The 56,298-nt window shown below is 68.6% G+C and carries 50 protein-coding genes and 1 pseudogene (2 of these 51 running past the window's edge); 30 read left to right on the top strand and 21 right to left on the bottom strand.

Annotation, left to right across the window (positions count from 1 at the left end):
- From AC1RVW_RS05505 to AC1RVW_RS05515, 3 genes are all read left to right on the top strand, one after another.
- On the top strand, positions 1-262 hold the 3' portion of the coding sequence (locus tag AC1RVW_RS05505; RefSeq protein ID WP_493198502.1) for an alpha/beta hydrolase. 683 nt of this gene lie to the left of the window's left edge; only the last 262 of its 945 coding nucleotides appear in the window; the start codon falls outside the window, past its left edge; it ends in the stop codon at positions 260-262.
- A 120-nt stretch (positions 263-382) separates the two neighbouring features.
- Positions 383-1,267 carry a Bug family tripartite tricarboxylate transporter substrate binding protein gene (locus AC1RVW_RS05510; RefSeq protein ID WP_493198504.1) on the top strand — a complete coding sequence of 295 codons (885 nt, stop codon included), beginning with the start codon at positions 383-385 and terminating at the stop codon, positions 1,265-1,267.
- 376 nt (positions 1,268-1,643) lie between these two features.
- Positions 1,644-2,231 carry a bacteriohemerythrin gene (locus tag AC1RVW_RS05515; RefSeq protein WP_253819836.1) on the top strand — a complete coding sequence of 196 codons (588 nt, stop codon included), beginning with the start codon at positions 1,644-1,646 and terminating at the stop codon, positions 2,229-2,231.
- Between the two features lie 256 nt (positions 2,232-2,487).
- Here the strand turns inward: AC1RVW_RS05515 and AC1RVW_RS05520 are convergent, their stop codons facing one another.
- Entirely contained in the window at positions 2,488-2,805 is a 318-nt protein-coding gene (locus tag AC1RVW_RS05520) for a CcdB family protein (RefSeq protein WP_081267703.1), read from the bottom strand.
- 12 nt (positions 2,806-2,817) lie between these two features.
- The gene (locus AC1RVW_RS05525; protein ID WP_081267702.1) at positions 2,818-3,087 is read right to left on the bottom strand and encodes a type II toxin-antitoxin system prevent-host-death family antitoxin; all 270 of its coding nucleotides are present in this window, start codon (positions 3,085-3,087) and stop codon (positions 2,818-2,820) included.
- A gap of 147 nt (positions 3,088-3,234) precedes the next feature.
- Here AC1RVW_RS05525 and AC1RVW_RS05530 point away from each other — a divergent pair, with 147 nt between their 5' ends.
- The 9 genes and pseudogenes from AC1RVW_RS05530 (at position 3,235) to AC1RVW_RS05570 (ending at position 13,748) form a co-directional block, all read left to right on the top strand.
- Positions 3,235-4,224 carry a LysR family transcriptional regulator gene (locus AC1RVW_RS05530; protein ID WP_493198507.1) on the top strand — a complete coding sequence of 330 codons (990 nt, stop codon included), beginning with the start codon at positions 3,235-3,237 and terminating at the stop codon, positions 4,222-4,224.
- Entirely contained in the window at positions 4,221-5,714 is a 1,494-nt protein-coding gene (locus AC1RVW_RS05535; protein WP_493198612.1) for a SidA/IucD/PvdA family monooxygenase, read from the top strand. The genes AC1RVW_RS05530 and AC1RVW_RS05535 overlap by 4 nt, the downstream gene beginning before the upstream one ends.
- The gene (locus tag AC1RVW_RS05540; RefSeq protein ID WP_081267699.1) at positions 5,711-6,685 is read left to right on the top strand and encodes an ABC transporter permease; all 975 of its coding nucleotides are present in this window, start codon (positions 5,711-5,713) and stop codon (positions 6,683-6,685) included. Before AC1RVW_RS05535 ends, AC1RVW_RS05540 begins: the two co-directional genes overlap by 4 nt.
- Positions 6,682-7,581 carry an ABC transporter permease gene (locus tag AC1RVW_RS05545; protein ID WP_081267698.1) on the top strand — a complete coding sequence of 300 codons (900 nt, stop codon included), beginning with the start codon at positions 6,682-6,684 and terminating at the stop codon, positions 7,579-7,581. The genes AC1RVW_RS05540 and AC1RVW_RS05545 overlap by 4 nt, the downstream gene beginning before the upstream one ends.
- Positions 7,578-8,618: pseudogene (locus AC1RVW_RS05550) on the top strand (ABC transporter ATP-binding protein); the annotation flags it as partial. The gene AC1RVW_RS05545 and the pseudogene AC1RVW_RS05550, both read left to right, overlap by 4 nt.
- A 9-nt stretch (positions 8,619-8,627) precedes the next feature.
- The gene (locus tag AC1RVW_RS05555; RefSeq protein WP_493198613.1) at positions 8,628-9,641 is read left to right on the top strand and encodes an ABC transporter ATP-binding protein; all 1,014 of its coding nucleotides are present in this window, start codon (positions 8,628-8,630) and stop codon (positions 9,639-9,641) included.
- Between the two features lie 34 nt (positions 9,642-9,675).
- On the top strand, positions 9,676-11,253 hold the full coding sequence (locus AC1RVW_RS05560; RefSeq protein WP_493198509.1) for an ABC transporter substrate-binding protein: 1,578 nt from the start codon (positions 9,676-9,678) through the stop codon (positions 11,251-11,253).
- A 10-nt stretch (positions 11,254-11,263) separates the two neighbouring features.
- Positions 11,264-12,583: an acyl-CoA thioesterase/bile acid-CoA:amino acid N-acyltransferase family protein gene (locus tag AC1RVW_RS05565; protein ID WP_493198511.1), complete on the top strand. Its 1,320-nt coding sequence runs from the start codon at positions 11,264-11,266 to the stop codon at positions 12,581-12,583.
- Positions 12,576-13,748 carry a CMD domain-containing protein gene (locus tag AC1RVW_RS05570; RefSeq protein WP_493198513.1) on the top strand — a complete coding sequence of 391 codons (1,173 nt, stop codon included), beginning with the start codon at positions 12,576-12,578 and terminating at the stop codon, positions 13,746-13,748. Before AC1RVW_RS05565 ends, AC1RVW_RS05570 begins: the two co-directional genes overlap by 8 nt.
- 36 nt (positions 13,749-13,784) lie before the next feature.
- Here the strand turns inward: AC1RVW_RS05570 and AC1RVW_RS05575 are convergent, their stop codons facing one another.
- The 3 genes from AC1RVW_RS05575 to AC1RVW_RS05585 are packed head-to-tail and all read right to left on the bottom strand — an operon-like array spanning position 13,785 to position 19,419.
- Positions 13,785-16,859 (bottom strand): efflux RND transporter permease subunit, encoded by a 3,075-nt coding sequence (locus AC1RVW_RS05575; RefSeq protein ID WP_493198515.1) that lies wholly within the window; start codon positions 16,857-16,859, stop codon positions 13,785-13,787.
- The gene (locus tag AC1RVW_RS05580) at positions 16,856-17,974 is read right to left on the bottom strand and encodes an efflux RND transporter periplasmic adaptor subunit (protein WP_493198517.1); all 1,119 of its coding nucleotides are present in this window, start codon (positions 17,972-17,974) and stop codon (positions 16,856-16,858) included. The genes AC1RVW_RS05575 and AC1RVW_RS05580 overlap by 4 nt, the downstream gene beginning before the upstream one ends.
- Entirely contained in the window at positions 17,971-19,419 is a 1,449-nt protein-coding gene (locus tag AC1RVW_RS05585) for an efflux transporter outer membrane subunit (RefSeq protein ID WP_493198519.1), read from the bottom strand. The genes AC1RVW_RS05580 and AC1RVW_RS05585 overlap by 4 nt, the downstream gene beginning before the upstream one ends.
- Positions 19,420-19,543: 124 nt before the next feature.
- Between AC1RVW_RS05585 and AC1RVW_RS05590 the strand changes: the two genes are divergently transcribed.
- A complete protein-coding gene (locus AC1RVW_RS05590) occupies positions 19,544-20,239 on the top strand; it encodes a response regulator (protein ID WP_493198521.1) in 696 nt (231 codons plus the stop codon).
- A 6-nt stretch (positions 20,240-20,245) separates the two neighbouring features.
- Positions 20,246-21,277, top strand: a complete 1,032-nt coding sequence (locus AC1RVW_RS05595) for a HAMP domain-containing sensor histidine kinase (protein ID WP_493198523.1) — start codon at positions 20,246-20,248, stop codon at positions 21,275-21,277.
- A gap of 15 nt (positions 21,278-21,292) precedes the next feature.
- Here AC1RVW_RS05595 and AC1RVW_RS05600 read toward each other — a convergent pair whose 3' ends face one another.
- From AC1RVW_RS05600 to AC1RVW_RS05615, 4 genes are all read right to left on the bottom strand, one after another.
- A complete protein-coding gene (locus AC1RVW_RS05600; RefSeq protein ID WP_493198525.1) occupies positions 21,293-22,006 on the bottom strand; it encodes an SGNH/GDSL hydrolase family protein in 714 nt (237 codons plus the stop codon).
- A 121-nt stretch (positions 22,007-22,127) separates the two neighbouring features.
- A complete protein-coding gene (gene adeC, locus AC1RVW_RS05605; RefSeq protein WP_493198527.1) occupies positions 22,128-23,588 on the bottom strand; it encodes an AdeC/AdeK/OprM family multidrug efflux complex outer membrane factor in 1,461 nt (486 codons plus the stop codon).
- Positions 23,589-23,598: 10 nt separating this feature from the next.
- A complete protein-coding gene (locus AC1RVW_RS05610; RefSeq protein WP_493198529.1) occupies positions 23,599-26,760 on the bottom strand; it encodes an efflux RND transporter permease subunit in 3,162 nt (1,053 codons plus the stop codon).
- Between the two features lie 15 nt (positions 26,761-26,775).
- The gene (locus tag AC1RVW_RS05615; RefSeq protein ID WP_493198531.1) at positions 26,776-27,984 is read right to left on the bottom strand and encodes an efflux RND transporter periplasmic adaptor subunit; all 1,209 of its coding nucleotides are present in this window, start codon (positions 27,982-27,984) and stop codon (positions 26,776-26,778) included.
- Between the two features lie 144 nt (positions 27,985-28,128).
- Between AC1RVW_RS05615 and AC1RVW_RS05620 the strand changes: the two genes are divergently transcribed.
- Together AC1RVW_RS05620 and AC1RVW_RS05625 are read left to right on the top strand one after the other, a co-directional pair.
- Entirely contained in the window at positions 28,129-28,752 is a 624-nt protein-coding gene (locus AC1RVW_RS05620) for a TetR/AcrR family transcriptional regulator (protein ID WP_081267687.1), read from the top strand.
- A 249-nt stretch (positions 28,753-29,001) separates the two neighbouring features.
- Positions 29,002-30,996 (top strand): phosphatase PAP2 family protein, encoded by a 1,995-nt coding sequence (locus AC1RVW_RS05625; RefSeq protein ID WP_493198533.1) that lies wholly within the window; start codon positions 29,002-29,004, stop codon positions 30,994-30,996.
- 12 nt (positions 30,997-31,008) lie between these two features.
- On the opposite strand, the gene AC1RVW_RS05630 is transcribed toward AC1RVW_RS05625, so the two are convergent.
- Genes AC1RVW_RS05630 through AC1RVW_RS05670 form a run of 9 tightly spaced genes read right to left on the bottom strand, consistent with a single transcriptional unit; the run spans position 31,009 to position 39,461 of the window.
- A complete protein-coding gene (locus AC1RVW_RS05630; protein WP_493198535.1) occupies positions 31,009-31,950 on the bottom strand; it encodes an SMP-30/gluconolactonase/LRE family protein in 942 nt (313 codons plus the stop codon).
- 30 nt (positions 31,951-31,980) lie between these two features.
- Positions 31,981-32,868 (bottom strand): amidohydrolase family protein, encoded by an 888-nt coding sequence (locus AC1RVW_RS05635; protein ID WP_493198537.1) that lies wholly within the window; start codon positions 32,866-32,868, stop codon positions 31,981-31,983.
- A 7-nt stretch (positions 32,869-32,875) separates the two neighbouring features.
- Positions 32,876-33,832, bottom strand: a complete 957-nt coding sequence (locus tag AC1RVW_RS05640) for a tripartite tricarboxylate transporter substrate binding protein (RefSeq protein WP_493198539.1) — start codon at positions 33,830-33,832, stop codon at positions 32,876-32,878.
- Positions 33,833-33,878: 46 nt separating this feature from the next.
- Positions 33,879-34,859: a Bug family tripartite tricarboxylate transporter substrate binding protein gene (locus AC1RVW_RS05645; RefSeq protein WP_493198541.1), complete on the bottom strand. Its 981-nt coding sequence runs from the start codon at positions 34,857-34,859 to the stop codon at positions 33,879-33,881.
- Between the two features lie 37 nt (positions 34,860-34,896).
- Positions 34,897-35,838 (bottom strand): NAD(P)-dependent oxidoreductase, encoded by a 942-nt coding sequence (locus AC1RVW_RS05650; RefSeq protein WP_493198543.1) that lies wholly within the window; start codon positions 35,836-35,838, stop codon positions 34,897-34,899.
- Positions 35,835-36,524, bottom strand: a complete 690-nt coding sequence (locus AC1RVW_RS05655; RefSeq protein WP_493198545.1) for an RraA family protein — start codon at positions 36,522-36,524, stop codon at positions 35,835-35,837. The genes AC1RVW_RS05650 and AC1RVW_RS05655 overlap by 4 nt, the downstream gene beginning before the upstream one ends.
- Positions 36,525-36,564: 40 nt before the next feature.
- On the bottom strand, positions 36,565-37,551 hold the full coding sequence (locus tag AC1RVW_RS05660) for a Bug family tripartite tricarboxylate transporter substrate binding protein (protein WP_493198547.1): 987 nt from the start codon (positions 37,549-37,551) through the stop codon (positions 36,565-36,567).
- A complete protein-coding gene (locus tag AC1RVW_RS05665; protein ID WP_493198549.1) occupies positions 37,548-38,468 on the bottom strand; it encodes an amidohydrolase family protein in 921 nt (306 codons plus the stop codon). The genes AC1RVW_RS05660 and AC1RVW_RS05665 overlap by 4 nt, the downstream gene beginning before the upstream one ends.
- Before the next feature lie 6 nt (positions 38,469-38,474).
- Positions 38,475-39,461: a Bug family tripartite tricarboxylate transporter substrate binding protein gene (locus AC1RVW_RS05670; protein ID WP_493198551.1), complete on the bottom strand. Its 987-nt coding sequence runs from the start codon at positions 39,459-39,461 to the stop codon at positions 38,475-38,477.
- A 131-nt stretch (positions 39,462-39,592) separates the two neighbouring features.
- Here AC1RVW_RS05670 and AC1RVW_RS05675 point away from each other — a divergent pair, with 131 nt between their 5' ends.
- Positions 39,593-40,399 carry an IclR family transcriptional regulator gene (locus tag AC1RVW_RS05675; protein ID WP_493198553.1) on the top strand — a complete coding sequence of 269 codons (807 nt, stop codon included), beginning with the start codon at positions 39,593-39,595 and terminating at the stop codon, positions 40,397-40,399.
- 15 nt (positions 40,400-40,414) lie between these two features.
- Here AC1RVW_RS05675 and AC1RVW_RS05680 read toward each other — a convergent pair whose 3' ends face one another.
- Positions 40,415-41,941: a GGDEF domain-containing protein gene (locus AC1RVW_RS05680; RefSeq protein WP_493198555.1), complete on the bottom strand. Its 1,527-nt coding sequence runs from the start codon at positions 41,939-41,941 to the stop codon at positions 40,415-40,417.
- 173 nt (positions 41,942-42,114) lie between these two features.
- Complete coding sequence (locus tag AC1RVW_RS05685) at positions 42,115-42,693, bottom strand: NADPH-dependent FMN reductase (RefSeq protein ID WP_493198557.1); 579 nt, start codon at positions 42,691-42,693, stop codon at positions 42,115-42,117.
- 36 nt (positions 42,694-42,729) lie between these two features.
- On the opposite strand from AC1RVW_RS05685, the gene AC1RVW_RS05690 reads away from it, so the two are divergent.
- The 6 genes from AC1RVW_RS05690 to AC1RVW_RS05715 all read left to right on the top strand — a co-directional run bounded on the left by AC1RVW_RS05690 (position 42,730) and on the right by AC1RVW_RS05715 (position 47,931).
- On the top strand, positions 42,730-43,452 hold the full coding sequence (locus AC1RVW_RS05690) for a GntR family transcriptional regulator (protein ID WP_081267675.1): 723 nt from the start codon (positions 42,730-42,732) through the stop codon (positions 43,450-43,452).
- A 310-nt stretch (positions 43,453-43,762) separates the two neighbouring features.
- The gene (locus tag AC1RVW_RS05695) at positions 43,763-44,623 is read left to right on the top strand and encodes a fumarylacetoacetate hydrolase family protein (RefSeq protein WP_493198559.1); all 861 of its coding nucleotides are present in this window, start codon (positions 43,763-43,765) and stop codon (positions 44,621-44,623) included.
- 91 nt (positions 44,624-44,714) lie between these two features.
- Positions 44,715-45,686, top strand: coding sequence for a tripartite tricarboxylate transporter substrate binding protein (locus AC1RVW_RS05700; protein WP_493198561.1), 972 nt, complete (start codon positions 44,715-44,717; stop codon positions 45,684-45,686).
- A 21-nt stretch (positions 45,687-45,707) separates the two neighbouring features.
- Entirely contained in the window at positions 45,708-46,286 is a 579-nt protein-coding gene (locus AC1RVW_RS05705; protein WP_081267673.1) for an amino acid synthesis family protein, read from the top strand.
- A gap of 2 nt (positions 46,287-46,288) precedes the next feature.
- A complete protein-coding gene (locus tag AC1RVW_RS05710; protein ID WP_493198563.1) occupies positions 46,289-47,293 on the top strand; it encodes a zinc-dependent alcohol dehydrogenase family protein in 1,005 nt (334 codons plus the stop codon).
- Between the two features lie 38 nt (positions 47,294-47,331).
- A complete protein-coding gene (locus AC1RVW_RS05715; protein WP_493198565.1) occupies positions 47,332-47,931 on the top strand; it encodes a VOC family protein in 600 nt (199 codons plus the stop codon).
- A gap of 52 nt (positions 47,932-47,983) precedes the next feature.
- Here AC1RVW_RS05715 and AC1RVW_RS05720 read toward each other — a convergent pair whose 3' ends face one another.
- The gene (locus tag AC1RVW_RS05720) at positions 47,984-48,910 is read right to left on the bottom strand and encodes a LysR family transcriptional regulator (RefSeq protein WP_493198567.1); all 927 of its coding nucleotides are present in this window, start codon (positions 48,908-48,910) and stop codon (positions 47,984-47,986) included.
- A gap of 201 nt (positions 48,911-49,111) precedes the next feature.
- Between AC1RVW_RS05720 and AC1RVW_RS05725 the strand changes: the two genes are divergently transcribed.
- The 7 genes in view from AC1RVW_RS05725 to AC1RVW_RS05755 are tightly spaced (at most 59 nt apart) and all read left to right on the top strand, a layout consistent with a single transcriptional unit that may run on beyond the window.
- Positions 49,112-49,585, top strand: coding sequence for a PCC domain-containing protein (locus tag AC1RVW_RS05725; RefSeq protein ID WP_493198569.1), 474 nt, complete (start codon positions 49,112-49,114; stop codon positions 49,583-49,585).
- The gene (locus AC1RVW_RS05730; RefSeq protein ID WP_081267669.1) at positions 49,578-49,976 is read left to right on the top strand and encodes a PPC domain-containing DNA-binding protein; all 399 of its coding nucleotides are present in this window, start codon (positions 49,578-49,580) and stop codon (positions 49,974-49,976) included. Before AC1RVW_RS05725 ends, AC1RVW_RS05730 begins: the two co-directional genes overlap by 8 nt.
- Positions 49,977-49,998: 22 nt before the next feature.
- A complete protein-coding gene (locus tag AC1RVW_RS05735; RefSeq protein ID WP_285411286.1) occupies positions 49,999-50,808 on the top strand; it encodes an SDR family NAD(P)-dependent oxidoreductase in 810 nt (269 codons plus the stop codon).
- 12 nt (positions 50,809-50,820) lie between these two features.
- A complete protein-coding gene (locus tag AC1RVW_RS05740) occupies positions 50,821-51,990 on the top strand; it encodes an acetyl-CoA acetyltransferase (RefSeq protein WP_493198572.1) in 1,170 nt (389 codons plus the stop codon).
- Positions 51,987-53,576 carry an acyl-CoA synthetase gene (locus AC1RVW_RS05745; protein ID WP_493198574.1) on the top strand — a complete coding sequence of 530 codons (1,590 nt, stop codon included), beginning with the start codon at positions 51,987-51,989 and terminating at the stop codon, positions 53,574-53,576. The genes AC1RVW_RS05740 and AC1RVW_RS05745 overlap by 4 nt, the downstream gene beginning before the upstream one ends.
- Positions 53,577-53,635: 59 nt before the next feature.
- Positions 53,636-54,649 (top strand): TRAP transporter substrate-binding protein, encoded by a 1,014-nt coding sequence (locus AC1RVW_RS05750; RefSeq protein ID WP_285411283.1) that lies wholly within the window; start codon positions 53,636-53,638, stop codon positions 54,647-54,649.
- Positions 54,646-56,298, top strand: partial view of a TRAP transporter large permease gene (locus AC1RVW_RS05755; protein ID WP_493198576.1) — the 5' portion only. Its footprint extends 300 nt past the window's final position; the window shows 1,653 of its 1,953 coding nt (coding positions 1-1,653); the start codon lies at positions 54,646-54,648; its stop codon lies off the right edge, out of view. The genes AC1RVW_RS05750 and AC1RVW_RS05755 overlap by 4 nt, the downstream gene beginning before the upstream one ends.

Raw genomic sequence — 56,298 nt, forward strand, 5'->3', positions numbered from 1 at the left:
CGGCGGCATGCCCGCCGTGCTGCCTTCGAAAGGCCTTCCGCCCCACCTCGTCGTCTGGGGCGACCACATTGCACCGTCCGGCAGCCACTGGATGGGCTATCGCAAACAGGCCGACGACTATTTCGCCGCCGTGTCCGAAACCGCGGACATCACCACTCTCGACTTGCCCGCTCAGGGAGTTCGCGGCAACTCCCATTTCCCAATGATGGACAGCAACAGCGACGACGTCTTCCAGCGCGTCGTCGCCTGGCTCGAACGCTGACATCTCCACAAAGAAAGAGACATCATGAAAATCATCTCGCGCCTCGCAGGCGTCGCCGCGCTTTGCGCCCTGTTCGCGGGCTCGCTGCCTGCAGCCCGTGCGGAATATCCCGAGCGCCCTGTGAAGCTGATCGTGCCGTATGCGCCCGGTGGCACCGTCGATGTGTTCGCGCGCATCATCGTCCCGGAGCTGGAATCGAAGATCGGCAAGCCGGTGATCGTCGAGAACATCCAGGGCGCGGGTGGGGCGATCGGCGTGGCGCGGGCGGTACGCTCGCCGAATGACGGCTACACCATCCTCATGGGCATCGTCTCGGACGTGGTTCTGGCCCCCCTGACGGAAAGCAGCGCCGGCTACACCTACAAGGACCTCGAGCCCATCGGGCCGCTCGGAACCAGCGGCCTCGGCGTCGTCGCCAATCCGGCGCTGAAGATACGCAACCTCTCGGAGCTGATCGCCTACGCGAAGAAGAACCCGGGCAAGGTGAGCTACGGCGCCACGGGCGCCGGCTCGCTGCCTGCGCTGGCCATGGAGGACTTCAAGAGGCGCGCGAAGGTGGACATGAACTTCATTCCCTACGCGAGCGCCTCGAAGATCGCGGTGGATGTCATGGGCGGCCACCTCGACGTGGGCGTCTCCGGGCTGCCCGCGCTGCTGGAGCACATCAAGGGCAACCGGCTCTCCGGCGTCGGCGTGCTGAGCAAGGACCGCGACCTGGGCAATAAGGACCTGCCGTCCGCAGGCGAAACGCCCGAGCTCAAAGGCGCCGATTTCTTCTTCTGGACCGGTCTCTTCGCGCCGAAGGGGACGCCTGCCCCCATCGTCAACAAACTCAACCTCGCCTTCGCCGAGGTGCTGAAGGAACAGAAGGTCAAGTCACGCTTCGCGGAACTGGGCGTCAAGATTTCCGATCCGGCGAATCCGCAGGCGTTCGGCGCATTCGTCGCGCAAAGCAGTGCGCAATACGAACAGCTCGTCAAGCAGAGCAACGCGCCCCGGAACTAGCGCAGATCGCGCGTGCAGGCATCGAGGCCCCGGACTGGCCTCCGGCTCCGGATCCAGGAGACACCGCATCACCGGCGCAGAGCCAGCGGCAGATGGTGTCGCCGCCGAACCGCAAGGGCGTGCGCTCATGCAGGAAGCCACAGGCAGCATCACCTTGCGCGTCCAACGGCACACCAGCGGCACATAACAGGGCGACGCGTTCCGACTCCGTGGTCCCGAAGGGAATTCGCACAGTGATGTCGGGCAGGCGGAAGTGACGTGCCATGGTTTTCCTCGTGTACGTGCTCATGGGTCATGCCGGTCTCGTGCCCCGCAATGCGATGAATTCGGGGCACTTCAGGAAGGCCGATTTCATCGCCCACGCGATCGAACGCGCTTGATCTGGATCAACGGTGTGCAGGCTGGCCGCACGGATACTGATCGTCCAACCTGCAATTCATCTTTGGAAGTCATGGCGCATCTCGTATGGAAAACCGAACTCGACACAGGAATCCGCGAGATCGATACCCAGCACCAACGCATCGTCCAGTACATCAATGCGCTGGGCGATGCGAAGCTGACGGACGATCAAAGGGCCGTCGGCAAGATCATCGACGAGGCGATTGACTACACCGCGTCGCACTTCGCCTTCGAGGAAGCCATGATCGAAGACGCCGGCTACTCGTTCGTGGGCCCGCACCGGAAGGTGCATGAGATCTTCGTGCGCCGCGTGGTCGAGTTTCGGACCCGTTTCGAGCGTGGCGAGGATGTGCTGGCCGAGCTCCACGACATGCTTTCGCGCTGGCTGTTCAACCACATTCGTCACGAGGACGGTGCCTATGTGCATACAGTGAAGGCGCATCTGCACGCCACGGCCTCATCGGCGGAAAAGATCGTCAGGGCGCAGGTCGGCAAGGAGCTGGCGCAAGGCAGCCCCGGTGCCCGCACCAGGCACGGCTGGCTGAAAAGATTGTTCGCCGGGTAATCATGCTGGCGAACTGGGGAGATCCACGGCCAGTGCGATGAGCGGTTCCCTTTTCGAGGAGCGATAGGCCATGTCCCCCAACCGCCTGCTGGCCCCGCCGTGCCGGCATCGACACCTGCCAGCAGCCTGTCAGCTACATGCACGCCGACTGCGACGTCTGCAAGGCCAAAGGGTTCCAGTCGCAGGTCAGGAGCAGCTGGCCATGCGCGGCTGGAAGCTTTTTCGCGCGCTCGAGGTGTCGTGCCGCTGACTCGACTCAGATGCCGCTGATCACTGCATCGAGCGCGGCCACGAAATCGTTCGCCTGCGGCCGCAAGCTGCCCTGGACGGGACCCAGATCCTTGACCCGAAAGGGTGCGGCCAGATGCGGCAATGCCACCAACGTCGATCCGTTCCAGCCGATGATCGGGCAAAGAGACCGCGGCATCGCCGCCGGCATGTGGGCACGCAGTGCCAGCGGTATCACGAGGCGAGTCGGGAGCTTGTCGAGGATGTCGCTCTGGATGTCCACCATCCAGGGAATTTCGCCACGCTGGGTCTTGGATGGATTGGCATAGACGTCGAACTGGGCCATCGCGCGATCCCCTCACCAGGGACGGTAGTCCTCGCCGAAAACGCCCACGCGATCAATGAGTCCGTTCTGGGCGGCAATCCATTCCGCATAGGTTTCATTGAATTCGCGCTTTCGCTGGCCGAGCGTCTTCGTCCGTTCCAGCGCCTCGAGTTCGGCATAACGGGCGGCCGAGACGATCACGACTGCGACGCGGTCGTTCTTCATCACCTGCACGGGCTCGCGCTCTGCCTGACTCAGGTAGTAGCCAAAACGGTTTTTGGCATCCGTGGCACTGACTTGCATGATTGGGCTTGAATGGGAGGATTAGCCATTTTAGCCATTCTCCGAAAGCAGCGCGCTTAGAAACCCCGCATCTAAGCTCATGCGGATGAAGTATTTGCAATTCACATGCTAAATGCTTCATGATGATGAAAATGGATACTGAATCCCATGGAACTCCGGCAGCTTGAAGCCTTCGCCGCCGTCATGTCGACCGGCAGCGTCACGGGCGCCGCCCGACTGCTGGCGCGCTCGCAGCCGGCGGTGTCGCGCCTGGTGCAGGAACTCGAAGCCGAGATCGGCTATGCGTTGTTCACCCGCCACGGCCCCCGGGTGACGCCGACGGAGCAGGGTTTCCTGCTCTATGAAGATGTAGACCGCGCCCTCGGCAGCCTGCAGCAGATCCACTTGCGCGCGGCCGAGATCGCGCGCGGCAATGCCCAGCCGCTGCTGCTGGCCGCCACCTCCGCGCTGGCGCTCGGGCTGCTGCCGCGGGCATTGCGGCAAATGGAGGCGCAGGCCGGCACCATGCCCATCCATCTGCGCAGTGCCTCGGCCGAACAGGTGGTGCACGCGGTGCTCAGCGGCGCGGCGCAGCTCGGCGCGAGCAGCCTGCCGCTGGAGCACCGCGGGCTGGAAGTGCACTGGATCGGACAGATGCCCTGCGTGGCCGTGCTGCCGCAGGACGATCCGCTGGCGGCGCTCGAGGTCGTGCCGCTGGAGGCGCTGGCGCAGCGCCGCATCATCACGATGAGCAACCCGTTTCGCCTGCGCCACCGGCTCGACGCCACGCTGGCGCGCGCCGGCCATTCGCCGGCGCGGCGCGACGCGCTGATCGAGACCAATTCTTCGGTCAACGCCCAGGCGCTGGCCCGCGCCGGGCTCGGCGTGGCCGTGCTGGAGCCGCTCACCGCCTGCGGCGCGCCGCTCGAAGGCCTGGCCGTGCGGCCGCTGGATACCGACATTCCCTTCGTCTTTGGCGTGGTCACGCCGCAGGCCAAGCCGATCACGGCGCCGGTGCGCGCGCTGATCGATGCGCTGCTGGCCGCCGCCAGCGAGCTGCCGCATTTCGTGCAGCACGACGTGTCGGCGCACGCGGCGCTGCTGCGCACCCTGTACGGCGGCGGCGATGCCGCCGCGGACGAAGAAAGCATTTCCTGAAAGCCCCTGTGACGAACGTACCCCTCGGCCTTCACGCGCTCGAAGCGCGCCTGCGGCAAGACCTGTCGTGGCTCGGCCTGCCCGCAAAACGCTGGGTGCCCCCCAACCCGGCGCACGGCGATGCGCTGCTGGACGTCGCCATCGTCGGCGGCGGCATGGCGGGCCTCGCGCTGCTCGCGACGCTCAAGCACCTGGGCGTGCACGCCCGCATCTACGACCGCTCGCCGGCCGGATTCGAAGGCCCCTGGGCCACCACCGCGCGCATGGAAACGCTGCGCTCGCCCAAGGAACTCACCGGCCCCGCGCTGGGCCTGCCGGCGCTGACCTTCCGCGCCTGGTTCGAGGCGCAGTGGGGCCTGGCGGCCTGGGACGCGCTCGACAAGATCCCGCGCCTGCAATGGGCCGAGTACCTGCGCTGGTACCGCCGCGTGCTCGAGCTCGACGTGCGCAACGAGCAGCAGGTGAGGGCGGTGCTGCCGCGCGCCGACGGCGTGGTGCAGCTCGACCTGGCCGATCTCGCCGCGGGCGGCGGGCACTACAGCGTGCAGGCGCGCCACGTCGTGCTCGCGACCGGCCGCGACGGCCTCGGCGGTGCCTGGGTGCCCGACTGGGCGGCTTCGCTGCCGCGCGATCGCTGGGCCCATTCGTCCGAACGCTGGGACGCCCAAAGCCTGCGCGGCAAGCGTGTCGCCGTGGTCGGCGGCGGCGCCTCGGCGATGGACGCCGCCGCGAGCGCGCTCGAAGCCGGTGCCGCGCGCGTCGACCTGCTGATCCGCCGCGCCGACCTGCCGCGCGTCAACAAGGGCAAGGGCGCGGGCAGCCCGGGCATGGTCCACGGCTTCTGGCAACTGCCCGACGAATGGAAGTGGCGCATCCGCCACTACATCAACGTGCAGCAGGTGCCGCCGCCGCACGGCAGCACGCTGCGCGTGTCGCGCCATGCGAACGCGCATTTCCAGCTCGGCACGCCGGTGCTCGGCGCCGCGCAGCGGGCCGACGGCGCGCTGCGCCTGGACACGGCCAAGGGCCCGCTGGCGGCCGACTTCGTCGTGTTCAGCACGGGTTTTCGCACCGACTGGGCGCTGCGGCCCGAGTTCGCCGCGTTCTCTTCACAGGTGCGCGTCTGGCAGGACCGCTTCGCGCCGCCCGAAGGCATGGCCGACAGCGAGCTCGCCGAATCTCCCGACCTCGGGCCGCTGTTCGAGTTCCAGGAGAAGACGCCCGGCGCCTGCCCCGGGCTGGAGCGCGTGCACTGCTTCAACTATGCCGCCTCGCTCTCGCACGGCGCCGCGGCCGGCGACATCCCGCAGATCACCGACGGCGCACAGCGCCTGGCACGCGGCCTCGCGGCCAGACTGCTGAGCGAGGACGCCGGCCAGCACTTCGCCGCCATGCAGCGCTACGCCGAGCCCGAGCTCGACGGCGACGAATGGACCCCCTCGGAGCTGCCGCCGTACATCGAAGCCGGCGACCGCGAGGTGTCGCCATGACTGGCTGGCTCCTGCGCCGCGTGCTGCAGGCGCTGGGCGTCGTGGTGGCGATGACGGTGATCGTCTTCATCGGCCTGCATGCCATCGGCAACCCGATCGACATCCTCATCGGCGAGGACATGAACCAGCAGGAGCGCCTGGCCGCCATCGCGCGGCTCGGGCTCGACCAGCCGCTGTGGCGCCAGTACCTGGCCTTCGTCGACGGCGCGCTGCACGGCAGCCTGGGGCGCAGCTTCGTCTACCAGGAAGACGCCGTTCGCCTGATCCTGCAGCGCCTGCCGGCCACGATGGAGCTGGCCTTCGCGGCGCTGCTCATGGCCATCATGGTGGGCGTGCCGCTGGGGCTGTTCGCGGGCATGAAGCCCGAGCATCCGGTGTCGCGCACGCTGATGGCCACCAGCATCGTCGGCTTCTCGCTGCCGGCCTTCTGGGTCGCGCTGATGCTGATCATGGTGTTCAGCGTGCAGCTCGGCTGGCTCCCCGCGAGCGGACGCGGCGCCACGCGCGAGCTGTTCGGCGTGCAGTGGTCCTGGCTCACGCTCGACGGCTGGCAGCACCTGCTGCTGCCGGCCTTCAACCTGGCGCTTTTCAAGATCTCGCTGGTGCTGCGGCTCACGCGCGCCGGCGTGCGCGAGGTGCTGCCGCAGGACTACGTGAAGTTCGCGCGCGCCAAGGGCCTCACGCCCACGCGCGTGGTGCTGATGCACGTGATGCGCAACACCATGATCCCGCTGGTCACGGTGCTGGGGCTGGAACTGGGCGCGACCATCGCCTATGCGGTGGTCACCGAGAGCATCTTCGCCTGGCCGGGCGCCGGCAAGCTGATCCTCGACAGCATCAACTCGCTCGACCGCCCGGTGGTGGTGGCCTACCTGATGGTGGTGGTCGTGATCTTCGTGACGCTGAACCTCATCGTCGACCTGCTCTACAAGCTGCTCGACCCGCGCGTGCGGCTGGAGGGCGCGAAATGAGCGCAGTGAAAAGCTACGACGAGCGCTCCATCTGGTGGCGCGTGGCCGCCGACTTCCTGCATTCGCGCATCGCCGTCGGCGGGCTGGTGGTGCTGGGCATCGTGGTGCTGGCCGCGCTGCTCGCGCCGTGGATCACGCCGCAGAACCCCTACGACCTGCTGCAGCTCGACGTGCTCGACGCGCGCCTGCCGCCGGGCTCGCACAGCAGCGAGGGCGGCTACACCTACTGGCTCGGCACCGACGGGCAGGGCCGCGACCTGTACTCGGCCATCGTCTACGGGCTGCGCATCAGCCTGACGGTGGGCGTGGGCTCGGCGCTGATCGCCGCGGTGGTCGGCACGCTGGTCGGCCTCATTGCCGCCTATGCCGGCGGCAAGGTCGACGCGCTGCTGATGCGGCTGGTCGACCTGCTGCTGTCGTTTCCGACCATCCTGATGGCGCTGATGATCCTGGCCTACGTCGGCAAGGGCGTGGGCAACGTGATGCTCACGCTGGTGCTGCTGGAGTGGGCCTACTACGCGCGCACCGCCCGCGGCCAGGCGCTGGTCGAGGCGCGGCGCGAGTACGTGGACGCGGCGCAGGGGCAGGGCATTCCGCGCTGGCGCATCGTCACCGGCCACATCCTGCCGAACTGCCTGCCGCCGCTGCTGGTGATCGGCGCGCTGCAGATCGCGCGCGCCATCACGCTGGAGGCCACGCTGTCCTTCCTGGGGCTGGGCGTGCCGATCACCGAGCCGTCGCTGGGGCTGCTGATCTCCAACGGCTACCAATACCTGCTGTCCAACGAATACTGGATCAGCTTCTTCCCCGGCGTCGCCTTGCTGGCCGCCATCGTCGCGATCAACCTGGTCGGTGACCAGCTGCGCGACGTGCTCAACCCGAGGCTGCAGAAATGAGCGCCGTTCCCGTGCAAGACCTCGAGGTGCCGACGCTTGAGGTGCGCAACCTGCAGACGCGCTTCCACACGCGCGCCGGCGTGCTGCCGGTGGTCGACGGCGTGTCCTTCACGCTGGGGCGCGGCAAGGTGCTGGGCCTGGTGGGCGAGTCGGGCTCGGGCAAGTCGGTCACCGGCTTCTCGATCATGGGCCTGGTCGATCCGCCAGGAAAGGTCGAGGGCGGGCAGGTGCTGTTCCAGGGCCGCGAACTCACGCAGCTGGCGGCAACCGAGCGGCGCGAGCTGCGCGGCAACCGCATCGCGATGATCTTCCAGGATCCGATGGCCACGCTCAACCCGGTGCTGCGGGTCGACACCCAGATGATCGAGGCGGTGAAGGCGCACAAGCGCGTCTCCACCGAAGAGGCACGCCGCCATGCGCGCGACACGCTGGGGCTGATGGGCATCCCGAGCCCAGAAGAGCGCCTGCGCGCCTACCCGCACCAGCTCTCGGGCGGCATGCGCCAGCGCGTGGCGATCGCCATCGCGATGCTGCACGGCCCCAACCTGATCATTGCGGACGAGCCGACCACCGCGCTGGACGTGACGATCCAGGCGCAGATCCTCTCCGAAGTGCAGAAGCTGGTGCGCGACACCGGCACCTCTCTGATCTGGATCAGCCACGACCTCTCGGTGGTGGCGAGCCTGGCCGACGAGATCGCCGTGATGTATGCCGGTCGCATCGTCGAGCACGGCACGGTGGCCGACGTACTCGACCATCCGCAGCATCCGTACACGCGCGGGCTGATCGACAGCCTGCCGAGTGCCAACGAGCGCGGGGCGCGGCTGCGCCAGATCCCGGGCATGACGCCGAGCCTGCTCGGCATGCCGGCCGGCTGCGCCTTCGCGCCGCGCTGCCCGCATGCGGATGCGGCCTGCGAAACGCGGCCCGGGGTTTCGCGCCCGCGGCATGACGCGCCCTGGCACGAGGTGCGCTGCTTTCATCCGCAGCGCGACAAGCCCGTGCGCACGTTGCCGGCCGCGCTGCCCGCCGCGGCGCGCGCCCCCGTGCAGGACAACGATGTGCCGCTGGTCGAACTGCGCCAGGTCGCGCAGCGTTTTGGCGTCGCGCCGCCGCCCGGTGCTGTCGGCCGTGCGTTGCGCAGCGTGGGCATGAGCAAGCCGCCGGTGGTCACGCACGCTGTCGATGTGGTCGACCTGTCGGTACGGCCCGGCGAGGTGGTCGGCCTGGTCGGCGAGTCCGGCTGCGGCAAGTCGACGCTGGGCCGCATCGCCGCGGGCCTGCTGGCACCGACGGAGGGTGAAGTGATCGTCGGCGGCAAGCCCGTGGCGAGCCTTTCGGCCGAAGAGCAGCTGGCGGCACGCCTGCGCATCCAGATGGTGTTCCAGGACCCGTATGCGAGCCTGAACCCGCGCCTGCGCGTCTCGCGCATCGTGGGCGAGGCGGCGCTGCTCCACGGGCTGACCGATGCGGCGGGGCAGGACGACTACGTGAGCGCCCAGCTGCAACGCGCGGGGCTCGACCCCGCGCTGCGCCATCGCTACCCGCACCAGTTCAGCGGCGGCCAGCGCCAGCGCATCGGCATTGCGCGGGCGCTCGCGGTGCAGCCTTCGATGCTGGTGTGCGACGAAGCGGTGGCGGCGCTGGACGTGTCGATCCAGGCGCAGATCCTCAACCTCTTCATGGACCTGCGCGACCAGCTCGGGCTGGCGTACCTCTTCATCAGCCACGACCTGGGCGTGATCGAGCATCTGTGCGACCGCGTGGTCGTGATGTACCTCGGCCGCGTGGTCGAAAGCGCGCCGGTGGCCGAGCTGTTCGCGCGGCCGGCCCATCCGTACACGCAGGCGCTGCTGGCCGAGATTCCGAGCATCGACGCGCGGCGCACCACCTTCAGCGCGATCCGCGGCGAGATCCCGAGCCCGATCGCGCCGCCCTCGGGCTGCCACTTTCATCCGCGGTGTCCCAAGGCGATGCCGCGCTGCCGCACCGAGGTGCCGCAGCTGCGCGGCATCGCGATCCGGCATGCCACAGCCTGCCACCTCTACGACACCAACTGACCTCCCGATTCACTGTCTTCGCCAAAGGATCTTCATGAACCGCCTGCTCCCCATCGCCGCCGCCGCACTGCTCGCCGCCGGCGCGCTGGCCTCCGTATCGGCCTCCGCCCAGACGCTGTCCATCGGCTTCGCCGACCCGATCTCATCGGTCGACCCCGAGCTCAACAACCACGCGGGCGACCGATCGCTGGCGCTGCATTTCTGGGACTCGATCATCAATTCGCGCGACGGCGGCAAGCTGGAGCCCGCGCTCGCGTCGAGCTGGAAGACGCTGGATGACAAGACCTGGGAATTCAAGCTGCGCACCGACATCAAGTGGCAGGACGGCACGCCCTTCACGGCCGACGACATCGTGTTCTCCTTCCAGCGCGCGCGCAACGTGCCGGGCAGCGTGGCCTCGTATTCGGGCGCGCTGCGCTCGGTGGAGTCCGCCACCGCCAAGGACCCGGCCACGCTGATCGTCAAGACCACCACGCCCAACCCGATGCTGCCGCTGGAGATCGCATCGATCTACATCGTGAGCAAGCATGTCGGCGAGAAGTCGAAGACCGAGGACTACAACGCGGGCCGCGCCGTGGTCGGCACCGGCCCCTACAAGTTCATCTCCTACGTGCCGGGCGACCGCACGGTGTTCGAGCGCAACCCCGGCTACTATGGCCCGAAGCCGCTGTGGGAGAAGGTCAACTACCGCTTCATCAACAACGGCGCGGCGCGCACGGCCGCGCTGCTGGCCGGCGACGTGGACGTGATCGACAAGGTCGCCGTGACCGACGTGGAGAAGCTGCGCAAGGACCCGAAGGTCAGCGTGTACACCTACCCGGGCCTGCGCGTGCTGCTGCTGCAACCCACCTTCAAGCCCGGCCCGAACGAGTTCATCACCGACAACGCAGGCAAGCCGCTCGAGAAGAACCCGCTGCTCGACGTGAAGGTGCGACAGGCGCTGTCGCTCTCGATCAACCGCAAGGCCATCGTCGACCGCGTGCTGCAGGGCACCGTGACCGAGGCCAACCAGTGGATGCCCAAGGGCAGCTTCGGCTACAACCCCGAAGTCAAGGACGTCGCCTACAACCCCGAGCAGGCGAAGAAGCTGCTGGCAGAAGCCGGCTTCCCGCAGGGCTTCCAGATCGCGATCCACGTGCCCGGCGACCGCTACCCGCAGGCGCCCGAGACGGTGCAGGCCGTGGCGCAGTTCTGGAGCCGCATCGGCGTGAAGACCAAGGTCGAGGTGGTGCCGTGGGCCGTGTACTCGAGCCGCGCCAACAAGAACGAATATGCGGTCAGCGTGATCGCCTGGGGCAACGGCACGGGCGAAGCCGGCTACGGGCTGCTGCAGACGCTGACCACGCCCGACGCCAAGCGCGGCCGCGGCTCCAACAACTGGGGCCGCTACAGCAACGAGTCGGTCGACAAGGCGCTGGACGCCGCCACCGTCGAGTTCGATGCCAAGCGCCGCGAAGCCATCTTCCGCCACGCCGCCAAGCTGGTGACCGACGACGTGGGCCAGATCCCGCTTTACCACTACCAGAACATCTGGGCCGCGAAGAAGGGCCTGAAGGTGGTGCCGCTGCTGAGCGACCGCACGACGGCGATGCAGGTCACGCCGGTCAAGTGAGGGCGCGCGCATGTTGAGCATCACGCCCGAGGACGCGCTCATCGACGTGCCCCGGCGCATCGCGGTCGATGGCCTGGCGCCGGGCGAGCAGATCGAGATCGCCAGCTGCACGCAGCGCGGGGCCGGCGTGCCGTGGCGCGCGTCGGCGCGCTTCGTGGCCGACGCCGCGGGCACGGTCGACCTGCAGCGCGACGCGCCGATCGCCGGCAGCAGCTACGAAGGCGTGTCGGCGATGGGCCTGGTCTGGTCCCAGGTGCCGGACACGCCCGGTGCGCGCGAGCAGTTCGGCGCCGTGCCGGGCGCGGCGCTGCGCACCGACATCGGCGTGCGCCGGGGCGGCGATGCGGCCGAGCTGCATGGCAGCTTCGTGCAGCGCCTGGCCGGCGAGGGCGTGACGCGCCGCGATGTGCGCGAAGAGGGCCTGGTCGGCACGCTCTACATGCCCGCCGGTCCGGGTCCGCATCCGGCCGTGATGATCCTCAACGGCTCCGGCGGCGGCATCAACGAGCCGCGCGCCGCGCTGTACGCATCGCACGGCTACGCGGCCTTCGCGCTCGCCTACTTCAAGGCGCCGGGCCTCTCGGACTACATCTCGAACACCCGGCTCGAATACTTCGAGCAAGCGCTGGCCTGGCTGCACCGCACGGTGCGCCCGGCGCACGGCTTCGTCGCGCTCAGCGGCCAGTCGCGCGGCGGAGAACTGGTGCTGCTGCTGGGCACGCTGTTTCCCGAATCGGTCTCGGCGGTCATCGGCTATGTGCCCGGCGCCGTGGTGCACTGCGCGCAGAACGCTTGCGACCCCTCGCTCGGACGCGAAGGGCCCGCATGGCTCCTGCACGGGCAGCCGCTACCGCATGTGTGGGAAAACAACCGCAGCGCGACCTGGGCGCCCTGGGACGAAGGCCCCGAGCCGCGCCGCCATGCCGACGCGCTGCTGACCGCGCTGCAAGACCCCGAGGCGGTCGAGCGCGCGCGCATCCGGGTCGAACGCATCCGCGGCCCGGTGATGCTGCTGTCCGCGACGGACGACGGCTCCTGGCCGTCGAGCCTCTACAGCCGCATGGTGACCGAGCGACTCGCGCAGTTCGGGCATCCGCACGCGGTGGCTCATCTCGATTTCGAGGGCGCGGGCCATTCGATCCTGTTCCCCTATGTGCCGACCACGCAGCTCGGCTATGCGCATCCGGTGTCGGGCCGGCGCAGCACCTCGGGCGGCACGCCTGCGAACAACGCGCATGCGGACGAGGCTTCCTGGCAAGGCGTGCTGCGCTTCCTGCAGCAGGCCGTGACCGCGCGCACCACATCCTCCGGAGACACCACCCATGACTGACTCACAGATTTCCCCCGACCTCGTCGACGCTTGCGTGCCGCTCGCCGAGGGCAGCGCCGTGCATGCGGTACGCCACCAGCGCGACAAGGTGGCCGCCGCCACCCAGGGCAGCTACGAGGCCCTGTTCGATCCGGCACTGTCGGGCCCGCCGCTGGTCGAGCGGCTGCTTGCGGCCCATGCCATCGCGCGCAGCGCGGGCAGCGTCGCGCTGCAGGCGCACTACCGCGCGCGGCTCGATGCGCTGGCGCCGCTGAGCGCGACGCAGCAGGCCGCCGCCGATGGCGCCCCGGTCGAATCGCTCGGCGCGGATGCGCGGCTGCAGGCCGTGCTCGCGTTCACGCGCACGCTGACCGACCGCCCCGTCGAGGGCGATCGCGAGGCCCTGCTCAAACTGCCGGCCGCCGGGCTGGCGACGCCCGAGGTGGTGGCGCTGGCGCAGCTGATCGCCTTCGTCGCCTACCAGGTGCGCGTGGTCGCCGGCCTTCAGGCGCTGGCCGCGCTCGGCGGCGACAACGCCGCAGCGGCCGTGGAAGAGAACACGGCCCCCTTCGTCCATCCGGCCAACCTGCCGCCGCCGGGCGAGCCGCTGCGCATCAACGGCTACACCAGCGAGACGCTGGGCTGGAAGGCCTGGCTGCCGGTGATCGACCTGACGCAGGCCTCCGCCGAACAGGTGCAGGTGCTGGACGCCAGCCACCCGAAGGCGCGCAGCTCCGACTACTACCTGCTGCTGGTGCACCAGCCGCGCATCCTGCAGGAGCGCGCCACGGTGTTCAACGCCATCATGTACGCGCCCGGCGGCCTGTCGCGCGCGGAGCGCGAACTGGCGAGCGCGGTGGTGTCGCGCATCAACGGCTGCGTGTACTGCGCCTCGGTGCACGCGCAGCGCTTCGAGCAGCTGGCCAAGCGCAACGACGTGATCGCACAGGTCTTCACCGACCCGCAGGGCGCGGGCACCACGCCGCGCGAACGCGCCATCGTGAACCTGTCGATCGCGCTCACGCGCAGCCCGGCCGGCTTCGGTGCGGAGCAACTGCGCGCCGTGCGCGCCGCCGGCCTCACCGATCTCGAGATCCTGGACACCATCCACGCGGTGGCGATCTTCGCGTGGGCCAACCGACTGATGCTCAACCTCGGCGAGCCGGTGTTTCCACCGCGCGACTGACACGCGCGCGGCCAGGGCGCATCGCTCATCGGTGGTCTACGCGGCCGATTGGCTTTGCGGCAGCCAACGGCGCAGCGACTGCAGCAGGTCGTCCACACAGGTGAACACCACGGGGACCACCAGAAGGCTCAGCACGGTCGAGGTGATCAACCCGCCGATGACCACGATCGCCATCGGCTGCCGGAAACTGGGCTCAGCGCCGAGGCCGAGGGCGTTGGGCAGCATGCCGGCGCCCATGGCGATGGTCGTCATGACGATCGGACGCGCCCGCTTGTGGCAAGCGTCGATCACCGCCTCCAGCCGTGTCATTCCGCGCTGCCGCCTTGCGAGGATGGCGTACTCGACCAGCAGGATCGAGTTCTTGGTCACGATGCCCATGAGCATCAGCACGCCGATGACCACCGGCATCGAGAACGACTGGTTCGTGAGCCACAGCGCGCCGAACGCGCCGCCCAGGGCGAGCGGCAGCGCGCAAAGAATGGTGGCAGGTTGCATGAAGTCGTGAAACAGCAGCACGAGCACCGCATAGATGCAGAACACCCCGATCGCCATCGCCGTGCCGAAGCTCGTGAACAGCTCGGCCATGCGCTGCAACTCGCCTTGCTCCACGACGCGCACGCCCGCGGGCAGCGACTTGAAGGCCGGCAGGGCCATGGCCTCTTGCTGCACTTCGCCGAGCGCACGCCCGTTGAGCTCCACGCTCAGGGTCACGTTGCGGGAACGGTCCAGTCGGTCGATTTGCGAAGGGCCGCTGCCCATGGCCACGTCCGCCACCGAGCCGAGGCTGACCGCGCCGTCATCTCCCTTGACGCGCAGCTGGGCGATCGCATCCATGTCGGCGCGCACCGAGGCATCCATGCGCACGCGAATCGCGATCTGGCGCTCGGGCAGATTCAGCTTGGGCAGCGCCGTCGAGTAGTCGCCGTAGGTCGCCAGCCGCACGGCGTCCGCGAGCGCCTCGGACGTGACGCCCAGGGCGGCGGCGCGCGCATAGTCCGGGCGCAACTGAACCTCCGGGCGCTGCAACGCCGCGCTCGACGTCACGTTGCCGACATTCCTCAGGGTACGGAGCTGCTGCTCCGCCTGCTTGGCGGCCTTGTCGAGCGTGTCGGCATCGTCGCCGGCGAGCGTGATCTCCAGCGTCGATCCGTTGCTGCTGCCGCTGACGGTCACACGCACGCCGGGAATGGTCTTCAACCGGTCGCGGATCTTCGACTCGACCTGGGACTGCTTGAGCGTGCGGTCCCCGCGGTCCACCAGGTCCACCGTGAGCGTGGAACTGGTGACGTCGGTCGTGGCCGTCGCGCCCATGCCGCTTCCGGTGCTGGCCGTGCCGGCGGCGACGAAGACGGAGCGCACCTCGGGTATCTCGCCGAGCATCTGCTGCGCCTGCCGGCTGACGGCGACGGTCTGCTCCAGCGTGGCGTCGGGGCCGAGCTTGAGTGTCACCGTGCTCTGCGCCTTGTCTTGCGCGGGCATGAAGGCGGTCGGGATCGACAGCGCCAGCCCGATCGAAAGCACCAGGAAGAGCAGCGCGGCCGCGGCGGTGGATTTGCGATGCTGAAGGACGCCGCGCACCCACGCCAGGTAGCGCGTCATCGTGGGGCCGTCCGTCGATGCGTTGTGCAGATGGGCGGCCTTGGGCTTGAGCAGGTAGGCGGCCATCATCGGCGTGAGCAGGCGCGCCACCAGCAGCGATGCGAGCACCGCGACCGAGGCGGTCACGCCGAACTGCCGGAAGAACTTGCCCGGAATGCCGCCCATGAAGGCCGTCGGCAGGAACACCGCCACCAGCGTGAACGTCGTTGCGATCACGGCCAGGCCGATCTCGTCCGCGGCCTCCATCGCCGCCTGGTAGGGCGTCTTGCCCATCAGCAGATGCCGCTCGATGTTCTCGATTTCCACGATCGCATCGTCCACCAGCACGCCGATGACCAGGGAAAGCGAGAGAAGGGTGACCGTGTTCAGCGAATATCCCGCCAGCGCCATGAAAGCGAAGGCCGGTGCGATGGACAACGGAAGCGCGGCCGCCGCGATCCAGGTCGCGCGCATGTCGCGCAGGAACCATCCCACCACCAGAACCGCGAGCACGGCGCCTTCGAGCAGCAGCTCCATGGAGCCCTGGTAGTTCTCCTGGATCGGCGTGACGGTATTGCTGGCCTCGACGACCCTTGCCTCGGGATGCGCTGAGGAAAACTTCTTCAGCGCCTCGCGGATATCGTTGGCGACGCCGACGTCCGAGAATCCCCGGGAACGCGTGACCTGGAACCCGATCACCTTCTTGCCGTCGAGAAACGCCATGGTCGTGCGCTCGGCATTCGCATCGCTGATGCGCGCAATCTGGTCGAGCCGCACATAGCGGCCGTCGCCCAGCGACAGCGTGATGGCCGCGACTTCGGCGGCCGACCCCACCGTGGCCAGGGTGCGGCTCGACTGCTTCTGGCCGCCCACGAAGGTTTCCCCGCCCGAGGCTTCCTTCTGCGTCGCCTTGAGCCTCGTGGACACGTCGGAAGGCGTGACGCCCAGGCCCGCCATCAACCGCGCATCGAGATCGACGTGGACTTCGCGGCTGACGCCCCCCACCCGCGACACGGAACCGACGCCCTTGACGGCCAGCAGGCTCTTGGTGACCTGGTTGTCGACGAACCAGGACAGGTCTTTCTCATCCATCGTCTTCGATTCGATGGTGTAGGTGAGCAGCGCGCTGCTGGCCGTGGTCAGCTTGGAGACCGTCGGCGACGCCATGCTGGCCGGAAGGTCGGCCTTGGCGCTGTCGACCGCGTTGCGGACTTCATTGAGCGCTTCCTCCGAGTTCTTGTCGATCTCGAAGCTGACGCTGATGCTCACCAGGCCGTCGGTGATGGTCGTGGTGATGTGGTCAAGCCGGCTCAGCGACGCGAGCTTGTCCTCGATCTTGCGCGCAACCTCCGTCTCGAGCTGTGCCGGCGCGGCGCCTTCGAGCGAAGCCGAGACCTGGATGGTGGGCAGGTCGGTGTCGGGAAAATCCTGGATCTGCAGCGTCCTGAAGCCGATCAGCCCCAGCACCGTGAGCAGGATGAAGGTCAGGATCGCGGGGACCGGATTGCGGATCGACCAGGACGAGATATTCATCGCTTGGCCTCCGGTTGCTTCACCATCACCTGCACACCGTCGGACAGGAATGCGCCGCCGCTGGCAACCACTTGCGCGTCAGCGGGCAGTTTCGACAGCAGCTCGACCCGGTCATCCTGGCGGCGGCCCGTCGTCACGGCCTGCGCGGAGACCTTGCTGCTCCCATCCACGAGATAGACATAGGCACGCCCGTCGCGCATCACGATCGCCGATTGCGGAAGCGTCACGGCCGGCGCATTGCCCAGCCTGACCAGGCCGCTGGCGAACATGCCTGCGCGCGCAGTGCTGCCGCCGTTCAGGCTGACGTACACCGTGGCGCGCCCGGTGGTCGTCGACAAGGTGGGCGCCGCCATGCGCACGGTGCCCTCGACGCGCTCTCCGTTGAGCAGCGTCAGCTCGGCCTTCTGGCCGGCTTGCACCGAGGCGAGCTCGCGGGCATCGAATTCGGGCCGCCACTCAAGCCGGCCCTGCCGCACGAGGCGGAAGAGTTCGGTGCCGGCGCTCACCACATTGCCGACCACGCCGGTTTTCGACGACACCACGCCGTCATCGGCAGCCAGCACGCGAGTCTGCGTGAGTTTGAGCTTCACGCTGTCGAGGTCTGCCTGGGAGGACTGAAGGGTTGCGCGCGCCGAGTCCTCCGTGATGCGGTACTCCTCGATCTGCTGCGCGGAGAGCGACCCCGTCGTGCCGACGACCTTCGCCCGCCGCACGTTCGCGCTGGCTTGTTCGAGGCTGCTGCGCGACTGCGCGACCACCGCTTCCTGCTTGCGCAGGTCGACCCGCAGGCCTTCGTCCGCCAGACGCGCGAGCACCTGGCCGCGCCGGACGGTGGCACCGACATCCACCATCAACTCGGCGATGCGGTAGCCGCCGGTCTCGGGGCTCACGATGATCTCCTGCCATGCCGTCACGGGGCCGCTGCCCTGCAGGGTCCGGGGCCAGACCCGGTTGTCGGGCGTCACGACCTCGACCGTCATCGCGCTGGCAGGCGCGCTCGGCGCAAGCGCCCGGGTCGGCGGCCGCAGAAGCAGCATCGCGCCGCCGACAGCCAGGAGAAGGACCACGGCGACGGCGGCGCCGCGGCGAAGCTTGGGTTTCGATGTGATGTTCATGGCGTTCTCGTTTTTTCATCGGCCAGCGCTTCGGGCGACACGGCCGGCGTGCCGGGCTGCCATCCGCCGCCGACGGCCTTGTAGAGGGCGATCCAGTACTGGACGCGGTTCTGCTGCAGCGTGATCTCGGTGATCTCCGCCGACAGCGCCGAGCGCCGGGCCTCCTCCAGCGAGAGAAGGCTGGTGCGCCCCGCGCGCCAGTTGGTCTCGGTGGACAGGAAGTAGCTGCGGTACTCGCGCGCGGCCTTCTCAGCCTGCTCGGCCCGCAGGGCGGCACCGTTGAGGTTCGTGAGGGCTTCTTCCACGTCCCGCACCACGGTGCGCACACCTTGCCGATAGGCGGCCAGCGCCGACGTGTAGCTGGCGCGCGCCGTCTCGACCGCGGCATCGAGCTTGCCGCCGTCGAACAGCGGTATCGAGAGCGACGGCCCGAACGACCAGAGCGTGGCCGGCGAGGCCAGGCTGCTTGCCGACACGCTGACCGACCCGCTGAGCGACAGGCTCGGAGACAGATCCGCCTGCGCCGCGCCGATCTCCGCGCCGGTGGCGGCCACCTCGCGCTCGAGCGAGGCCAGGTCGGGGCGCTGCCGCAGCACCTGCGCGGGCACCGCCTGCACCTGCAGGTCGGCCGGCCGCGGCACGGGGTCGTCCCCGCCTGTGATCAGCCGCCGCAGCGACGGCTCGTCGCTGCCGGTGAGGTACACCAGCGACTTGACGAGGATGTCGCATTGCGTGCGCTGCTGCACAAGGCTCGACTGCGCGCTTGCAAGGCTCGCACGCGCCAGGGCGCCGTCCGACGGCGCGGTGAAGCCAGCCTGCACGGCGACCTCCGTCGCCTTCTCGGTGGCGGCCGTCGAGGCCGCCTCGCGCTGGTACGCATCCGCGAGCAACACGCATGCGCGGTACTGCACATAGGTATCGGCCACTTCCGCCGCGAGCGAGACGCGCGCATCGTGCCAGTCGGCGGCGCGTGCCTCGACGCGCGCCTCGGACGCTTCCGTGTTGCGGCGGACCTTGCCGAACAGGTCCAGCTCCCACGAGGCATCGAAGCCGGCGCTGCGCGAGGTGCCGGTGGCCGTGGACTCGCCTGACTGCAACTGGTTGCTGCGCGAAGCCGATGCGCTGCCAGTCACGCCGGGCCGGGCCTGCGCGCGCGTGCTGCGCAGGGTGGCGCGTGCCTTCTCTATGCTGGCCCAGGCCTTCGTGAGCGAGGGACTGTCTCGCTCGGCCATCTCGACCAGGCGGGCGACACGTGTGTCGTCGAACTGCTGCCACCATTGCCGCAGGTCGCCGGTGCGCCCGCCGTGCGGCAATTCGGACTGCCATGAAGGCGGTGCCTGCGGCTGTGGCGGGCCTTCGAGATGGCCTGTGGCGCAGGCGGCCAGGCCCCAGGCCAGGCAGACGGCCAGCGGGGTGGCGAACAGGGAGCGCAGCGGTGTGGTCATCAGATCTTCTTCCTCCACCGAGGTTAGAAGCGCCCCCTGTTGGCTGCGGTCAACCAGCGTTAAGCTGGGTAAATATCGGCGCCCGCCTGGCGAGCCTCTGCCGGATCGGCGCCATACTCCGCCCATGCACAGGGTTCTGCTTGTCGACGACGACGTCGACCTCACATCGATGTTGTCGCTCTACATCTCCCGCGAGGGTTTCGATGTGCGTGTGGTCCATGACGGCGAGGCGGGCGTGAGCGAGGCGCTGCGCGGCAGCTATGCGCTCGTGGTGCTGGACATCATGATGCCGCGCCTGTCCGGCATCGAAGCGCTGCGCCGGATCCGCTCCACGAGCAACGTGCCGGTGCTCATGCTCACGGCGCGCGGCGACAACGTCGACAAGATCGTCGGCCTCAACATGGGCGCGGACGACTACGTTCCCAAGCCATGCACGCCCGGCGAACTGGTGGCGCGCATCCACGCGATCCTGCGGCGCACCGAAAGCCGCAACCGGCCCGAAGGCGCTAACGCCGCGCTGATGCTGACGGCCGGCGCACTCACGCTCTGGCCCGGCACGCGCCAGGCCGCCTGGCAGGGTGCGCCGCTGGAGCTGACGGGCACCGAATTCAACCTTCTGGAAGTCCTGGTGCGCCATGCGGGGCAGCTGATCAGCAAGCAGGAAATCTCCCTGGCCGCCTTCGACCGGCCGCTGACGCGCTTCGATCGCCGCATCGACGTGCACATCAGCAGCATCCGCCAGAAGATGGGCACGCGCGACGACGGCCGTTCGTGGATACAGAGCGTGCGCGGCCTCGGCTACCAGCTGCTCAAGGACTGAACGGCCATGGCCCGGCCCACGCGCCTGTTCCGCAAGCTGCTGCTGGTGCTGTCGAGCTGCATGATCTCGAGCATCGGGTTGACGGCGCTCTATCTGTGGCTCATCGGAGCGGTGCCGCCGCCCAGCGATCCGGTGCCCAAGGTGAGCGGGATTCCCGTCGTTCCCGCGATGATCGCCGTGCTGGCCAGCCTGGTCTTCGGCGGCTTCCTGGCCTGGTATCTCTCCCGGCCGCTCCAGCACCTGCGCTGGGGGCTCCAGCGCATGGCGCAAGGGCATCTCGATACGCGCGTCGAACCGCTCATGAAAGGGCGCCGCGACGAGATCACCGATCTGGCGCACGACATCGACGGCATGGCGGCGCAGCTGCAGGCGCTGATCGCCGCGCGCGACCGCCTCCTGCACGACATCTCGCATGAGCTGCGTTCACCGCTGTCGCGCATCCAGGCGGCCATCGGGCTGCTCGAGCAGGATTCCTCGCAGGTGGGTGCCATGGTCGAACGCGTCGAGCGCGAGACCCGGCGCCTGGACGCGCTGATCGACGAAATGCTCACGCTGCACCGGCTGACGGCATCGGCCCCCGTCTCGCGCAGCGCGGTCGATGTGATCGAGCTGCTGCACGACATCGTGGCCGACGCCGACTTCGAGGGGCGCGCGACGAACCGCTCGGTGAGCATCGAGGCGCCCGAGCACTTCGTCGCCCAGGTGGACGGCGAACTGATCTACCGCGCGTTCGAGAACGTGATTCGCAATGCCGTGAAGCACACGGCGCAGGGAAGCACGGTGGAGGTGCGCGCGAGCCTGCGCACGGAGGGCAGCTTGCTGGAGGTGGTGATCAGCGACCACGGGCCGGGCGTACCGCCGCACATGCTCGAAGCGATCTTCGTGCCCTTCGTGCGGATCGACCGCCGCGAGGTCGATCGTGGTGTCGGGCTGGGCCTGGCCATCGCGCGCAGCGCGGTGCTGGCCCATGACGGCACGATCGAGGCATCGCTCGCAGACAACGGCGGCCTGCGCATCAGGATCGAACTGCCGCGCTGAAGTGCGCGTGGTGTCTCACACGCATTCGGGGGCCAGGTGGTCCAGCACCTTGACCAGGCGCTCGACGAGCCGAGTCGAGTAGATCTGCGAGGGATGGAGAATGTCCGCCATCTCGCCGCGACGCATCGGCACGCTGCCCCAGTCGGCAAATGGCACTGCGAGATCTCCCGCCAGTCGCCGAACCGTCGCGTCGCCTCGTGCACGCACGTCGGCACCGGCGAGCGTCTGCGACAAGCCCGTCAAGACCACGTCGCGCCCCTCGGCCCTGGCTTGGTTGACCATGGCGCGCAGCGCCGGCTCCAGGGGCAAGTTCTGCATCGCGTCATTGAGCCCATGCTGGATGACCACGATGCGGCTCGAACGTGCTTCGCTTGCGAATGCCGCCGACCGTGCGCTGGCTGTTTCCCCGCTCACGGAATGATCGATCACCCGGTATCTGGGACGCATCCGGCGCAGAGCGGCCGCCGGGCTTTCATCGAGCCGCCGGTCGCCCAGGAAACCGCCATGAAGGATGGAGTCGCCATAGAGCTCGACACTGCATGCGCCTTGGGGCGCCGCAGCACGCGCCACGGCACGGCTTGCCGGCGACACGCCGCTGCTCTTGACGTGGTCTTCCGAGGGGACCACGGGGGCTTGCGCGCAACCGGTGGCCAGCGCCATGCCCAAGATGCGGGCGATCGTTCCGAACCGGCCGGCTCGCCGAGGCGGAACGTGGATGAGATCAGGCATTCCCTGAGGCTAGGGGCCAAAGAAGGAGAAAAAATGGAGACTTCGTGCCGGTCAGCAGCTGAAGCGGCAGGGGATGTGCCGCGCCATGCGATGGATGCGCGGAGATTCCAGGCGCGTCGATTCAGGAGGCGTTGTCCGAAGGCTTCGCGGCCACGGGCGTGTTCGTGGTCTCGACCCATCCGCCGCCCAGCGTCTTGTAGAAAGTCACCAGGTTGGTGAAGCGCGCCAGGCGCGTGCCGATCAGGTCCTGCTGGGCGGTATAGAGCGAGCGCTGCGAATCGAGCACGCTCAGGTAGCTGTCCACGCCGCGGCTGAAGCGCGCCTGCGACAGGCGATAGCTGTTCGCCGTCGCGTTCACCAGCGACTGCTGTGCATCGAGCTGGCGCCCGAGCGTATTGCGTTGCGCCAGCGCGTCCGACACTTCACGGAATGCCGTCTGGATGGCTTTTTCGTATTGCGCCACCGAGATGTCGCGGCTCACCGTGGCGATCTTGAGGTTGGCGCGGTTGGTGCCGCCGTCGAAGATCGGCAGCGTGATCTGCGGCGCGAAGCTCCAGCTGCCCGAGCCGCCCTTGAACAGGCCCGACAGTTCGCTGCTCGACGTGCCCGCCGAGGCCGTGAGGCTGATGCGCGGATAGAAGGCTGCGCGCGCCGCGCCGATGTAGGCATTGGCCGCCTTGAGGTCGCGCTCGGCCTGCAGGATGTCGGGCCGGCGCTGCAGCAGGTCCGAGGGCAGCCCCGGCGGAATGGAAGCCAGCGGGCTGGCCTCGGCCGTCGCCCCGTCCGGGAGCGCGCGCGGCAGGAGTTCGTCGGGCACTTCGGCGCCCACGAGCAGCACCAGCGCATTGCGGTCCTGCGCGACCTGCGAGGTGTAGCGTTCGACATCCACGCGCGCGCTGTCCACGCTGGTCTGTGCCTGGCTCAGCGTGAGGGCCGAAGCCGCACCCAGTTCGAAGCTGCGCTGGTTGAGCCGGTAGGAGTCGCCCTGGCTGCGCAGCGTGTCGCGCGCGAGTGCCAGCCGGTCCTGATCGGCGGCGAGGGTGAGATAGGCGGTCGCCACCTCGGCCACCAGGCTGATCTGCGTGCTGCGGCGCGCTTCGGCCGTGGAGAGGAACTGCTGCAGCGCCTGCGCGCTCAGGCTGCGCACACGACCGAAGAGGTCGATCTCATAGGCGCTGAATCCGAGCGACGCGCTGTACTGGCGCGCAGTGAGCGCCTCGCCGGTGGACGACAGGTCGGCAGGGGTGCGGCTGCCGCTGCCGGCGGCGCTGGCGTTGACGGTGGGAAAGAGCGCCGCGTCCTGCACGCGGTACTGGGCACGCGCCTTCTCGATGTTCAGCACCGCCACGCGCAGGTCGCGGTTGTTGGCGAGGCTCATCTCGATCACGCGCTGCAGCGATGGATCGGTGAAGACGTCGCGCCAGCCGAGATCGGACACTGGCGTGGATGCCGGGTCGGCGGGCCCCATGTCGCCGGCGAATTTGCCGGCCACGGGAGCGGCGGGCTGCTGGTAGGCCGGCATCAGGCTGCAGCCGGCCATCAGGACTGCGAGCGCGAGGGGCGCAAGACGGAATGGTTTCATGGCGGATGCCTCAGGATGCGGCCGCGGCCGGTTGTGCGTGGGGGGCAGCGGGAGCAGCGGGAGTGGCCGAACCGCCCTGGAAGAGACCGCGCACCAGCACGAAGAAAAGCGGCACGAAGAAGATCGCGAGCAGCGTGCCTGACAGCATGCCGCCGATCACCGCCGTGCCCAGCGCGTGCTGCGCGCCGGCCCCGGCGCCGCTGCCCAGCACCAGCGGCAGCACGCCGAGAATGAAGGCCAGCGAAGTCATCAGGATGGGCCGCAGGCGCAGGCGTGCCGCCTCCAGCGCCGACTCCACCAGTCCCTTGCCCTGCGCATGCAGGTCTTTCGCGAACTCGACGATCAGGATGGCGTTCTTCGAAGCGAGCCCGATCGTGGTGAGCAGGCCCACCTGGAAGTACACGTCGTTCATCTTCCAGGTCAGGATCGCTCCGACCAGTGCGCCCAGCACACCGAGCGGCACCACCAGGATCACCGAGAACGGGATGGACCAGCTCTCGTAGAGCGCGGCAAGGCAGAGAAACACGATCAGGATCGACAGCCCGTACAGCAGGCCGGTCTGGCCGCTCGATGCCTTCTCCTGGCGCGACAGGCCGGTCCATTCGTAGCCGATGCCCGCCGGCAGCTGCGCGACCGCCGCTTCCACGATGGCGAGCGCCTCGCCGCTCGATGCCGCCCCCGGCATCGCCATGCCCAAAATTTCGACCGAGGGCACCCCGTTGTAGCGCTCCAGGCGCGGCGAACCCGAGCTCCAGCCGGCCTTGGCGAAGGAGGTGAAGGGCACCATCGTTCCGGCGCTGTTGCGCACGTACCAGCGGTCGATGTCCTCGGGCAGCATGCGGTAGCGTGCATCGGCCTGCAGCATCACCTTCTTCACGCGTCCCTTGTCGATGAAGTCGTTGACGTAGCTGCTGCCCCAGGCGGCCGAGAAGGTGTCGTTGATGTCCGACATCGAAAGGCCCTGGGCCTGCGCCTTGTGCGGATCGATTTCGAGCCTGAATTCGGGTGTGTCCTCCAGGCCGTTGGGGCGCACGGCCACCAGGCGCTTGTCCTTGGACAGCGCGCCGAGCAGCTGGTTGCGCGCCTGCATCAGGGCCGCGTGCCCGAGGTTGGCGCGGTCCTGCAGCATCAGGTCGAAGCCGGTCGCGTTGCCGAGCTCGGCCACGGCCGGCGGCGCGAAGGCAAACACCTTGGCGTCGCGGATCGTGTTGAAGAAGGCGCCGGCCTTGGCCGCCACGCCGGTCACGCTCAGGGCCTCGCCCTTGCGCTCGTCCCAGGGCTTGAGCTTGATGAAGGCGAAGCCGGTGTTCTGGCCGCTGCCCGCAAAGCTGAAGCCGGCCACGGTGAAGATGCCCGAGACGGCATCTTTCTGGTCGACCAGGAAGTGATGCTCCACCTGGCGGATCACTTCTTCCGTGCGCGCGTTGGTCGCGCCCGGCGGCAATTGCACCAGCGCGAACATCGTGCCCTGGTCCTCGTCGGGCAGGAAGCCCACCGGCAGCTTCATGAAGCCGACCACCACCACCGCCAGCAGCACCGCGTACACGGCCATGTAGCGCCAGCCCTTGGCCACCATGTGCCGCACGATGCCCTGGTAGTGCCCGTTGCCGCGGTCGAAGCTGCGGTTGAACCAGCCGAAGAAGCCGGTGGTCGCCATCGCGTGGCCCTTGTGCACCGGCTTGAGCAGCGTCGCGCACAGCGCCGGCGTGAGCACCATCGCCACCAGCACCGACAGCGTCATCGCCGAGACGATGGTGATCGAGAACTGCCGGTAGATCACGCCCGTGGAGCCGCCGAAGAAGGCCATCGGCACGAACACCGCCGCCAGCACCAGGGCCACGCCCACCAGCGCGCCGGTGATCTGGCCCATGGACTTGCGCGTGGCCTCCTTGGGCGACAGGCCCTCTTCGGTCATCACGCGCTCGACGTTCTCGACCACCACGATCGCATCGTCCACCAGCAGGCCGATGGCCAGCACCATCGCGAACATCGTCAGCGTGTTGATGGTGAAGCCGAAGGCCGCGAGCACGCCGAAGGTGCCCAGCAGCACCACCGGAACCGCGATGGTCGGGATCAGCGTGGCGCGGAAGTTCTGCAGGAACAGGTACATCACCAGGAACACCAGCATCACGGCCTCGACCAGCGTCTTGATGACCTCCTCGATGGAGATCCGCACGAAGGGCGTGGTGTCGTAGGGCTTCTGCACCTTCATGCCCTGCGGAAAGAACTTCTCGAGCTCCGCCACCCGCGCGTCTATGGCCTTGACCGTGTCGAGTGCATTGGCGCCCGCGGCCAGCTTGATGGCCAGGCCGGCGGCCGGCTTGCCGTTGTAGCGCCCGACCGTGTTGTACGACTCGCTGCCGAGCTCGATGCGGGCGACGTCGCGCAGGCGCACCTGGGCGCCGTTGGTCTGCGTGCGCAGCAGGATGTCCTCGAACTCCTGCGCGGTCTTCAGGCGCGTCTGCGAGGTGATGGTCGCGTTGATCTGCTGGTTGGCGGCCGCCGGCATGCCGCCGAGCTGGCCGGCCGACACCTGCGCGTTCTGCGCCTGGATCGCGGTCTTCACGTCCAGCGGCGTGAGGCTGAAGTTGGCGAGCTTGTTCGGGTCGAGCCAGATGCGCATGGCGTACTGCGAGCCGAATAGCGTGGTGTCGCCGACGCCCTCCACGCGGCTGAGTGCTTCCTGCACGTTCGCGGCCACGTAGTCCGACAGGTCGGAGCCGTTCATGCTGCCGTCTTCGGACGTGAAGGCCAGCACGTTCAGGAAGTTGGTGGCCGACTTGGTGACGGTCACGCCCTGCTGTTGCACCTCCTGCGGCAGCAGCGGCGTGGCCAGCGAGAGCTTGTTCTGCACCTGCACCTGCGCGGTGTCGGGGTCGGTGCCGTTCTCGAAGGTGAGGGTGATGGTGACCGAGCCGGACGATTCGCTGGTCGAGGCCATGTAGCTGAGCCGGTCCAGCCCCTTCATCTTCTGTTCGATGACCTGGGTGACGGTGTCCTCGAGCGTCTTGGCGGAAGCGCCAGGGTAGTTGGCGGTGATGGCGACGGCGGGCGGCGCGATGCTCGGGTACTGCGCGATCGGCAGCGTGGCGATTGCCATTGCGCCGCCCAGCATCACGATGATGGCGAGCACCCACGCGAAGATGGGCCGGTCGATGAAAAAACGTGCCATGACGGTCTTTCGCGATCAGTTGGCCGCGCCGGCAGGCTCGGCCGGAGCTGCCTTGGCGGTCTCGGTGCCTGGCACGGACTTGGGGTTCCATTGCACCGTCTTCACCTCGACGCCCGGCGCCGCGCGCTGCTGGCCGTCCACCACCAGCTGGTCGCCGGCCTTCAGGCCGCTGCGCACCAGCCACTGGTCGCCGATGGCGCGCTCGGTCTCGAGTGCGCGCCGCTGCAGCTTGTGCTGGGCGTCCACCACATAGGCCACGGGCTTGCCGGCACCGTCGCGCGACACCGCCTGCTGCGGCACCATGAGCGCCTGATCCTTCACGCCTTCCTGCAGCACCGCGCGCACGTACATGCCGGGCAGCAGATCCGCGTCGGGGTTGGGGAACACCGCGCGCAACGTGATCGCGCCGGTGTTCTGGTCCACGGTGACGTCGGAGAACTCGAGCTTTCCCTCGAGCGGGTAGGTGCTGCCGTCTTCCAGCAGCAGCCGCACTTTCGCGGCATTGGCACCGCTCTTCTGCAGGTCGCCGCGCGCCATCGCCTGCTTGAGCTGAAGCATCGCGGCGCTGGGCTGGGTCACGTCGACGTAGATCGGGTCGAGCTGCTGGATGGTCGCCAGCGCGGTCGACTGGCTGGCCGTGACCAATGCGCCCGGCGTGACCGACGATTTGCCGATGCGCCCCGAGATCGGCGCGTCGATGCGTGCGTAGGCGAGGTTGATGCGGCTCGTTTCGACGTTGGCCTTGGCCGAGGCGACATCGGCCTCGCCTTGCTGCAGCGAAGCGGCGGCGTCGTCGTAGTCCTGCTGGCTCACGGCCTTGATGGCCACCAGCTCCTTGTAGCGCTCGGCCTTGAGCCGCGTGGTCACCAGGCTGGCCTGCGCCTTGGCGAGCGCGGCGAGGTTGCTGTCGTAGGTCGCCTTGTAGGTGGCGGGATCGATCTGGTAGAGCGCCTCGCCGGCCTTCACGTCGCTGCCCTCGCGGAACTGGCGGGTCTTGACGATGCCGCCGACCTGCGGGCGCACGTCGGCGATGAGAAAGGGCACGGTGCGCCCAGGCAGCTCGGTCGTGATGGCCACGCGCTGCGGCTGCACCGTGACCACGCCGACTTCAGGGGTGCCGGCCGCCGGAGGCGGGCCGCCCGGCGGCTTGCCGCAGGCCACGAGCATGCAGGTGGACATGACGGCCGCGAGGAATGTCAGGCCGTAGGTCAGAGGGGGGCGCATCGCGATTCTCCTGGGAAAAACGACGGGACGTTGCTTTGTCTCGTCGACTCATAAATAGACAGTGCTGTACTGAAATGTATTTTGACTTCAGGAGGGTGTCAATTAAAATAGTCAGACGTGTACAAAAATAAGGAGGCACACGGTATGCGGGTCAAGACAGAAGCCAAGCGCGACGCCATCGTCCAGGTGGCATCGGAAGTTTTCAGGGAGCTGGGGTTCGAGGGCGCCTCGATGGTGGAGATCGCTGCCCGCGTGGGGGGCTCCAGAGCGACCCTGTACGGCTACTTCAGCTCGAAGGAAGAACTGTTCGTCGCGGTGATCCACGCCTCCGCAAGCAAGCACTTCGATCCGATCTTCACGGCGCTGGCGCAGGAGGGCGAGGACGACCTCGCCCAGGTGCTGCAGCGGTTCGGCGAGAAGATCCTGGCCGTGGTGTGCTCGCAAGAGGTCATCCAGGCGCAGAGGGCGGTGATCGCCGAATCCGGCCGCAGCGACATAGGCCGGCTCTTCTATGAAGGCGGGCCCAGGAAGGGCGTGACCGCAATGGCGGACTTCCTGGGCCGGCAGATGCAAAAGGGCCGGCTGCGAACGGCCGACCCTGTCGTGGCGGCACACCACCTGATGAGCCTTCTGGATTCGGAGACCGTCAAGCCGAGCCTGATCGGCATCCAGGGACCGCTGACACGCAAGGAGCTTCGCGACGCGACGCGGCGCGCCGTGCAGGTGTTTCTTGGCGGATACGCCGCGGAGGGCCGGCCTGCCGAGTGAGGAAGGCAGGCAGGCACGCCTCCTGGCAATCGCTTTTTTCAATTCAACTGCCAATGGATGGCATGAATCGACCCTGACCGGCGCCTGACCCGACGGCCGTCCGGATCAAGGGGCTGTCGCAGCTTCATCACAGCCGTGCGATATGGGCCTGCCGTTCACGGCAATGACTTCTTGCCCCCCTAGATTGCGCGTGGCCGCAGAGGGCCGACATGCCGAGCCCCGCGCCTTCATTCCTCCATTCACTTTCTCATGCCGCATCTCTTTCCCTACGCCCGCCCCTTCGCCATCACTCTCGTCGCGGCTCTGTGCCTCTCGGCCTGCGGCGGCGGCAGCAACGACGGTGTCTCGTTTCCCATCTCGGGCACGCCGGCCACCACGAATCCGACCGCCGTCGTGGTGGCCGGGCCTCCGAAGGACCTGGGCTTCACGGACACCGCGCCCGTGCCCGACACGGCCGCGATTCCACCCTTCGTCGACAACGTCGCGACCAACCAGCGTGGCGATGCGCGCTACGCGACCAAGGAAACCAATGCCGGCGTGCGCGTGGTGGCCGGCTTCCTCGACTTCTGGCAGCCCAGCACGCTGCTGGTCGACGCGGGCGTGTCGGCGCCGGCGCAGGGAAGCTTTCCGGCGGTCGTTCAGTCGACGTGGAGCGGCATTCCGGGCGACGCCTCCGACGGCAAGATCCTCAACAGCGGGGTGCTGAACAGCAACATCCAGTACGTCGTCGACGCCACCAATGCACGCACCAGCGCGCAGGAGCTGGCCGCCTACCTGGACGACCGCCGCGGCAAGGGCTACAGCATCAGCGACGGCATGGGCCCGCTCACCAGCGCCTGGCGCGCGGCCACGCAGCAGGTCACCACCATCACCGGCATCGCACCGGACGCCACCACGGTGCTCTACAACGACGGCGGCAACGACGTGGGCGTGGGCGGTGCCTCGAACCCGAGCTTCGGCACGGTGGTCGACCTGCTCAAGAACATCGGCGAGAACGGTTCCACCGAGCCCGCCAAGCGCTTCTACAAGTACGCGCGCCCCTGGCGCTGGAGCGGCAGCGTGAAGGTGGTGCCCGCGCTGGAGCCCGCCAAGAGCGGCACGCCCGCCACCGACGGCGGCTTCGTGAGCGGCCACACGGCCGAGGCGGTGCGCGATGCCATCGCATCCGCCTACGTCGTGCCGCAGCGCTTCCAGGAAATGGTGGCGCGCGGCCTCGAGCTCGGCGAGAACCGCATCCTGGCCGGCATGCATTCGCCGCTGGACGTGGTCGGCGGACGACTGCACGGCCAGGCCGTGGCAACCGCCAGTCTTTCCACCGGCGCCAACGCCGCGCGCAAGAGCGCGGCCTATGCCCAGGCGCAGAGCGTGCTGATGACCGCGGTGGGCGCCAGCGATGCCGCCGCCTTCAACAACTTCGCCCATTCGCAGGGCGCCGCGGCCGACCGCTTTGCCGACCATGCCGCGAGCAAGGCCGACTACCTGCGCCGCCTGACCTTCGGCTTCAAGCCGGTGGCAGATACGACCAAGCCCGCCGTGGTGCCCAAGGGCGCCGAAGTGCTGCTCGAAACGCGCCTGCCGTACCTCGATGCCACGCAGCGCCGCGTGGTGCTCAAGACCACGGCCGTCGCTTCGGGCTATCCGGTGATGGACGACCCCGAAGGCTGGGGCCGCCTCAACCTGTTCGACGCGGCCGACGGCTACGGCGTCTTCAACGGCGACGTGGTCGTGACCATGGACGCCAGCCGGGGCGGCTTCAATGCGCTGGACAACTGGCGCAACAACATCTCCGGCGCCGGCAAGCTCACCAAGAAGGGCAGCGGCACGCTCGCGCTCGGCGGCAGCAACAGCTACACGGGCGGCACGCAGCTGATGGAAGGCTCGCTGCAGGCGGACGCTGCCGCGGCCTTCGGCAAGGGCAACGTCTACGTCGGTGGCGGCACGCTCGTCTGCAACGCCTCTTCGACGGTCACGATGGCGGGCGCCTACACGCAGCTGGCGGGCACGACGCTGCAGCTGAACCTGGGCGGCAACGGCGCGGGCCGCCTGAGCGTGGCGGGTGTGGCCGCCCTCGACGGAACGCTGAACCTGAGCTTCAAGCCAGGCTTTGCGCCCAGCGCGGGCGATACGCTTACCGTCATCAGCAGCAGCACCCTGACCGGCCGCTTCTCGGCCATCAACGCACCGGGCTTCAAGGTCACGCCGACCTACACGGGCACGCAGCTCGTCGTGCGCTTCGACGCATGACCTCCCGTTGATCTAGCCGACAGGCTGCCCCTTCTTCAGGCGGGAAGGGTGCAGCTCGACGCCCGGAGTGTCGAGGGAATGCGTCAGCACATTCCCATGCGTGGAGTCGGTCACGAACAGCGTGGACCGGTTCGGACCGCCGAAGGCGATGTTGGTGGTCGAGGCACCGGCAGGACCGCGCAGCACCATGACGGGCTCCGCGCGCGTGTTGAGCACCCAGACGTAGCCCAGCCCGGGGTTCGCAACCAGCACCCGGCCCTGCGTGTCGACCGCGAGCCCGTCGGGGCCGCTGGGCCCGTAGGAGGTGAAGAACTGGCTCACCTTGGCCACGCTCCCGTCGGCCAGCAGCGGCACGCGCCAGACGCAGTTGCCCCGCGTCACCGCCAGGTAGAGCACCTTGCCGTCCGGCGAAAGGGCCACGCCGTTGGGGCTGGGCACGTTCGACAGGAGCAGGTCGAGCTGGCCGTTCGGGCGCAGCCGGTAGAGCCGGCCCGATGGATCGTGCAGCCCGCTTTGCCCCTGGTCCGTGAAGTAGATGTTGCCCTGGGCGTCGAGCACGAGGTCGTTCACGCCCTTGAAGCTCTCGGTGTTGCGCCGCTGCAGGTGCGGCGTGATCTGCCCGGTCTGCACGTCCACGCGCATCAGGCCGTTCTTGTAGTCGGTGACGAGCAGGGTGTGGGCGTCGATGAACTTCATGCCGTTGGGTTCGCCGTCGTACTCGGCCACCTGCGTCCATGCGCCGGCCGGGTCGATCCGGAAGATCCGGCCGAAGGGAATGTCGCAGACGTAGAGGTTGCCGGCGTCGTCGAACACCGGCCCTTCAAGGAACGAGTCGGTCGGCTGCCCGCCGCGGTTGGCGTCGGCCCAGACACTGCGCTGCGGCCGGCGCAGCGACGCGGGCATGGTCGTGAAGGTCTGCAGTTCCAGCACCTGGGGCGCTTGCAGAAAGTACATGTCGGTCTCCTGGGAAGGCGGTGCTGCGGCTCAAGCGGCCGCAAAGCCGTAGAGCTTCGCCGGGTTGTCCACCAGGATGCGGTCGCGCACCGCGGTACTGTCGCACCAGGCCGCGAGAACGTCGGCCAGGTCGGCATCGTTGACGGTGTCCGGCGCCTCGGTGGTGTGGGGCCAGTCGCTGCCCCACATCAGGCGCTCCGGCGCGGCGGTGACCAGCGCGCGGCCGAGCTCGAATGCGTCGCCGTAGGCGGGCGCCCCGTCGCGCGAGCGCATGTACACGCCCGACAGCTTCATCCATGTGTTGCCCCCGTCCAGCAGCCGGCGCGCGACCGCATAGGCCTCGCCCTTGACGCCTTCCGCCGGGTCGATGCGGGCCATGTGGTCGATGACCAGCGGCACCGGGAGGGCGGCGAGCACCGGGGCCAGCGCCACCAGCTGCTCCGGCTGAACGAAGACCTGGATGTGCCAGCCCAGACGGGCCACCTTGCGGGCCAGCGTGGTCAGCATCTCCGGCGTGGTCGTTCCCCAGGACTGTGGAGTGACGAAGTTCACGCGCAGGCCGCACACGCGCTGCGCCGCGAGCGCATCGAGCTCACTGTCGGCCACCTGATGGCCGACGACGGCCACGCCGCGTGCACGCTCGCCCAGTTGGGCGAGTGCGTCGAGCGTGCAGGCGTTGTCCGTGCCGTACGTCGAGGGATTGACCACCACCGTGCGCGAGGTGCCCAGCCGCTGCTGCAACCGGCGATAGGCCGCCACATCGGCGTGCGGCGGCTGGCGCGTCCAGTGCGGCGACGGCGCGAACCGCGGATCGAAGATGTGCATGTGGCTGTCGCAGGCATCCTGGGGCAGGGCGTGCGCGGGCCGGTCGATGCCGACGGAATGGGGAACCGGTCGAGAGTCCGGCACGTTGCTCATGGCGTCTTCAGTCGAGCTTGATGTTGCCCTTGCGGATCACGTCCGCCCACTTCGCATCTTCCTTCTTCAGGAAGTCGGCGAACTCGGCCGGCGTCGAGCCCACCGGTTGCACGCCGACGTCCACGAAGCGGCGCTTCACCTCGTCTTCCTTCAGCACTTCGACGACCGTCTTGTGGAGCTTGTCGGCAATGGAGGCGGGCGTGCCGGCGGGCAGCAGCAGGCCGTTCCATTCGTAGGCCTCGTAGCCGGGGACCACCGTCTCGCCCAGGGTCGGCACCTCCGGCAGGCGCGCCGAGCGCTGCTGCGACGACACCGCCAGCGCGCGCAGCTTGCCCGACGACACCAGCGGGTACGAGGCGGCGATGGTGCTGAACATGAAGTCGACCTGGCCGCCCATCACGTCGACGATGGCGGGGCCGCCGCTCTTGTAGCCGACGTGGACCATGTCCAGGCCCAGCCGCTGTCGCAGCAGTTCCGCCGCCAGCCGCTGCACGGTGCCGCTGCCGCCCGATGCGTAGTTCATCTTGCCCGGCTCGGCCTTGGCCTTGTCCACGAGATCCTTGATGCTCTTGAGCGGCGACTCCGCGCGCACGATCACGATGTTCGGCGCCAGTGCCACGAGCGCCAGGGGCTGCAGCGCATTGCTCGCATACGGCATGCGGGGGAACAGGTGCGGGTTGATCGAGTACGGCGTGGCGTCGTACAGCACGGTGTAGCCGTCGGGCGCGGCCTTGGCGGCAAAGGCCGCGCCGATGGTGCCGCTGGCGCCGGGCCGGTTGTCGACGATCACGCTGGTGCCGAGCTTCTGGCCGACGCGCACCGCGAGCACACGGGCCAGCGCATCGGCCGAGCCGCCGGGCGCATACGGCACGACGAGGGTGATGGGGCGCTCGGGATAGGCGGCGTGGGCGACCGCGGCGGCGCACAGGCACAGGGCGAACATGCCCCGGACGAGAAATTTCATGTTGTCTCCGATGTGTGGTGACGGCTGCGGGCAGGGCGCAGCGGGTTCATTCGGTCTTGAGGTCGAGCGAGCGGGCCAGTTCGCCGTACAGCTTGACCTCGCGCGCCAGTTGTGCGCCGAAGGCATCGCCGCAGGTGTTCTGCGCCTCCATGCCGAGCGAGCGCAATTTCTCCCGCGTGGCCGGCGACTGTGCGAATTCGGTGGCGACACGGCGCAGGACGGCCAGCACCTCCGGCGGCGTCTTCGCGGGCGCCAGCAGGCCGTACCAGGCGTCGGCCGTGTAGCCCTTGACGCCTACTTCCTCGAAGGTCGGCACGTTCGGCAGCAGCGCCGAGCGCTTGGGCGATGCCACCGCCAGGGCCGTCAGCTTGCCGGACTGCACCTGCGTGAGCACCGAACCCAGCGTGGCGAAGGAGCTGTCAACCTGCCCGCCCATGAGGTCGGTCGTCGCCTGCGCCGCACCCTTGTAAGGTATGTGATTCATCGACGTGCCCGTGAGCTGCGTGAAGTGCGCGCTCGCGAAATGCCCCGAGCTGCCGGAGCCCGGCGTGGCATACGTGCGCTTGCCGGGTTCCGCCTTCACCGCCTGCAGGAACGCCCCGAAGGAGGTGACCGGCATCGACGGGCCGACCACCAGCACCGTGGGACTCACGGCGAGCGAACACACCGGCGCGAACGAGCGCACGGCATCGAACTTGACCCGCTGGCTGTAGAGCGCGGGAATCATCGTGTGGTTGGTCGCACCCAGCAGCAGCGTGTAGCCGTCCGCCGGAGCCGCCGCGACGGCCTCGGCCGCCAGGATCGTGTTCGCGCCGGGCTTGTTGTCCACGATGAACGGCTGGCCCAGCGCACGCGAAGCGTGGTCGGCGAAGGCACGCGCCACCACATCGGTCGGGCCGCCCGCGGAAAAGCCCACGAGCAGGCGCACAGGCTTGGCGGGCCATGCCTGTGCGTGCACCTGTGCAGCCAGCACCGTCAGCAGCCCCACGGTAGCCGCAACGCCGCGGATGCTTCTATTCCTCTTCATTTCTGTCTCCTTTTTTTCGAGCGGCGGCGGCCATGCCTCAGGTGGTCGCCGCCTGGCGCGAAAGCACCTGCAGCAGGTTCCTTGCCGCACCGACGCCCATGTTCACGTAAGCATCGCTGGTCACGCCGCCGATGTGGGGGCTGAGCACGATGTTTTTTTCGCCCTGGAACGGATGGCCGGGCGTCATCGGCTCGACCGCGAAGCTGTCCAGCCCGGCCATGGCGACCTGGCCCGAACGCACGGCCGCCAGCAACGCGTCTTCGTCGATCAGCCCGCCACGGGCCGTGTTGACGATGATCACGCCGCGCTTGCATTGCGCCAGTGTGCGGGCATTGAGCAGCCCGCGGTTGTCGTCGGTCAGCGGGCAGTGCAACGACACGGCGTCGGACTCGGCCCAGAGGGTTGCCAGGTCCGCGGGTTGCACATAGGCCGGAAGGTTCTTGGCGTAGGGGTCGTAGCCCAGCACCCGCATGCCCAGCGCGTCGGCCATGCGCGCGAAGCGAAGGCCGATGGCGCCCAGGCCGATGAGGCCGATGGTGCGCCCGCCGAGCTCCAGGCTCTTGTGCGTCGCCTTGTCCCAGTGGCCGGCATGCATGCGCGCGTCGAGCGCCACCACCGATTTGGCGCAGGCCAGCAGCAGGGCGAGCGCCTGCTCGGCCACCGCGGCCGCATTGGCGCCCACGGCCGCCACCACCTCGATGCCGCGCTGCTGCGCCGCGGTCTTGTCGATCGTGTCGGTTCCGCTGCCGTGCTTGGAAATCACCTTCAGCGAAGGCGCCGCGTCCATCACTGCGGCGCCCACCTTGCCGTAGCGCACGATGATGGCCACGGGATCATGCGCGCGGCAAAGGGCGACCAGGTCGTCCTCGGTCGGCGTCTTGCCGGCGTAGACGATGTCATGGCCTTCGAGCAGCGCGATTGCCTGCGGCGCCAGGTCGGCACCGGTCACGAGGATGGAGCTTGCGTTGGTCGCGGTCACAGCGTCTCGCCTTCCTTCAGCACGCCGGCCGCGCGCAGCGCGGAGTCCAGCCACTTGGCCGCGGTGTCGCCTTCCTTGATGGCGGCGATGCGCGCGGCCTCGTCGCGGACCTTCTTGGCAGCCAGCGGCAGCAGCGATTCGATCTTCTCGCGCTCGACCACGACCACGCCGTCGCCGTCGCCGATCACGAAGTCGCCGGGACGCACCGTCACGCCGCCGATGGACACCGGGTGCCCGATGCGCCCGCCGATGTTCTTCGTCGGACCGTTCGGGTTGGTGCCCACGCTGAAGACGGGGAAGTCCATCTCGTCGATCTCGAGTCTGTCGCGGCAGGCCCCGTCCATCACCACGCCGGCAATGCCGAGCTTCTTGCAGGCCGTCATCATGATCGTGCCCATCAGCGCCGAGGTCAGGTCGCCCTTGCCGTCGATCACGAGCACGTCGCCGGGCTTCGCCATGGCGATGGCTGCATGGATCATGAGGTTGTCGCCGGGGCGCACTTCCACCGTGAGGGCGGTGCCGGCCAGCTTCATGCGCGGGCGCAGGGCCTTGATGCGCCCGTCGAGCGCGCCGCGGCGGCCGGCCACGTCGGCGAGGATGGCCGGCTGGAACTCTGCGGCCTGCGCCACGATGTTCGCGGGCACGCGCTCGAAGTTGCGAATGATGTCGGGAAGGGTTGGGGACATGGGAGTGCTTTCAGGAAAAGGAAGAGGAATGGAATGAAGTTCAGTCGGGCTTGACGCCGGCGTCCTTGATGACCTTGGCCCACTTGGACAGGTCGGCTTTCTGGGTGTCGGCGAGCTGCTGCGGCGTGCTTCCCACCAGCGTGACGCCGAGCTTGTCGGCCATCGCGACGATCTCGGGGTCCTTCAGCTGGCGAACGATTTCGTCGTGCAGGCGCTGGACCACCGGCGCGGGTGTGCCGGCCGGCGCGTAGACGGCCTGCCACTGCTCCACCACGAAGTCCTTGAAGCCGGCCTGCCCCATGGTCGGTACATCGGGCAGGGCCTTCAGGCGTGCCGCCGAAGTGACGGCCAGCGCCTTGAGGTGACCGCTCTGGATGTGCGGCAACGCGGCCGCCACCGGCGCGAACATGAAAGTCGCATGGCCCGCTAGGACGTCCTGGATGGCCGGCGTGTCGCCCTTGTAGGGAACGTGCGTCAGCTTCGCGCCCGTCTGCAGCCGCAGCAGTTCGCCCTGCATCTGCAGCACGGTGCCGTTGCCGCCGGAGGCGAAGGAGATCTCGTCGGGGCGCGCCTTCGCCTGCGCGACAAGGTCCGCGACCGTCCGGAACGGCTGGTTCGCACCGACGATGAGCACATGCGGGATGGTCCCGATGAGCGACACCGGCGCGAAGGCCTTGACCGGGTCGTACTGCATCTTCGGCAGCAGGTTGGGCACGATCGCCTGCGGGCCGATCGATGTGCCCAGCAGCGTGTAGCCATCGGGTGCCGCACGCGCGACGAAGGCGGAGCCGATCGTGCCGGTGGCGCCTGCCTTGTTGTCCACGATCACCGTGGCGCCCAGGTAGGTACCCAGGCGCAGCGCGATGGCACGCCCGAGGATGTCGGTGGTGCCGCCCGGCGGGTACGGCACCACCCAGGTGATGGGCTTGCCGGTGGGCCACTGGCCTTGAGCGAGAACGGGCAACGACACGGCGGCGAGCGCGGCCAGGCCCAGCGCGCCGAACCGGCGCCGATGAATGCGGATCATGGAGTCTCCAGAGTTGTGGTGGGGCGGTCGAAGCCGTAGAGCGCGACCGGGTTGTCGACGAGCACGCGGTGCAGCGCCCGACGTGTGCCGGTCCAGCCGGCGAGCAGCGCCATCAGCTGTGCGTCGTCCGGCATCGCCTGGTGGCCGGCGCTGGCGGATGCGTGCGGCCAGTCGCTGCCCCAGAGCACGCGATCCGGCGCGGCTTCCAGGAAGCCGCGTGCCAGTGGGGCCACGTCTTCGTACCCCGGCGCGCCCCGCTCGCTGACGATGTAGGCGCCGGACAGCTTGACCCAGGCGCGGCGCTCCTCGAGCAAGCGAAGGATCAGCGCATGCGACGGGTGCACGCCTGCCATGGCGGGCGCGAGCCGGCCGAAATGGTCGAACACGACCGGCACCGGCAAGTCGCCCAGCACGCCTGCGAGGTCACTCCACGCCTGAGCGGGGGCAAGCAGCTGCAGGTGCCAGCCCAGTGGCGCGACACGGCGTGCGAGCGGTTCGATCTGCGAGGCGGAATTCACGACACCCAGCGACAGATTCAGGCGGATGCCCCGCACCCCGCGGGCATGCAGCGCCTCCAGTTCGGAATCGCTGACCCGTTCGTCGACCACGGCCACGCCGCGCGCCTGCGTTCCGAAGGCTGCAAGTGCGTCGCACAGCGGCCCGTTGTCGGTGCCGTAGGTCGAAGGCGTCACGAACACGACCCGCTGCGTTCCCGTGCGCCGCTGCAGCCGGCGGTAGTCCGCCGCGCTGGCGTCCGGCGGCCGCAGCGTGGCACCGGGCGTCGCGGGATAGCGCGCGTCGTACAGATGCACGTGGCAGTCGCAGGCACCGGGCGGAACGTCGACGGGCGTGCGGCCGCGCCCCGCGGAGAACGGAGCGATGAGCGCATCCGCGCACGAAGCATCGATCGCGGCCATGCGGAGTCAGTCCATCTTGGCGCCGGACGACTTGACGATCGCGCTCCAGCGCACGCCGTCGGTGCGGATGAGCGAGGCGAACTTCTCGGGCGTGCCGGTCATCACTTCCGCGCCTTGCGCGACCAGCTTCTTCTTCACCTCGTCCGTCGCCAGGGCCTTGTTGAATGCGGCGTTCAGCTTGGCGACGGCGTCCTTGGGCATGGCGGCAGGGCCGGCGACGCCGAACCACGTCACGGCCTCGAAGTCCTTGTAGCCCGACTCGGCAACGGTGGGCACGTCGGGCAGGTCGCTGTTGCGCTGCAGCGAAGTCACCGCCAGCGCGCGCAACTGGCCGCTCTTGATCTGGGCGATCAGTGTCGGCACCGACGAGACGTACATCTGGATCTGGCCGCCGACGAGGTCCGTCAGGCCCTGCGAGGCGCCCTTGTACGGGACGTGCGTGAACTGCACGCCGGCGGCCTTCTGGAACTGCTCGGTCGCCAGGTGCGCCACGGTGCCGTTGCCCGAGCTCGCATAGTTGAGCGAAGTGGGCTTGGCCTTGGCGGCGGCAACCACGTCCGCGAGCTTCTTGTAGGGCGATGCGGCGGACACCACAACGACCAGGGGCGCCGACGCGACAAGCCCCACCGCCGCCAGGTCCTTTACCGGGTCGTAGGGCAGCTTCGCGTACAGCGACGGGTTGATCGCGAGGTTGCTTGTCTGGCCCAGCACCAGCGTGTAGCCGTCCGGGCTGGCCTTGACCGCGGCATCGACGCCGATGTTGCCGCCGGAGCCCGGCTTGTTGTCGATGACGATGGTCCAGCCTTCGGATGTCGCGACCTTGTTGGCCACTTCGCGGGCAATGATGTCCGTGCCGCCGCCGGGCGGGAAGGGCACGATCAGGCGGATCGGACGCGAGGGATAGGCCTGCGCCAGGGCCATGCCGCAGGTGAGCAGGAGGGCGGCGCCGAGCGCTGCACGGCGGGAAATGGAGCTGTGGCTCGAGTTACGCATGTAGGTGTCTCCGAATCGTTCGATGAGTGCCTGGCAGCCGGGCTCCAGGGCATGCAGCGATTTTGGTTTCGCGTTTCGCGCCATACAATGGTGGTTCATGAGACGGACCATGGACCATCCAGTGAAACAAAATGACCATTGAGAAAAGCGCCGCGACGGCAAGGCGCAGGCGACCGACCGAAGTCGTCGAGGTCCCGCGCGAAGCCGATCTCGAAACGACAGGCGGCGTGACCGCGGTCACCCGCGCCCTGCAACTGCTAGACACCTTCGGCATGCAGGACGAACGGCTTTCGCTGGCCGAGCTGACACGGCGCACCGGCATGCACAAGACCACCATCCTGCGGCTGCTTCGCACGCTGGCGCTGGCCGGCTACGTGGTGCAGCGCGACGACGGCGAATGGCGGCTCGGGCCTGCCGCTGGCTGGCTCGGTGCCCGCTACCAGGCCAGCTTCGATGCCAACAACGTGGTGGAGCCGATGCTCCTTGCGCTATCGCAGGCCACGGGCGAGAGCGCGGCCTTCTACGTGCGCGAAGGCAATTCGCGCACCTGCCTCGCGCGCGTGGAAGGACCGCAGCCGATCCGCCATCACGCGCGCATGGGCGCGATGCTTCCGCTGGAGCTGGGGTCGCCGGGGCGGGTGATCCTCGCGTTTTCCGGGGAGCAGGGAAAGCTGTACGAGGACATCCGCAAGAAGGGCTATCACTTTTCCATCGGCGAGCGCGAGAAGAACGTGGCGACGGTGTCGGCGCCGGTCTTCGGCCTGCGCTGGGCCTTGCTCGGGTCGGTATGCATTTCCGGGCCGGCGGACCGCTTGCCGAAAGCCAAGCTCATCGGCCACGCGAAGACGATCATGAAAGCGGCGAACGAGTTGTCCTATGCGTTGGCCGGCCGCCCCACGGCGCAGACGCCGGCCGTCGTCTCGACCTGGCATCCGTAGGCCGCGCCATCTCCATCACTTTGTGCGAGTCGGGGATGTCGCCTCGACCGACGTCCAGACGATGCAGTTCTTGCCGCTTCGCTTGGCCTGGTAGAGCGCGGTGTCCGCTGCTTTCGTCAATGCATCGAGCGACGCGGCGTTCGATCGCCGTGCCGTGGCACAGCCGACGCTCACGGTGAGTGGTGCCAGGTCCTGCGCGCCATCGTTGGGGCGGGAGCCTTCGGCTTCGGCGCGTATGGCCTCGGCGACCCGCATGGCCCCTGTTTCGTCCGTGTCGGGCAGAACGGCCATGAACTCCTCTCCGCCATACCGTGCCGCAACATCGCCGCGTCGCCGCACGTGCCTTGCGATGCAGTTGGCGAGATGCTGGAGCGCGACGTCGCCATGGGCATGCCCATGCGCGTCGTTGTAGCGTTTGAAATTGTCCGCATCCACGAAGAGCACGGACAGGCAACCGTCGCCGCGCTGCAGGCGGTCCCATTCGCTCTCCAGCGCCAGGTCGAGCGCGCGCCGGTTCTTCAGGCCCGTGAGGGAATCGGTCTGGGTCAGCTCCCTCAGGTGCTGCTCCGCGATCACCCGGCCTCGCAGCGCAAACGCGAGCAGCCACACACCGGCGCAGAAGGCACTGCTGACCAGCAGCGACGAAAGGCCGACGATCCACGACAGCCGTTTCCAGGACGCCAGGGCATCGTCCAAGGCCGGGGCAATCACCGCAATGAACGGCGTTCCGGGCACGCGCTGGAAGGTGTACAGGCGAATCGTTCCATCGATGACCGAGGACGCCGCATAGAAGCCGGACTCCCGATTCACCATGCGCGGAAACGTCGGCGATCCTTTCAGGTCGTGGGTGAGCGCCTTGCCCGGAGCGGGGTTTCTTGCAACCAGGGTGCCATCCGTGCGAACGATCGCCGCCACGCCGCGCGGGCCGATTTCCAGGTCGTCCAGCAAGTGCTTGAAGTAATCGAGGTCGATGGCGACGAGCGCGGTGCCCCCGAAAGTCCCGTCCGGGCGGTTGATTCTTCGGCTCAGCGCGATGGCCTCAACGCCTTCGCGCGCGCGTGCCCGATAGGCCGACGAGACATAGAGGCCGAGGTTCGTGGCATCGCGATGCGCGGTGAAGTAGTCGCGGTCACTGAAATCCCAACGATGCGTGCTGGAGCAGCAACCGTCGATGAGCTGGCCCTTGTCGTCCGTGACGCCCATGCCGGTGACATAGCGGGCAGAGACTGTCGAGCCGAACAGCAATTCGTGCCGCACCTCCGGACTCAGGCTTCGCACAATGGGTTTGTCCAAGGAGGCGATCAGCATGAGCAGCGACTGATCCGCCGATTCGACGGTCCGCGAGATGTTGCTCGCCAGAACGGCTGCGACGTTCTTCGACATCCCGTGCGCATGTTCGACGGCCGTTTCCCGGTCCGCCCACAGCGTGAGGACGCTGATGGACAGCACGACCAGTGTCAGGAGCGTCCCCAGCCCACCGACGATCAAAGGGTGATGACCTGCCAAGGTGGCAAGTCTCTGTGAGCAGGGACGCGGGGGCATGACGCTTTTTTGTCGATGGCTGCCGTGCAGGACCTTGGCGGAAATGCGCGGCGATGCCTGACCAGGGAGACCGGCGCCACAGGGGGCGCCATCGCGCGTTTATATGTCGCGGACAGGTTGTTGATCAAATCTACTACCTGACCGGAAGCGCGCCCGGGCAGGAGCCGGCGTGACTATCGGCGTGCGCCGGCGAGCAGCGCGATCTCCTCGAGCAGCTCGGCCAGCGCCGCCCCGACGAAGTCCAGCGTGGCTGCGTCGACCAGCCGGCCGTCCTGGATGCGCGAGGCCACATTGGCAATGGCCACGTGCGGGCGCACCAGCGGGCGGGCCAGCGTGGCGGCCAGCGCATCGCGGATCTGCGCCTGCGCGCGCACGCCGCCGGCGGTACCGGGCGACGCCGTCATCACCAGCGCCGGCTTGCCTTTCAGAGGCGACGCGAAGCCGGGCCGCGAGGCCCAGTCGATGGCATTCTTCAGCACGCCCGGCATGCCGTAGTTGTATTCGGGCGAGCACAGCACGAGCCCGTCGGCGCCCGCAATGGCGCTCTTCAGGCGTGCCACAGGCGCGGGCGGCGTGTCGCCGTCGAGATCGGCGTTGTAGATGGGAATGTCGTCCAGCGGCACGATCTCCAGCGCCACATGCGGTGGCAGCAGCGGCTGCAGGCTGCGCAGCACGGCCGTGCAGTTCGAGGCCCGGCGAATGCTGCCGGAGATGGCGACAAGTCGCGTGGTGGGGTGGGTGGTGTCGTTCAAAGCGGGGGGTTCCTCTGTTCCAAGCGGCGGGAGTTTATGCATAAAATTGAAAACATGTACAAAAAAGAATCGACTGCCGAGCGCGCGCTCCCGCTCGTCGACCAGGCCTTCATCCGGCTGCGCCAGGACGTGCTCTCTGGCACCTACGGCGCCGGGGCGAAGCTCAAGCTCGACGAGCTGCAGACGGCCTACGGCTTTTCGAGCAGCCCGCTGCGCGAGGCGCTCAGCCGGCTGGCGCAGGAGGGGCTGATCCGTGCCGACGAACGCCGCGGCTTCCGCGTGGCCGACATCTCGCCCGAAGACCTCGCGGACATCACCCGCATGCGCGTCATGCTCGACGTGCAGGCGCTGCGCGAGTCCATCGCGAACGGCGACGACGCCTGGGAGGCGTCGGTGGTCGGTGCCTACCACCGCCTCGAGAAGATCGAAGGCCGCCTCGGCGACGGGCCCGTGGTGCTGGACGACGACTGGACCCAGCTGCACTCGGCCTTCCACGCCGCGCTGCTGGCGGCTTGCCCTTCGGAGCGCTTGCGCACCTGGAGCGCGAGCCTGTTCGACCAGGCGGAGCGCTACCGCCGCTATTCCGCGCGCTTTCGCAAGACGGCGCGGCGCAAGTCGAACGAACACCGCAAGATCATGGACGCCACCTTGCGCCGTGACGCCAAGACGGCCTGCGCACTGCTCGAAGAACACATCCTCAGCACCGAGCGCAATGTGATGGCGGTGCTGGGCGCCGCCGAGCGCGCCGACAAGAACTAGCGCGCCGCCGCGCCAGGATCGCCCGCGTGCAGCCGCCTGCACGCGCAGAGAACGCGACGCCCCGCGCAGCGCGCGCGTTCGCCGGTGGCTTGACGCCATCCCCCAATCTGCTTCTTTCCGTTTCTCTCAGCCTCGCGACCCGCGTTCCAGGCACGCGGCGCGAGGCCGCGCGCGCTCGCCAGACCGTCGGTAAAAACCACTATGCATCAATCTTGTTTTATGCACAAAAATACCTTCATGCATTAATCTGTGCATTCGACGGGTCGACCGCGGCCCGATGTGCAACGTACCCATCCGAAAGAAGCAACGCATGAAACTGATGTCCTACTCGCTCGCGGGCCGCGAAACCTGGGGCGCCGTCGTCGAAGGCGGCGTGGTCGATCTGGCCGCGCGTACCGGCCACGCGACGCTGGCCGACTTCATCGCCAGCGCCGACTTCGCGCGCCGCGACGCGCTGGTCGAGGGGCTCGTGGCCGACACGCCGCTGTCCGACGTGCGCTATCTGCCGGTGATTCCCAAGCCCGAGAAGATCGTGTGCGCCGTGCGCAACTACATGGACCACCACCAGGAGGTGCTGGCCGCCGGCATGCAGCGCGAGCTGTCGGAGCAGCCGCCGATCTTCCTGCGCGTCTGGCGCTCGCAGACACCGCACGAAGGACCGATCGTGCGTCCGCGCGTGTCCGAGTCGCTCGACTGGGAAGGGGAGCTGGCGGTGATCATCGGCGAGGGCGGACGCGACATCGCCGAGGCCGACGCGTGGAAGCACGTGGCCGGCTACAGCTGCTACAACGACGGGAGCGTGCGCGAGTGGCAGTTCCACGCCAAGCAGATTGCCTCGGGCAAGAACTTCGAGTCCACCGGCGGCTTCGGTCCGTGGATGGTGACGGCCGACGAGATTGCGCCGGGGCGCGAGCTCAGGCTCGAGACGCGCCTCAACGGCGAGGTCGTTCAGTCCAGCCACACGGGCCACATGATCTTCTCGATTCCGCGGCTCATCGCCTATGCGTCGACCATCTTCACGCTGGTGCCCGGCGACGTCCTCATCACCGGCACGCCGGCCGGCGTAGGCTGGAGCAAGAAGCCGCCGCGCTTCATGAAGCCGGGCGACGTGGTCGAAGTCGAGATCGAGGCCGTGGGCCTCCTGCGCAACCCCGTGGTCGCGCAGGACTGACGCAACCCGCCTGCAACGGCCGCATCGCCGCGCAACGCCCCACCGCAATCGTGCGAGACGCCCGCAAAGGGCGCCGCCTCAGGAGACACACTTGAAACGAAGAACCCTTCTCGCCGCGTGCGCGGCGACGGCCGCCGCATGGCCGGCCGCCCGTGCCTTCGCGCAGGGCTACCCGGAACGTCCAGTGAAGCTCTACCAGGGCTTCGCGCCGGGCGGCAACGCCGACGCGATCGCCCGGGCCATCGGCGTCGAGATGGGCAAGACCCTCGGCCAGCCGGTCGTGGTCGAGGCCCAGGCCGGCGCGGGCGGCACCATCGCCGCGGCCACCGTGGCGCGCGCCAGGCCCGACGGCTACACGCTGCTGCTGGCCACCGGCGGCCACGCGGTGGCGGGGGCGCTGTACAACACGCTGCCCTACAAGACAGTGGCCGACTTCGAGGCGGTGTCCACCGTCACCTACTTTCCGTTCCTGATCGTGGTCAACGCCAGCTCCAAGGTGCAGAGCCTCGCGGAGATCCTCGCGTCGGCCAAGGCCGCGCCGGGCACGGTCGCCTACGGCACCGCCGGCATCGGCTCGACGCACCACCTGGCGGGCGAGCTGCTCACCAAGATGGCCGGCGTGTCGATGATGCACGTGCCCTACCGCGGCGACGCGGCCGCGCTCACCGCGCTGCTCGGCGGCGAGGTGCCGTTCATCATCGCGCCGCCGACGGCGGTGGTTCCCAACATCCAGGCCGGCAGGCTGCGCGCGGTGGCCGCCACCGGGCCGCAGCGCTGGCCGGGCCTGCCCAAGGTGCCGACGGTTGCGGAGCAGGGCGTGCCGGGGTATGACGTGCGTTCGTGGGCCGGCGTGCTGGCGCCCGCGGGCACGCCGCGCCCCATCGTCGACCGGCTCAACGCCGAGACCCTGCATGCGCTGCAGGCCGCGTCGGTGCGCCAGCGCCTGGAAGACATGGGCGGCGAGGCGCGCGGCAGCACGCCCGAGGAAATGAAGGCGCTGGTCGCGCGAGAACTCGAGAAGTGGACCCAGGTGGTCGCCGATGCAAAGATTCCCAGGCAATGAAATGAACGAAAGAGCAATGCCATGTCACTGATCGCGCTGCGCAAGCGAAGCCTCACCGTCGAGACCGTTTTCCATGAAGGCGGGCCGCCGCCCGACAAGCCGCTGCGTATCGCCGCCGCGTGCGCCGTCATCCGCAACCCCTATGCCGGCCGCTACGAGCCCGACCTGCTGCCCTTCATGGCGGAACTGCGCAGCCTTGGCACCGCGCTGGCCGAAGAGCTGGTGGCCACGCTGGGCAAGGAGAACGTCGAGGCCTACAGCAAGGCGGCCATCGTCGGCGTCAACGGGGAACTCGAGCACGGCGCTGTCTGGCACGAGGCCGGCGGCTGGGCCATGCGCCAGGTGCTGGGCGAGCCCAAGGCCATCGTGCCCGCGGCCAAGGCGGTAGCCGCCACCGGCTACCGGCTGATGGTGCCGCTGCACTACATCCACGCAGCCTACGTGCGCAGCCACTTCAACACGGTCGAGGTGGGCATCCAGGACGCGCCCCGGCCCGACGAGATCCTCTTCGCGCTGGTGATGGCCGACGGCGGGCGCATCCATTCGCGCCTGGGCGGCCTCGCCAAGGAGCAGGTCAGCGTGAACGACGGGCAGCGCTGAGCATGGCGACGCAAACCATGCGCGCCGTGCAGTTGTCCGAAACGGGCGGCCCCGAAGTCCTGCGGCTGGTGGACCTGCCGCTGCCCGAGCCCGGCCCGGGGCAGGTGCGGGTTCGGGCGGCCGCCATCGGCGCGGGCGGGCCCGACGTGCTCATCCGCAACGGCACCTACAAGTGGATGCCGCCGCTGCCGGCCATTCCGGGCAACGAGATGGCGGGCACGGTCGACGCGGTCGGCGCCGGCGTCACGCGGCTGTCGGTGGGCCAGCGCGTGCTCGTGAGCGCGCGCGAACTCGCGCAGCGCGGCGGCTGCTACGCCGAATGCATCTGCGTGAGCGAGGCTGCGCCCTTCGTGCTGCCGCCGGCGCTGGGCTTCGACGACGCCGTGAGCCTGGGCAACTTCCAGCTGGCCATCGCCTTGCTGGCGAGCAACGGCAACCTGCCCGCGCAGACCGTGCTGCTGCCGGGCGCGGCGGGCGGCGTGGCCACCGCGGTCGCGCAGGTGGCCCGTGCGCGCGGTCTGCGCGTGATCGGCACCGCCTCGTCCGACGAGAAGCGCGCCTTCGCGCTGGACAACGGCGCCAGCGAGGTCATCGACGGCGACCCTGCGACGCTGCCTGAACGCGTGATGGCGCTCACCGGCGGGCGCGGCGCCGACCTGGCCTTCGACCACGTGGGCGGTGCGCTCTTCATCGCCTGCCTTCGCTCCCTCGCGCCTTTCGGCATGGCGGTCTCCTACAACATCCTCGCGGGCCCGCCCGCGGGCGATGTGTTCGACGAACTGCGCAAGCTGCTCGGCAAGAGCCTGGCGATCCGCACCTTCTCCATCCACACCGTCGACAGCGACATCACGCATCGGCGCGGCCTGATGGAGGAGGCCATCGCGCTGATGGCCGCGGGCCGGGTGCGCGCGCCGCGCGCCACCCGGCTGCCATTGGCCGAGGCGCGGCATGCGCACGAGTTGCTCGACCGCGGCGGCGCGCTCGGCAAGCTTGTCCTCGTTCCGTGAACCCCCAACCGACGAACCCGAAACCGGCGGAGACCGTCTTGAGCACACCCTACATTCCCAACCTGTCGCACTGCGGCATCTTCTGCCGCGACCTGGCGGTGATGAAGCGCTTCTACACCGGCGTGTTCGACATGCAGGAGACCGACCGCGGTGTCGGCGGCACCTTCCGCTACGAGCTGGTGTTCCTCAGCGGACGCGACGACCAGCACCACCAACTGGTGCTGGCGGGCGGCCGCGGCGCGGATGCGCCAAGCACCGTGATGCAGCTCTCGTTCAAGATCCACACCATCGACCACCTGCGCGAAGCGCGCCGTCGCGCGCTGTCGCTGGGCGCGACGAAGATGCGCGGCCTCAACCATGGCAACGCGCTGTCCATCTACTGCATGGACCCGGAGGACAACACGGTCGAGGTCTACCTCGACACACCGTGGTACGTCAGCCAGCCGCACGGCGATCCGTTGGACCTCGACGAGACCGACGAAGCGATCTGGACGCAGACCGAGCGCGTGGTGCGCTCGGACCCGAGCTTCATGCCCGCACAGGAATGGGCCGCCTTGTTCGCGCAGCGAAGCGCGGCACTGCGCGCATCGAAGACCGACGGCGAGCGTCAGCGTCAGCCGGCGCCGGTCCGACGGTGACCGGCGACCCGGGCGACAGGGCTCCTGGACAAGATGACGCCCCTGGCGATGTTCAGAGCCTGCCTTTCGTCTCCGCAGGAACTGCCCTTGTGCGCCGGCTCGCGCCTTCGTCCGGCAGCAAGGCCAACAGGGCTTTCACCAACGGCGACTCGTCCGACTTGCGCCAGACCACCAGCGTGTCGACGTAGGTTTTCTCGCCCTTCAGCGACCGGTACACCACGCCTTCACGGTGCAGCGCCTTCACGCATGCCGGCACCAGCGCAATGCCGACGCCGCCCGACACCAGGCTCACGATGGTATTCATCTGCCGCGCAGGGAACATCAGCGGGCTGAAGCCGCGCCGCATGCAAGTCGCGACGATGGCATCGAACATCTGCGGGCCGATGTGGCGCTCGAAGCCCAGGAAGCGTTCGCTCGAGAACTTCTCCAGGGCCACCGGCCCCGTGCCCGCGAGCGGGTGGGCCTCGGGCAGGGCGAGGATCAACGTGTCCTTCTGCACCAGCCGCGAGCCGAGCGTGGCCGGCATGTCGGACGGCTGCAGCACCATGCCGACGTCGAGGTGGCCGGCCTCGACGTCCGAGACGATCTGCTCGGTGATGCCTTCGCGCAGCGCCACACTGGCCCGGGGGTGCGCCTCGTTGAAACGCCGCAGCGTCGGCGGCAGGAACGAATAGGCGGGAAGGCTGATGAAGCCGACGGCGATCGAGCCCATGATGCCGGCCGCGCCGTCCTGCGCGCGGCGGCGCATGGTTTCCATGCCCGCGAGAACGGCGCGCGCGTCGTGCAGCGCGTCTTCGCCCGCGCGCGTGATCGCGATGCGACGCGACGTGCGCTCGAAAAGCGCCACGCCCAGTTCGTCTTCCAGCTCCTTGATGGCCAGGCTCACCGGCGGCTGCGACAGGTGCAGGCGTTGCGCGGCACGGCCGAAGTGGAGCTCTTCGGCCACAGCGACGAGGCAGCGGAGGTGGCGCAGTTCCATCGATCTGAATCCTGTATTGATCGATATGAATTGTAGATTTGTTGCTATGGATGTCCGATCCTAGACTTTGCTCCGAGGACGCTGGCGCTACCCGCTGCCGCACCCCAAGGAGACAAAGAGATGACCGAAAAAGCGACGGCCCTGCCACGAGCACGGACCGTGGTTCACCCTGGCCCCTACGGTCCTGTGCGGATCGCCCACATGCATGCCGACAAGGGCAGGCACTTCCGGCTGTCGCTGCCCGCGGGACGCACGCTGCACGACAGCCTGGTGCAGGCGCTGGCCGCCGAAGACGTGGCCAGCGCTTCGATGACGCTCATCGACGGCGAACTTGAACACCTGAGCTTCTGCACGGCGCTGCCCGATCCCGCCGGCCGTGTGCTCGCGACCTACGGCGCCCCGGAGGCGCTGCGCGGAGCGCGCCTGATCTTCGGCAACGCCACGATGGGCCGCCGCGCCGACGGCGGCCCCGTCGTCCATTGCCATGGCGTGTTCCGCGAAGTCGACGGGCGCGTGCGCGGCGGGCACATCCTGGCCGAACGCACGTCGGTCGGCCGGAGTCCCGTCACCGTGGTGGTGACCGCGCTGGACAGCTTCGAGTTGCGCGTGGCCTACGACGAAGAAACGCGCATGCCGCTGATGCGCCCCCAGGCGCGGGCGGTGGCCCATGGCTGACGTTCGCCTGGTGGAGCGCGGCCGCATGGGCCGCGTGGCCTACGCGCGCATCGGCCCCAATGAAGACCTGGTGCAGAGCGTGGAAAAACTCTGCGTGGCCCAGGGCATGCGCCATGCCTTCGTGCGCGGTGCGCTCGGCAGCCTCATCGACGCATGCCTGGAGCGGCCCGACGGCGCGTGCCAGGTGGTTCGCGGCCCCGCCGTGGAAATCGTGAGCCTGGCCGGCGAGGTGCGCCTGCAGCCCGACGGCACGCTGCGCGCGGCCCTCACGGGCGTGGTCGCCGACACCGAAGGCCGGGTCCACGGCGGTCCGTTCGTGGCCGGCGCCAACGCTGTTTGCGTCACCTTCGAGATCACGCTCGAAGAGTGGCTTCCTTCCGAAGATTCCTGATTTCGAAAACCCCAAGGCAACCATGACAGACACCCCCTTCCTTCCCCGCGTCGCCGTCGTCACCGGAGGCGCGCGCGGCATAGGCCTTGCCATCGGACAGTGGTTCCTGGCCCACGGCTACCACGTCGCGCTGCTCGACAACGACCATGCCACGCTCGATGCGGCCGTCGCCGAACTCGCCTTGCCCGATCGCGTGCTGGGCGTGCACTGCGACGTGTCCGACGCGGCGCAGGTAGCCGCCGCGGCCAAGGCCGTCGCCGGCCGCTTCGGCCGCGTCGACGCGCTGGTCAACAACGCTGGCGTCGCGGTGTTCAAGCGCATCGCGGACACCTCTTTCGCCGATTGGCGTTCGGTGATGGGCACCAACCTCGACGGCGCCTTCCTCTGCACGCAGGCATTCAGCCCTTCGATGGTCGAGGCCGGCAGGGGTGCGGTGGTGAACGTGGCGTCGATCTCGGGCTTGCGCGCCAGCACGCTGCGCGTGGCCTATGGCACCAGCAAGGCGGCGCTCATCCACCTCACGAAGCAGTACGCGGTGGAGCTGGGCAATGCGGGCGTGCGCGTGAATGTGATCGCGCCCGGCCCGGTCGAGACCGAAATGGCCAAGCTGGTGCACAGCGTGGCGATCCGCTCCGACTACGTCGACGCCATTCCCCTGGGCCGCTACGGCAGCGTCGAGGAAATGGCCAACGCTGTGGGCTTCCTGTGCAGCGATGCGGCGAGCTTCATCAATGGCCAGGTGATTGCGGTGGACGGCGGCTTCGACGCTGCCGGCGTCGGCCTGCCGACGCTGCGCCGGGGCGCGGCCACCGCGCAGGCCGACCACGCCTGAGGAGCGAAGCCCATGAGCAACGACAGCTACATCATCGGCTGGGGCCACACGCCCTTCGGCAAGCTCGACGCGGCCGACGGCGAGCAACTGATCCGCGACGCCGTCGAGCCCGCGCTGCAGACAGCCGGGCTCGAGGCCGCGGACATCGACGGCATCTTCGTCGGCCACTTCAACAGCGGCTTCGTGCCGCAGGACTTCAGCGCGTCGCTGGTCGCGCTGGCCGTGCCCGGCCTGCGCCACGTGCCGGCCGTGCGGCTGGAGAACGCATGCGCCACGGGTTCGGCCGCCATCTGGGCCGCGCTGGACGCAGTGAAGAGCGGCCGCGTGCGCCACGCGCTGGTGGTGGGTTTCGAGATCATGAACGCGGTGCCCGGCCCGGTCATCGCGCAGACGCTGCTGCGCTGCTCCTACGTGAAGGAGGAAGGCACGACGCCCGCAGGCTTTGCGGGCGTGTTCGGCCACATCGCGGGCGGCTACTTCGAGCGCTTCGGCGACCAGAGCGATGCGCTCGCGGCCATCGCGGCCAAGAACCACGCCAACGGTGTGCACAACCCCCATGCGCACATGCGGCGCGACCTGGGGTTCGACTTCTGCCGCAATCCGTCGGACAAGAACCCCTTCGTCGCGGGACCGCTCAAGCGCTCCGACTGCTCGCTGGTGTCCGACGGCGCGGCGGCGCTGGTCATCTCGTCGACGCCCGTCGGGTCGGCCAAGGTGCCGGCGGTGCGCTGGCGCTCGCAAACGCAGGTCAACGACTACCTGCCGCTGTCGCGGCGCGACCCGACGCGCTTCGAAGGTGCGGCGTTGGCGTGGCGGCGCGGCCTGGAAGCGGCACGGCTCACGCTCGACGATCTTGGCTTCGTCGAGACGCACGACTGCTTCACGATCGCCGAATTGCTGGAGTACGAGGCGATGGGCCTGGCGCCGCACGGGCAGGGCGCACGCGCGATTCTCGACGGCGTGACGCGCAAGGACGGCCGGCTGCCCGTGAACCCCTCTGGCGGCCTGAAGTCGCGCGGCCACCCCATCGGCGCGACGGGCGTGTCGCAGCATGTGATGGCAGCGATGCAGTTGACCGGCACGGCCGGCGACATGCAGGTGGGCACGGGCAAGCCCGGCGCCGTGTTCAACATGGGCGGCGCCGCCGTCGCCAACTACCTCAGCGTGCTGGAGGCGGCATGAGCCAGGCGCAGGCCGCGAACCTGTCGGTGCTGCTGTCGCAGACGGCGGCGCTGTTTCCTGCGCGCGCCGGCCTGATCCTCGAGGACCGCAGCTGGACCTGGCACGAGATCGACTCGCGCGTCGATGCGCTCGTGCAGGGGCTGCGCGCGCTGGGCATGCAGCGCGGCCACAAGTTGCTCGTGCAGTCGCGCAACAACCTCGCGCTGTTCGAGAGCTGCTGGGCCGCATTCCGCATGGGTGCGGTATGGGTGCCGGTCAACTTCCGGCTCACGCCTCCCGAAGTGGCTTACCTGGGCAGCTCGAGCGAGGCGACGGTGATGCTGGCCGAAGACGGCTTTGCCGCGCACGTCGACGCCGTGCGCGGTACCAGCGCGCATTTGCGCCACGTCGTCACCATCGGGGCGCCGCGCCAGGGCGAACAGGGCTACGAGGCGCTGATCGCCGCCAATGCGGGCGCGCAAAAGTCCGTTGCCGATGTCGAGGCCGGCACGCCGCTGTGGTACTTCTACACCTCGGGCACGACCGGCAAACCGAAAGCGGCCGTGCTGACGCACGGCCAGCTCGCCTTCGTCGTCGCCAACCATCTCGCCGACCTGATTCCCGGCACGACCGAAAACGACTGCTCCATCGCCGTGGCGCCGCTGTCGCACGGCGCGGGCATTCATGCGCTGCTGAACGTCGCGCGCGGCGCGGCCACGGTGCTGCCGTCGTCGGACCGGCTGGAGCCGCGCGCGTTCTGGTCGCTGGTCGAGCGCCACAAGGTCAGCAACCTCTTCACAGTGCCGACCATCGTCAAGATGCTGGTCGAAGACCCGTCGGTCGACGAGTTCGACCACCGCTCGCTGCGCTACGTGATCTACGCCGGCGCCCCGATGTACCGCGCCGACCAGAAGCGCGCCTTGCAGAAGCTGGGGCCGGTGCTCGTGCAGTACTTCGGCCTCGGCGAGGTGACAGGTTGCATCACGGTGCTGCCGCCGACGATGCACTCGGCCGACGACGCGGATGCCAACGCGCACATCGGCTCATGCGGGCGGCCGCGCACCGGCATGGAAGTCGCGATCCTCGACGAGCAGATGCAAAGGCTGCCGGCCGGCGCCGTCGGAGAAATCTGCTGCCGAGGACCGGCCGTGTTCGCGGGATATTTCAACAACCCGGAGGCCACGGCCAAGGCGGTTCGCGGCGGCTGGTTCCACACGGGCGACCTGGGGCGCATGGACGCGCAGGGCCTGCTCTACATCACGGGCCGAGAGTCGGACATGTACATCTCGGGCGGCTCCAACGTCTACCCGCGCGAGGTCGAGGAGATCCTGCTGACGCACCCCGCCGTGCGCGAGGCCGCCGTGCTGGGCCTGCCCGACGCCAAGTGGGGCGAGGTGGGCGTGGCCGTGCTCGTGTGCGATCGCGAAGGCGTGACGACCGAAGACATCCTGGGCCACCTCGACGGCCGCTGCGCCAGGTACCGCTGGCCGCGGCGCGTCTTCTTCTGGGAGTCGCTGCCCAAGTCAGGCTACGGCAAGGTCACCAAGAACGAAATACGCCGGCTCCTTTCGGAGCGCGGAGAGATCGGGGAGGCCACCACCCACTGAGCCTGCCTTTTCTCCCCGGACGATCGGATTCAAGACTAACCAGAACATAGAGACAACAGATGAACATCAACCGCCGTACCGTGCTGCGCACCGCCGCCGCTGCTTCCAGCCTCGCCATGCCCCTGCGCCACGCCTTCGCGCAGAAGAACGTCTTCAACTACAAGTACGCCAACAACCTGCCGGTCTCGCACCCGATGAACATCCGGGCCAAGGAGATGGCCGACGCGATCCGCGCGGAGACGAGCGGCCAGGTCGACATCCAGATCTTCCCGAACAACCAGCTGGGCTCCGACACCGACGTACTGAGCCAGTTGCGCGCGGGCGGCGTCGAGTTCTTCACGCTGTCGGGACTCATCCTGTCGACGCTGGTGCCCGCGGCCTCCATCAGCGGCGTGGGCTTTGCATTTCCCGACTACGCGAGCGTATGGAAGGCCATGGACGGGGACCTGGGCAGCCATATCCGCATGCAGATCGCCAAGTCCAACATCGTGGCCATGGACAAGATCTGGGACAACGGGTTCAGGCAGATCACGTCGTCGAACAAGGCCATTGCGTCGCCGGCAGACCTGAAGGGTTTCAAGATCCGCGTGCCGGTGTCGCCGCTGTGGACCTCGATGTTCAAGGCGCTGGATGCCGCGCCCACGTCGATCAACTTCGCCGAGGTGTATTCCGCGCTGCAGACGAAGATCGTCGACGGGCAGGAGAACCCGCTTGCCATCATCTCGACCGCCAAGCTCTACGAAGTGCAGAAGTTCTGCTCGATGAGCAACCACATGTGGGACGGCTTCTGGTTCCTGGCCAACAAGCGTGCATGGGACAAGCTGCCGCCCGCGCTGCAGGCCATCGTCGCGAAGCACATCAACGCGGCGGCGCTGAAGGAGCGAACCGACGTCGCCGAGCTCAACGCCAACCTGCAGAAGGAGCTCGCTGCCAAGGGCATGCAGGTCAGCCAGCCCGACCCCGGCGCCTTCCGCGACCAGCTGCGCAAGGCCGGCTTCTATGCGGAGTGGAAAGCCAAGTACGGCGACGAAGCATGGGCGCTGCTGGAGCGCAGCGCGGGCAAGCTCGCATGAACGCGCCGCGCCCGGCGGCGCGGCCGCCCGAGCATCACGCGGGTTCCCCGACCGTGGAAGACCCGGCGGGCGCGCACGGCCACGGCCACGGCGACGCGGCCAACGAGGCCGACCCGAGCTCGTTGCCATCGTTGACCTCGCGCATCGAGCGGCTGCTCGGCGCGCTGGTGGACGGCGCGGCCGGTGCCCTGGTGCTGGCCGACGTGGTGGTGCTGCTGGCGGGCGTGGTCGCGCGCTTCGTGCTGCACCAGCCGCTGATCTGGTCGGACGAACTCGCTTCGATGCTCTTCATCTGGCTCGCCATGCTGGGCGCGGTGGTGGCGCTGCGGCGCGGCGAGCACATGCGCATGACCGCGCTGGTGTCGAAACTGCCGCCGACGCGCCGCCGCTTCGCCGAGGCCGTGTCGCTCTACGCAGCCCTCGCTTTCCTGGCGATGGTGGTGTGGCCTGCGTGGGAATACGCGTCGGAAGAGCGCTTCATCACCACGCCGGCGCTGGACATCTCCAACGCCTGGCGCGCCGCCGCGCTGCCGGTGGGCGTGGCGCTCATGGCCATGTTCGCGGCGCTGCGGCTGTTGCGCGACTTCGACTGGAAGACGTCGTTGCAGGCCTTGGCGATCGTCGTGACGCTCATCGCGGCATTCATCCTGGGCCGCGCGGTGTTCGAAGACCTGGGCCGGCTCAACCTGCTGGTTTTCTTCGTCGGCGTGGTGCTGGCCTGCGTGCTGTGCGGCATTCCCATCGCGTTCGCATTCGGCCTCGGCACCTTCGGCTACCTCGCGCTGACCACCGACACCGCGCTGCCCGTGATCGTCGGGCGCATGGACGAAGGCATGTCGCACCTCATCCTGCTGGCGGTGCCGTTATTCGTCTTTCTGGGCCTGCTCATCGAGATGACGGGCATGGCGAAGGCGATGGTTTCGTTCCTTGCCAGCATGCTGGGGCATGTGAGGGGAGGCCTCTCCTATGTGCTGGTGGGGGCGATGTACCTGGTGTCGGGCATTTCGGGCTCCAAGGCGGCCGACATGGCGGCCATCGCGCCAGCGCTGTTCCCCGAGATGAAGAAGCGCGGCGCCGCCGAGGGCGAACTGGTGGCGCTGCTCGCGGCCACCGGCGCGCAAACCGAGACCGTGCCGCCCAGCCTCGTGCTCATCACCATCGGCTCGGTCACGGGCGTGTCGATCGCGGCGCTGTTCACGGGCGGCCTGCTGCCGGCCGTCGTCCTGGGCCTGATGCTGTGCGTGGTGGTGTACGTGCGCAATCGGCACGACGACCTGAGCGGTGTCGCGCGGCCCGGGATGCGGCAGGTTTTGAAGCTGGGCCTGGTGGCACTGCCCGCACTGGCATTGCCGTTCGTGATCCGTGCGGCGGTCGTCGAAGGCGTGGCCACGGCGACCGAGGTGTCGACCATCGGCATCGTCTATGCCGCGGTCGCCGGGATCGTGGTGTACCGGCAGTTCGACTGGCGGCGGCTGGGCCCGATGCTCGTGGCCACCGCTTCGCTGTCGGGCGCGATCCTGCTGATCATCGGCACGGCCACCGCCATGGCCTGGGGGCTGACGCAATCGGGCTTCTCGCGCTGGCTGGCGGAGGTCATGGGCAGCCTGCCCGGCGGCGCGCCGATGTTCCTGGCGGTATCGCTCGTCGCC

The sequence above is a fragment of the Variovorax sp. MPBD4-3 genome (assembly GCF_058809745.1).

Excerpts from the sequence above, each read along its gene's own strand:
- AC1RVW_RS05520 (WP_081267703.1), bottom strand. The coding sequence starts at position 2,805 with ATGGCCCAGTTCGACGTCTATGCCAATCCATCCAAGACCCAGCGTGGC.
- AC1RVW_RS05525 (WP_081267702.1), bottom strand. The coding sequence starts at position 3,087 with ATGCAAGTCAGTGCCACGGATGCCAAAAACCGTTTTGGCTACTACCTG.
- AC1RVW_RS05530 (WP_493198507.1), top strand. The coding sequence starts at position 3,235 with ATGGAACTCCGGCAGCTTGAAGCCTTCGCCGCCGTCATGTCGACCGGC.
- AC1RVW_RS05540 (WP_081267699.1), top strand. The coding sequence starts at position 5,711 with ATGACTGGCTGGCTCCTGCGCCGCGTGCTGCAGGCGCTGGGCGTCGTG.
- AC1RVW_RS05545 (WP_081267698.1), top strand. The coding sequence starts at position 6,682 with ATGAGCGCAGTGAAAAGCTACGACGAGCGCTCCATCTGGTGGCGCGTG.
- AC1RVW_RS05560 (WP_493198509.1), top strand. The coding sequence starts at position 9,676 with ATGAACCGCCTGCTCCCCATCGCCGCCGCCGCACTGCTCGCCGCCGGC.
- AC1RVW_RS05565 (WP_493198511.1), top strand. The coding sequence starts at position 11,264 with ATGTTGAGCATCACGCCCGAGGACGCGCTCATCGACGTGCCCCGGCGC.
- AC1RVW_RS05570 (WP_493198513.1), top strand. The coding sequence starts at position 12,576 with ATGACTGACTCACAGATTTCCCCCGACCTCGTCGACGCTTGCGTGCCG.
- AC1RVW_RS05575 (WP_493198515.1), bottom strand. The coding sequence starts at position 16,859 with ATGAATATCTCGTCCTGGTCGATCCGCAATCCGGTCCCCGCGATCCTG.
- AC1RVW_RS05580 (WP_493198517.1), bottom strand. The coding sequence starts at position 17,974 with ATGAACATCACATCGAAACCCAAGCTTCGCCGCGGCGCCGCCGTCGCC.
- AC1RVW_RS05585 (WP_493198519.1), bottom strand. The coding sequence starts at position 19,419 with ATGACCACACCGCTGCGCTCCCTGTTCGCCACCCCGCTGGCCGTCTGC.
- AC1RVW_RS05590 (WP_493198521.1), top strand. The coding sequence starts at position 19,544 with ATGCACAGGGTTCTGCTTGTCGACGACGACGTCGACCTCACATCGATG.
- AC1RVW_RS05595 (WP_493198523.1), top strand. The coding sequence starts at position 20,246 with ATGGCCCGGCCCACGCGCCTGTTCCGCAAGCTGCTGCTGGTGCTGTCG.
- AC1RVW_RS05600 (WP_493198525.1), bottom strand. The coding sequence starts at position 22,006 with ATGCCTGATCTCATCCACGTTCCGCCTCGGCGAGCCGGCCGGTTCGGA.
- adeC (WP_493198527.1), bottom strand. The coding sequence starts at position 23,588 with ATGAAACCATTCCGTCTTGCGCCCCTCGCGCTCGCAGTCCTGATGGCC.
- AC1RVW_RS05610 (WP_493198529.1), bottom strand. The coding sequence starts at position 26,760 with ATGGCACGTTTTTTCATCGACCGGCCCATCTTCGCGTGGGTGCTCGCC.
- AC1RVW_RS05615 (WP_493198531.1), bottom strand. The coding sequence starts at position 27,984 with ATGCGCCCCCCTCTGACCTACGGCCTGACATTCCTCGCGGCCGTCATG.
- AC1RVW_RS05620 (WP_081267687.1), top strand. The coding sequence starts at position 28,129 with ATGCGGGTCAAGACAGAAGCCAAGCGCGACGCCATCGTCCAGGTGGCA.
- AC1RVW_RS05625 (WP_493198533.1), top strand. The coding sequence starts at position 29,002 with ATGCCGCATCTCTTTCCCTACGCCCGCCCCTTCGCCATCACTCTCGTC.
- AC1RVW_RS05630 (WP_493198535.1), bottom strand. The coding sequence starts at position 31,950 with ATGTACTTTCTGCAAGCGCCCCAGGTGCTGGAACTGCAGACCTTCACG.
- AC1RVW_RS05635 (WP_493198537.1), bottom strand. The coding sequence starts at position 32,868 with ATGAGCAACGTGCCGGACTCTCGACCGGTTCCCCATTCCGTCGGCATC.
- AC1RVW_RS05640 (WP_493198539.1), bottom strand. The coding sequence starts at position 33,832 with ATGAAATTTCTCGTCCGGGGCATGTTCGCCCTGTGCCTGTGCGCCGCC.
- AC1RVW_RS05645 (WP_493198541.1), bottom strand. The coding sequence starts at position 34,859 with ATGAAGAGGAATAGAAGCATCCGCGGCGTTGCGGCTACCGTGGGGCTG.
- AC1RVW_RS05655 (WP_493198545.1), bottom strand. The coding sequence starts at position 36,524 with ATGTCCCCAACCCTTCCCGACATCATTCGCAACTTCGAGCGCGTGCCC.
- AC1RVW_RS05660 (WP_493198547.1), bottom strand. The coding sequence starts at position 37,551 with ATGATCCGCATTCATCGGCGCCGGTTCGGCGCGCTGGGCCTGGCCGCG.
- AC1RVW_RS05665 (WP_493198549.1), bottom strand. The coding sequence starts at position 38,468 with ATGGCCGCGATCGATGCTTCGTGCGCGGATGCGCTCATCGCTCCGTTC.
- AC1RVW_RS05670 (WP_493198551.1), bottom strand. The coding sequence starts at position 39,461 with ATGCGTAACTCGAGCCACAGCTCCATTTCCCGCCGTGCAGCGCTCGGC.
- AC1RVW_RS05675 (WP_493198553.1), top strand. The coding sequence starts at position 39,593 with ATGACCATTGAGAAAAGCGCCGCGACGGCAAGGCGCAGGCGACCGACC.
- AC1RVW_RS05680 (WP_493198555.1), bottom strand. The coding sequence starts at position 41,941 with ATGCCCCCGCGTCCCTGCTCACAGAGACTTGCCACCTTGGCAGGTCAT.
- AC1RVW_RS05690 (WP_081267675.1), top strand. The coding sequence starts at position 42,730 with ATGCATAAAATTGAAAACATGTACAAAAAAGAATCGACTGCCGAGCGC.
- AC1RVW_RS05695 (WP_493198559.1), top strand. The coding sequence starts at position 43,763 with ATGAAACTGATGTCCTACTCGCTCGCGGGCCGCGAAACCTGGGGCGCC.
- AC1RVW_RS05705 (WP_081267673.1), top strand. The coding sequence starts at position 45,708 with ATGTCACTGATCGCGCTGCGCAAGCGAAGCCTCACCGTCGAGACCGTT.
- AC1RVW_RS05710 (WP_493198563.1), top strand. The coding sequence starts at position 46,289 with ATGGCGACGCAAACCATGCGCGCCGTGCAGTTGTCCGAAACGGGCGGC.
- AC1RVW_RS05720 (WP_493198567.1), bottom strand. The coding sequence starts at position 48,910 with ATGGAACTGCGCCACCTCCGCTGCCTCGTCGCTGTGGCCGAAGAGCTC.
- AC1RVW_RS05725 (WP_493198569.1), top strand. The coding sequence starts at position 49,112 with ATGCATGCCGACAAGGGCAGGCACTTCCGGCTGTCGCTGCCCGCGGGA.
- AC1RVW_RS05730 (WP_081267669.1), top strand. The coding sequence starts at position 49,578 with ATGGCTGACGTTCGCCTGGTGGAGCGCGGCCGCATGGGCCGCGTGGCC.
- AC1RVW_RS05735 (WP_285411286.1), top strand. The coding sequence starts at position 49,999 with ATGACAGACACCCCCTTCCTTCCCCGCGTCGCCGTCGTCACCGGAGGC.
- AC1RVW_RS05740 (WP_493198572.1), top strand. The coding sequence starts at position 50,821 with ATGAGCAACGACAGCTACATCATCGGCTGGGGCCACACGCCCTTCGGC.
- AC1RVW_RS05745 (WP_493198574.1), top strand. The coding sequence starts at position 51,987 with ATGAGCCAGGCGCAGGCCGCGAACCTGTCGGTGCTGCTGTCGCAGACG.
- AC1RVW_RS05750 (WP_285411283.1), top strand. The coding sequence starts at position 53,636 with ATGAACATCAACCGCCGTACCGTGCTGCGCACCGCCGCCGCTGCTTCC.